This window comes from Sphingobium sp. 15-1, from assembly GCF_013375535.1.
Lineage (GTDB): Bacteria > Pseudomonadota > Alphaproteobacteria > Sphingomonadales > Sphingomonadaceae > Sphingobium > Sphingobium aromaticivastans.
Genome location: NZ_JABXJG010000001.1, coordinates 1,993,594 through 2,048,843 on the forward strand (window position 1 = coordinate 1,993,594; position 55,250 = coordinate 2,048,843).

Sequence of the window (55,250 nt, forward strand, 5' to 3'; positions counted from 1 at the left end):
CCATCCCGGTTAAGCAACAGCGGGCACACTCGCCAAATCCTCCCTGCGCGCAGCGTGGGGAGGGTCGAAGAGAGTCACGTGCCTCTCTTCGACAGCCGCAGGCTGGTGGAGGGGAAAATGGCACGACCTACGGCGCCCTACGGGCGCTCCCCTCCACCATCGGCTACGCCGACGGTCCCCCCCCATCTGCGATGGGGAGGATTTGCCTTCTTCCTCAATGCCCCGCGTTCAGCATTCCGAAGACCTGGGCGAATTCGCCGCGACGTTCCGCTTCGCGCAGGAACTTGACCCGCTCGACGCAGATTTCCTCCAGCGGCGGCTGCTGCGCCAGCAGGCCCATGACCTCCGCGATATATTCGTCCAGCGGCATCATCTGCGGATTTTCCGCATGGCCGGGCATCAGGTCGGTCTGCACGCCCGGCGGCGCCAGTTCGATCACCTCGACATGGCTGTCCTTGAGCTGATGCCGCATCGATTGCGACCAGCTATGGAGCGCCGCCTTGGTCGCGCTGTAGGTCGGCGTCGCCGCCAGCGGGACGAAGGCCAGGCCCGACGTCACCGTCATCAGCGTCGCGGCGGGCTGGGCCAGCAGATGCGGCAGCAGGGCGTGGGTCAGCCGGATCGGCCCCAGCAAATTGGTCGCGACCGTCGCTTCGGCTATGGCGAGGTCGATCCGTTCCTCGACCACCATGATGCCGGCATTGTGGATCACGGCGTTGAGCGTGGGGAAATCCGCGACCAGCTTCCCGGCGAAGGCCGCGATCGCCGCCGCGTCCTCCATGTCGACGGTCAGGGCCGCCATGCCCGGATGCTCCGCCACCAGCGCATCCAGCGCCGCCTGCCGCCGCCCGGCGACGATGACCTGATTGCCCGCTGCATGGAATTCATGCGCCAGCGCCGCGCCGATGCCCGATCCGCCGCCGGTGATGAGGATGGTGTTGCCGCTCTTCTGCATGGGTCGTCTCCTTTTGAAGCCATGGTGGTGAAGCCATGGTGTGACCGGCAATTTAGGACTACACTCTCTTTTGGAAAGAAGGCACCGCAAAGTGCTATAGGTACCTAAAGGTGAGAAATGGAAAATCCGCTGGTCAAACGCTTCGCTCCCGATGAAATCGCCCAGGCGGAAGCCTTTATCGACGCCAATCCCGAAGCGCCGCTCGACCCGCGAATCGAGCGACTCGTGAACGACCTAATCGGTCGCATCGCGGACAAGTGGACCTTGCTGGTGCTGGAGCTGCTGGAGGAGAAGGGCACGCTGCGCTTCACCCGCATCGCGGAGCAGGTGGAGGGCATCAGCCAGAAGATGCTGACCCAGACGCTGCGCCAGATGGAACGCGACGGCCTTGTCACCCGCACCGTCCATCCGGTGGTGCCGCCCCGCGTCGACTATGCGCTGACGCCGCTGGGCAACAGCCTGAGCGCCGCCTTTTGCGGCGTCTGGGTCTGGGCGGAGCGCAATCTGGACGCGGTGGAGGAATCCCGTCGCCGCTTCGACACACGCGACTGAGGGATTTCCAACAGCGCGCCAACGCATCGCGCGTACAATCGGGCTCACCCCTTCCCGTTCGGGCTGAGCCTGTCGAAGCCCACTCCTTTTTTTGAAGAAAAGTAAAGCCCTTCGACAAGCTCAGGGCGAACGGATACTAAGCTGTATCGACATTCAGCTTAAAAATATAAGCAACGTCATGCTGAACTTGTTTAGCATGACGATTTGCAATGAAGGTCGCGCCAATCGTCCGAAAGAGCTGAATGTCGATACAGCCTAAGCGGCCCCGATCATACGCACGATGCCCTACTGCACCGGGACGAACGTCTCGCGCATGGGCGTGAGCGGGAAGGTCGGCACCTCAACCCGTACCGGCGCGCCCGGCACCATGGCCGATGGCGGCGTCATCGCGGCTGCGTTGGCCACGAAGCCGGACGTCACTTCCCTGGGCGCCATCGGCGGCGGCGGCAGCGGCGTGGGCGACACCACCACCGTCACCGTCCCGCCAAAGCGCGACTGCCACTCCGCCAGACGCCGCAGATAGTCGGCATAGGCCTCGTAAAAATCCTGGAACGGTTTCTCCAGCGCCGTCAGCGCTTCGGGCGCATAGGCGAGCAACTGGCTGGAGGGCATCGCCAGCACCTTCGCGCCGATCTCGATCGCCACCGGGCAAAAGCTTTTCGTCACCGGCGGCAGGGCAAAGAAATTATAGACGACGGTGTTCAGCAGCTCCCGCGCCTTCAGGCCACCCATGCCATAGGCGGCCAGATAGTTGCGGTCGACCGCCGCATTCGCCTCCCGCAGCGCCGCCTCATGCACATGCAATATCTGGTTATACTGGATGCGCGCCGGCTCGTTGACGCCATGGCAGGAGAGCGCCGCGACGTTCAGCGCCATGCGCACGTGCCAGAGCGCCGTATTGGCCGTCACGCCACGATTGGGGGTCAGATATTTGCCGTCATTCCCGACTTCGGGGATGCTCATCTCCTCGACCGCGCCCATGGGCGGCAGCGGCTTGATCGTCGGCACCACCGGCGGCGGCGGCGTGGGCGGCGCCTTTTCGGGTGTGGAACAGCCTGCGACCAGCGCGAGCGCCGTTACAGATGCAATCTCGCAAAAACGGCGAACGACGGTACGCGACGGCACCCTGACATCCCTCTGATCATTGTCCGGACAGAACAAACTCATGGCAAAGCCATGCGTTCCTGACGACCGAGCTACAGCTCATTCGTCCGGCGAGAGATTCGCTTCGTCCCGTTTAGCCTGCAAATGCGCCTGCGCAGGCAGACTAAGGCAGTTTCCGGTCATTCCAACCCCGTCACCCCGGACTTGATCCGGGGTCCCACTACCTTGGACTAGGCGCGGAAGGCAGAAGGAAAGCGGGACCCCGGATCAAGTCCGGGGTGACGGATGGGGCATGGCAAAGTTGGCTCGCTCATCAGAAGCACCGCCATAGCGCGAACCCTAAGCGCGCCGCTCCAGCGCCACGGCGGCTTCGTCCATCAACTGGGCGATGATGTCGGCCACCGGCTCTTCCTTGGCGACCATGCCGACCGACTGCCCGGCCATCAGCGATCCGCCCTCGACATCGCCGTCGATCACCGCGCGGCGCAGCGCGCCTGCCCAATAATGCTCGATCTCGAGCTGCGCCTCGCCCATGTCGACCACGCCGCTGTCGAGCAGATTGGCGACCTCGCGCTGCTTGGCGGTAAAGGCCTCCGTCCCGGCGTTCTTGAGCGCGCGGACGGGAATGACCGGCAGGCGCGGGTCGATCTGCACGCTGGCGATGGCGTCGCGCGCCGAGGCGCGGAAAAAGGCCTTCTTGAAGTTCGGGTGGGCGATGCTCTCGACCGCGCAGGCGAAGCGGGTGCCAAGCTGCACGCCCGCCGCGCCCATCTCCAGATAGCCCGCGATCAACTCGCCGCGCCCGATTCCGCCCGCGACAAACACCGGAAGCTGCGCCGCCATTTCGGGCAGGATTTCCTGCGCCAGCACGCTGGTCGAGACGGGGCCGATATGGCCGCCCGCCTCCATGCCCTCGATCACCAGCGCGTCCACGCCGGAGCGCGCCAGCTTCTTCGCCAATGCCAAGGCAGGCGCGAAACAGATCAGCTTCGCGCCCTTCTGCTTGATCGCCTCGATGCTGCCCTTGGGCGGCAGGCCGCCGGCCAGGACGACATGGCCGACTTCATGCTTGGCGCAGACATCGATCAGCTCGAACAGTTGCGGATGCATGGTGATGAGGTTGACGCCGAAGGGTTTGGCCGTCAGCGCCTTGGTGGCGGCGATTTCCTTGTCGAGCAGCTCGGGCGTCATCGCCCCACAGGCGATCACGCCAAAGCCGCCCGCGTTGGAGATCGCCGCGACGAGGTTGCGCTCCGACACCCAGCTCATCGCCCCGCAGAGGATCGCGACGTCGCAGCCCAGAAATTCCGTGCCGCGGGCCATGAGGGACTTCAATTTATCAGCGCTCATTCTTTTCTTTCCCGTCATCCCCGCGCAGGCGGGGATCCATCTCCCGGCATAGTGGCCGGGGATGGCGTTGGAGATGGATTCCCGCCTTCGCGGGAATGACGAATTTAGTAAAGGCCCTGCTTACGCGACCGGCGCGTCTAGACCGTAAGCCGTATGCAACACGCGCACCGCCAATTCGGTCTCATCCTCGTCGATCAGCACCGACACCTTGATCTCGCTGGTGGAGATGGCGAGGATGTTGATGCCGCGATCGGCCAGCGCCTGGAACATGGCCGAGGCCACGCCCGCATGGCTCTTCATGCCGACGCCGACGACCGACACCTTCGCGACCTTCGTATCCGGGATGATCCGGTTGAAGCCGATCACGTCCTTCTGCCCTTCCAGCACGTCCAGCGCGCGAGCCAAGTCCGCGCCTGGCACGGTGAAGGTGACGTCCGTCTCGCCCTTGTCGCGGCCGACATTCTGGATGATCATGTCGACGTTGATCGCGGCATCGGCCAGCGGCCCGAAGATGTGCGCCACGGCGCCCGGACGATCCGGCACGCGGGTCAGGGTGATCTTCGCCTCATTCTTGTCATGGGCGATGCCGGTGATGAGCTGACGTTCCATCTTGTCTTCCTTGAGCTTGGCTTCCAGTTCCTCTTCGCTGACGATCAGCGTGCCGGGGAGGTCGTCCTGGGTGGGATCATCGAAGGAGGAAAGCACCTGCACGACCACGCCTTCCTTCATAGCGAGGCCGACCGAGCGGGTCTGGAGCACCTTGGCGCCGACCGAGGCCAGTTCCAGCATCTCCTCATAGGTGACGAGGTCGAGCTTGCGCGCCCGCGCCACGATGCGGGGATCGGTGGTGTAGACGCCGTCGACGTCGGTGTAGATGTCGCAGCGATCGGCCTTCAGCGCCGCCGCCACGGCCACCGCCGACGTATCCGAGCCGCCACGGCCCAGCGTCGAGATGCGGCCATCCTCCATCATGCCCTGGAAGCCGGGGATCACTGCGACCGTGCCCGAACGCATGGACGCCAGCAGGTCGATCGTATCGATCTCCCCGATGCGCGCCTTGGCATGGGCTTCGTTGGTGCGGATGGGGAGCTGCCAGCCGAGCCAGCTCCGCGCATCGACGCCCATCGCCTTCAGCGTCATGGCGAGCAGACCGCTCGTCACCTGCTCGCCGCTGGCGACCACCACGTCATATTCCGCCGGATCGTAAAGCGGCGAGGCTTCCTTGCAGAAGCCGACCAGCCGGTCCGTGTCGCCCGCCATGGCGGAGACGACGACGGCCACTTCATGGCCCTGCTCGACCACATGTTTGACTCGCGCGGCCACATTGCGAATTCGCTCCATCCCCGCCATGGAGGTGCCGCCGAATTTCATCACGATGCGCGCCATTTGCTTGTCGAGCCTGCCTGGTTGTAAGAAAGAAAATGTCGCCCCATGGGGCAAAAACGGCGCCGCTATAGCAGCAGCGGCGAATATGGCAACCTCAGCCGCACGGCGCATATGGCGCGGACGGGCGGACGCTGGTAGCAGGACCATCATGGCGAACACAGCTTCCAACACCATCGACCCCCGCGAAGCCGCGCATTTCGGCAGCATGGCCGCCGACTGGTGGGACCCCAAAGGCAGCAGCGCCATGCTGCACAAGCTCAACCCCGTGCGCCTGCGCTATATCCGCGATGCCGTCGACCGGCATTGGCCGGGCCAGGACCGGAGCTTCCGTCCGCTGGCGGGCCGGCGGGCGCTGGATGTCGGCTGCGGCGCGGGGCTGCTGGCCGAGCCGCTGGCGCGCATGGGCGCGGCGCTGACGGCGCTGGACGCGGCGGAGGAGAACATCGCCGTGGCGCGCAGCCATGCCGAGGGGCAAGGCCTCGCCATCGACTATCGCGCCACCCCGGTGGAGCGGCTGGAGGAAAGCGGCTTCGACCTCGTCACGTCGATGGAGGTGATCGAGCATGTCGCGGACGCGGCGGCTTTCGTCGCGGCGCTGGCGGACAGACTGGCGCCTGACGGCCTGCTGATCCTCTCGACCCCCAACCGCACGCCGCTGTCCCGGCTCGCCATGATCACCATCGGGGAAAGCGTCGGCGGCATCCCCAAGGGGACGCATGACTGGCATAAATTCCTCAACCCGGAGGAATTGACGAAACTGCTGGAGGATGCGGGGCTGGAAGTCACCGACAGCACTGGCCTCAGCTTCACGCCCGCCAGGGGCTTCATCCTCTCGTCCAACAAGGCGATCAACTATCTGCTGACCGCCCGCCACCGGCAGGGGTGAAGGCGGTGGCGGCCGATCCCCGCGTCGACGCCTATATCGCGAAGCAGGCCGATTTCGCCCGGCCTATCCTTGCGCATCTGCGCATGCTGGTCCACGCCGCCTCGCCGGCCATCGGGGAGGCGGTGAAATGGGGCATGCCCTTCTTCACCTATCGGGACCGGAATCTCTGCAACATGGCGGGTTTCCAGCGCCATGTCGCTTTCGGCTTCTGGCATGACAAGGTGGCGCGGGACGGCGCCAGCGGTGAGGCGATGGGCCAGTTCGGCCGGATCGCCAGTCTGAGCGACCTGCCCGCCGACGCGGACATCGCCGCCTTGCTGGCCAAGGCCATGGCGCTGATCGACGCGGGCGACAAGCCCCGCGCCGGGGCCAGGGAAGCGCGCGCGCCGCTCCCGCAGCATCCCGCCTTCGCCGCCGCCATCGGCGCCGATCCGGCTGCGGCGGCGGCCTGGGCAGGTTTCCCGCCGGGCAAGATTCGCGACTATTGCGAATGGATCAATGAGGCGAAGACCGACGCCACACGCGACAAGCGCATCGCCCAGGCGGTGCAATGGATCGCGGAGGGCAAAGGCCGCAACTGGAAATATGAGAAACGGTAAGCATTTTGGCGGGAAAGCTATGCTCTCCGCTCTTACCACCCGTCATGCTGAACTTGTTTCAGCATCCATTTCTCCCCAGGCGACCAAGACTCCTAGAGGCACAATGGATGCTGAAACAAGTTCAGCATGACGACGGGTCGGAACCGCAACCCTCACCTGATCGACGCAAGAGCGCGCCACCTTTCTCACAACCGGCAAGCCGGAGTTGAAGCGAAGAGAACGCAGCGGGGACTAAAAAAGCGCTCCGGGGCCTGAGTGCCCCCATGCCGCGCTTCCCCCAAAGGCGCGGCACCTCTCCAACTCTCAGCTTACGGGCTTCGCCACCGCCACCAGCGTGGGTTGCGCATCCGCTGCGGCATCCTTTGTCGCCGCATTGGTCGCACCCGGCTGGGTCTTGAGGCTCGCCGCGGCCGACTGAAGCGCGACAGCAGCCGCCTCCAGCGCCGCCGCGGCGGATTGCGGCGTGACCGGCGGCGGCGCTGCCGTCTCGGCCACTGCGGCTGTCGGCGTCACCGGATCGCTCGCCGGCGCCGCCGCCTTCACTGCATCCGCCGGAACCGCAGCCGGAGCCGCCGCCACAGCGGTCGTCGGTGCACAAACATCCCCGACCCCCGCCGGTTTGTCCGAGAAATTCCGAGCCAGCATCGGAAGTTCATTCTCACCGGCATTGGTCGCCAGGGTCAGCAACGTATCGGCCATCTGGCAGAAACCCGCTGATTGAACGCCATCGGTATGACTATTGGCCAGCCTGGTTATGAAATCGTCATAAGCACGCTGCCCGTCGGCAATGCCATTTTCTCGCATGAAGCGCAGTTTCAGCGCATTATTATATTTATCGGCGCTTCCCATTCTTTCGTAAAATTTATCGTATTTCGCCGTTATCTCACTATTGGTCGACCGGCATTTCAGCGATCCCAGCATCAACATGATCTGTAGATCTCTGACACGCGCCGCTTCGACTTCATAAGGTTGCCAGCACTGTGCCTCCCCCGCAGACGCAGCACCGCCAAAAAAGAGCGCGACGAAACAACTGGCGGCACTCGCCGCCATCCTCAACCTAGACATGATGGACCTCGCAGAATCGGCTGGACCCCGCAGATCAAACATTAACATTTTGCCACAAAATTGCCATTAATTATTTGTTGACAGTGACATTTATGACGCATCCGGAAACATCGCGGAATTACGCCCTTTCGTCGATCTCCAGCTATCAAATGGCCATTATCCGTCCGGATATTTTCGGCTTCGGGCGGCTTGGATAAATCAGGGACCGCCGGACTAACCGATTTGGGTGGGAGGCGGACATACCGAGCCGGAACATACTCCGTGCTCCTGCGAAGGCAGGAGCCCAGTTCAGACGGTGCGATGATCCACTAGGGCAGGACTGGGCTCCTGCCTTCGCAGGAGCACGATGCGCTTAACGGCTGAGAATGACCGCAATGGGCCATTCCCCTCACTCCGAATTTATCCACGCCGCCTAGGCCGTCACCGCCTCGGCCCTAGCGATCAGCGCCTTCGCCTCCTCGACATGCATGCTTTCGATCATCCGCCCCTCGAAACGCTCGGCGCCGCCGGTCGCCGCCTCGATCAACCGCCGCGCATCCGCCACCGCCTGCGGATCGGGACCGAACACCTGATTGGCGACCGGCACCTGACTCGGATGGATCAGCGTCTTGCCGTCAAAGCCCAGAATATGCCCCGCCGCGCATTCGCTTTCGAATCCCGCCTCGTCGTCCAGCCGGTTGAACACGCCGTCAAACACCGCGATCCGGGCCGCGCGCGCCGCCAGGATGACCGATTGCAGCGACAGCGCCAGACCCTCCCGCCCGGCCGACGGCGGAATCCCCAGATCCTGCCGCAGATCGTTATTGCCCATGAACAGCCCCGCGCAGCCCTCCGCCGCCGCAATCGCCTGCGCCGCAACGACGCCAGCAGCGCTTTCGATCATCGCGATCACCGGTTTCTGGCAGACGCTGAACACGTCCTTCACCTGTTTGGGCGTTTCGACCTTGGGCAGCACGACATAATCGGCGGCGGAGCCTTTGATCGCCACCATCTCCCGCCCATGCGACGGCGCGCCCTCGACATTGATTCGCACCGCCGCCAGACGGCCGCCAAAGCCCTCCGCCACGGCTTCGACCGCATTGGCCAGCGCCTCTTCCTTGCGGTCGTCGGGCACCGCATCCTCCAGGTCCAGGATCACCATGTCGCACGGCAGGGTGCGCGCCTTGGCGATGGCGCGGGGGTTGGATGCGGGCAGGAACAGCAGCGATCGGGCGTGGCGCAACAACATGATGAAACTCCTATCACTTTGCCTTTTCCCATTCATGATTTCACGTCATAGTCCAAGCGGATTTCAGGGGGGAGTGCAGGCATGCTGACGACATTCGCGCTGACGGTGACATTGCTGGTGCTGTTCTACCTGGCGGTGAGCGTCAAGGTGGTGCGCCAAGGCTATCAATATACCATCGAACGCTTCGGCCGCTTCACCGAAGTCGCGCGCCCCGGCCTGAATTTCTACCCCGCCTTCTTTTACGCCGTCGGGCGGAAGATCAACATGATGGAGCAGGTGGTCGACATTCCGGGACAGGAGATCATCACCAAGGACAATGCCATGGTCTCGGTCGACGGCGTCGTGTTCTTCCAGGTGCTGGACGCGGCCAAGGCGGCCTATGAAGTGTCGGAACTTTATGTCGCGATCATGCAGCTTGCGACCACCAACCTGCGCACGGTGATGGGCTCGATGGACCTGGACGAGACGCTGTCGAAGCGCGACGAGATCAATGCGCGGCTGCTGTCCGTGGTCGATCACGCCACCAACGCCTGGGGCATCAAGATCACCCGCGTCGAATTGAAGGACATCCGCCCGCCCGCCGACATCGTCAACGCCATGGGCCGCCAGATGAAGGCGGAGCGCGAGAAGCGCGCCCTGATCCTGGAATCGGAGGGCCTGCGCGCATCAGAAATCCTGAAGGCCGAAGGACAGAAGCAGAGCCAGATATTGGAAGCGGAGGGCCGCCGCGAGGCCGCCTTCCGCGACGCCGAAGCCCGCGAGCGCGAGGCGGAAGCCGAAGCCAAGGCGACGCAAATGGTGTCCGACGCCATCGCGAATGGCAATGCGCAGGCGATCAATTATTTCGTCGCCCAGAAATATGTCGAGGCGGTGAGCCAGTTCGCTACCTCCCCCAATGCCAAGACCATCCTCTTCCCGGTCGAAGCGACCCAGTTGATCGGCACGCTGGGCGGCATCGGCGCGCTGGCGAAAGAGGCGCTGGGTGAAGGCGCGCCGCCCCCTCCCCCCGCCGCGCCGCGCCGTGGCCCGTTCGGACAGGGACAGGCATGACGGACTGGCTCGCCATGCTGGACGATCATTGGGGTTGGCTGGTCTTCGCCGCGCTGCTCGGCATGGGCGAGGTGCTGATACCGGGCGTGTTCCTGATCTGGGTCGCGCTGGCGGCGGCGGTGACCGGGCTGGTCGCCCTTGCCTTTCCGATCTCCATGCCGCTGCAACTGCTGCTGTTCGCGGGCCTCTGCCTGCTGTCGGTCTGGGGCGGGCGGCGCTGGTACACCGCCAATCCGGTGGATTCGCAAGACCCGCTGCTCAACGACCGCACGGCGCGGCTGGTGGGGGAGATCGTCACCGTCGTGGAAGCGATCGACAATGGCCGCGGGCGGGTGAAGGTGGGCGACAGCGTCTGGTCCTGCCGCGGCCCCGACGCGCCGGTTGGCGCAAGGGTCAGGGTGATCGGCGCGGAGGCTTCGGTATTGAAGGTGGAGTTGGTTTGAAGGTGGTGATGGGTGGGCAGCGGCCCCACCTCCTTGCCTTGAAGTACACCGTGCTCCTGCGAAGGCAGGAGTCCAGTTCGGGCGGTGCGATGATCCACTCAGGGCAGGACTGGACTCCTGCCTTCGCAGGAGCACGTGTCGCTTAAACGGCCGCAACTGACCAAAACCACCCAACCTCCGAAAAGAAAAAGGGCCGGCGTCGCCGCCAGCCCTTTTTTCCTATCATCGCACCGACAGCTCAGCCGACGAAGGCGCGCTCGATCACATAAGCGCCCGGCGCGGCGTTGGAGCCTTCGGCAAAGCCCTGCTCCTCGAAATAGGCGCCGAACTGCTTGATCATCTCCATGCTGCCGCACATCATGATCCGGTCGGTTTCCGGATTGAACTTCGCGTCGCCCGCTATGCCTTCGAACAACGCGCCCGTTTCGACCAGCTTGTCGATGCGGACATTGTTCCGGAACGGCTCGCGCGTCACGGTCGGCACATAATGGAACTGCGTCGCCGCCTGTTCGGCCACCAGCGGGTCCTCCGCCAGCTTGCCCGACAGCTCGTCATGGAAGGCCAGATCGCTCACCCGGCGGACCGAATGGACCACCACGACCTGCTCGTAAAATTCATAGACGTCCGGATCGCGCGCCAGGCTGAGGAACGGCGCCAGGCCCGTGCCGGTCGACAGCATGAACAGCCGCTTGCCCGGCAGCAGCGCGTCCGTCACCAGCGTACCGGTCGGCTTGCGGCCCAGATAGATCTGGTCGCCCGGCTGGATCAATTGCAGCCTGGAGGTCAGCGGCCCGTCCTGCACCTTGATCGACAGGAATTCCAGTTCCTCGTCCCAGGCGGGGCTGGCGACCGAATAGGCGCGCAGCAGCGGCTTGCCGTTGTCGCCAGCCAAGCCGATCATCACGAACTCGCCCGAACGGAAGCGGAAGCTGGCCGGCCGCGTGATGCGGAAGCTGAAAAGATGTTCGTTCCAATGCCGCACCGACAGCACGGTTTCCACTGAAAGCGCGCCGGTCGGTTCCAGCACCGGCTTTTCGATCGTCACGTCGTTCAAAACCTTTTCCCCTGCCAAATCCAGAGCCGCCGCCGCCCCGAAAAAGCGTCAGTTGCGTGGGCTTCGCAATAAGCTATGCAGCGCGAATGCCCCCTGGAACGTTCCAAGGCAAGGCGAAAAAAACTTGCCCCCGCAATAGCTGGCGATCAGGAGCGCGGGCAAAGCGGCGGCGCGGCGCGGCGGCCCGGAACGCAACAAGGAAGATTGCCCGCCCTGGGCGCATGCACGGCGCGGTGGCTGGGCGCGCACGCGCCGTCCTGCGTCCATTCCCCGGACAGAAATTGGCCCTGCGCCTGCGCATTGCCGCTCAATATCGCTGCAATGGCGGCGCTGCCGCGCAGCATATCCCCCATCATGATGATTTCCCTTGCTTGCCGAGCGCCGACACGCCCGTCCCCGCGACAAGCACATAGTCGCTTCTCTATCCAAAAGCATACCCCATCATGGGTATGCCCGGCTATTTCCGCGAAATAGGTCATTCCAGCGCAAGCTGGAATCTCGCGAGGCCAGGCTGTGCCCTATCGCCTGAGATCCCAGCTTTCGCTGGGATGACGGATATTAACCGAACAGGCCCTTCGCCAGACCGCCCAGTTCGTTGAGCGGGTTGCCGTCGCCGTCACGGTCGAACAGGCTCCCGATCTTCGACAATATGGCTTCAGGCCCGCCGAAATGCGCGAACAGCTCCTGCAACTTGTCCGCCGACACGCCATGTTCGGCCGCCGTGGTCGCCAGGGCAGCCACATCCGTCTCCCCCGAAGCGATCTTGCCGCCGATTTCGCTCATCAACGCCTGCATCTGTTCGGGCTGAAGACCGATCTTCGCGGCCACCGCCTCCAGGCCGCCCAGATTGCCCAGCAAATCGTCAAACCCAGCCATAGCTCATATCCCGCTGAAAATTCGATGCAGGATAGCATTGCGCGCGGCCGACAGGAAGCAAAAGAGGCCGGGGGATCGCTCCCCCGGCCTCTTCGTTACGGAATGCGAGGGCGTCAGGCCGCCGTCAGCGCCGCGTCGCGCACCGACGCGTCGACATGATCCTCGAACTGGGCGAAATTGTCGACGAACTGCTTCACCAGCTTGCCGGCGGTTTCGTCATAGGCCGCCTTGTCGGCCCAGGTCGCACGAGGATCGAGCATCGCCGTCTCCACGCCCGGCACCGCGACCGGCACCTGGAAACCGAAATTCGGATCGGTGCGGAATTCGGCATTGTTGAGGCTGCCGTCGAGCGCCGCGTTGAGCAAGGCCCGCGTCACCTTGATCGGCATGCGCTTGCCCACGCCATATTTGCCGCCGGTCCAGCCGGTATTGACCAGCCAGCAGGTGACGCCGCCCTTGTTGATGCGTTCCTTGAGCAGATTGCCGTAGACCGACGGATGACGCGGCATGAACGGCGCGCCGAAGCAGGTCGAGAAAGTGGCCGAAGGCTCCGTCACGCCGATCTCGGTCCCCGCGACGCGCGCGGTATAGCCCGAGAGGAAGTGATACATGGCCTGATCCGGCGTCAGCCGCGCGATCGGCGGCAGCACGCCATACGCGTCAGCGGTGAGGAAGATGATGTTCTTCGGCACCGGCCCCAGATTCTTCTCCGACGCGTTCGGGATGAAGTCGATCGGGTAGGAACCGCGGCTATTCTCGGCCAGGCTGTTGTCGTCCAGGTCGATCTCGCGGGTTTCCTCGTCGATCACGACATTTTCCAGCACCGTGCCGAACCGCTTGGTGGTGGCGAAGATTTCCGGCTCGGCCTCGGCCGACAGGTTGATCATCTTGGCATAGCAGCCGCCCTCGAAATTGAAGACGGCGGTGTCCGACCAGCCATGCTCGTCGTCACCGATCAGCGTGCGGCTGGCGTCGGCCGACAGGGTGGTCTTGCCGGTGCCCGACAGGCCGAAGAAGACGGCGGTGTCGCCGTTCGGGCCGATATTGGCCGAACAGTGCATCGGCATCACGCCGTGGGTCGGCAGCAGATAGTTGAGGATACCGAAGACCGACTTCTTCATCTCGCCGGCATAACGAGTGCCGCCGATCAGGATCAGCTTCTCGGTGAAGTTGACCGCGATCACGGTTTCGCTGCGGGTGCCGTGGCGGGCCGGATCGGCCTGGAAGGTCGGCAGGTCGATGATCGTATATTCGGGCGCGAAGCCGGCCAACTCATCCGCGCCCGGACGGACCAGCAGCGTACGGATGAAAAGGTTATGCCAGGCCAATTCGTTGATGACGCGCACATTGACGCGATGTTCGGGCTGCGACCCGCCGAAAAGATCAGCGACGTAGAGCTTGTCCTTCTGACCCAGAGCGGCGAAGAAATCGGCCTTCAGCGCGGCGAAATGCTCCGGCGTCATGGGCACATTGGTCTTGCCCCACCAGACGGTGGATTCGGTTTCAGCGTCCCGGACGATGAACTTGTCGCTTGCCGACCGGCCGGTATGCTTGCCGGTCTTGACGACCAGCGGGCCGTCCTTGGCCAAAATGCCTTCGCCATTGGCGAGCGCGGCTTCGACGAGGGGCGCGGTGCCCAGATTCCAAAATTGATCAGCCTTGGTGGAAATACCCTGCTGATCCAGGGTGAAAGAGGATTTGGCCTGCACGCCTTTGCTCCTGAATATCATTATGTCCGGCCGCCATATTATATGTCTACGGCCGGTCCGCCTCTCGACGCCGCGATCTTCATGCCGCGGGGCGCCATCTGCTGCAGACCTAGCGGGCATAAGCCTTTGCATCAGGTGCGTCAAACCCCGGAAAACGCCGCAACTGCGGCATTTATCCCGAATTCCCATGGGTACACCGCATAACCCACATGCCCGAGCTTCCTTGCGGGGGGAGCCACCATCGTCTAACGCATGGGTCATTCCCATCATCGACGATTTTCGGGACACAGCATGACCGCAACCATCGCTCTGGTGGACGACGACAAGAATATCCTGACCTCCGTCTCTATCGCGTTGCAGACGGAAGGGTTCCTGACGCGCCTCTATTCGGACCCGGAGGCGGCGCTGAAGGCGCTGATCGACAATCCGGCCGACCTAGCCGTGTTCGACATCAAGATGCCGCGCATGGATGGCCTCGAACTGCTGCGGCGGCTGCGCGAAAAGAGCCATATGCCGGTCATCTTCCTGACGTCCAAGGCCGACGAGCTGGACGAAGCGCTGGGCCTGGCGATGGGCGCGGACGATTATATCAGCAAGCCCTTTTCCCAGCGCCTGCTGATCGCGCGCATCCGCGCGATCCTGCGCCGGGCGGAAGTCAGCAAGGTGGACGCCGCCCCCGACGAGCCGGTGGCCGAACCCATCGTGCGCGGGCGGCTGGAGATGGACCCGGCGCGACACCGCGTCAAATGGATGGGCCGGGACGTGACGCTGACCGTCACCGAATTCCTGATCCTGGAAACGCTCGCCCAGCGCCCCGGCGTGGTCAAGAACCGCAACCAGTTGATGGATGCCGCCTATCAGGATGACGTCTATGTCGACGACCGGACCATCGACAGCCACATCAAGCGCCTGCGCCGCAAGTTCCGCGAAGTCGACCCCGAATTCAACGCAATCGACACACTCTATGGCGCCGGCTACCGCTTCTCCGAAGAGGTCTGACGCGGGCGCCGGGTGGAGCTGGTCCGGCCGGATCAGCCTGACCCCGCGCATCCTGGCGGTCAATGTGTTCGCGCTGGCGCTGCTGGCGGGCGGCTTCTTCTATCTCGACAGCTATCGCACGCGCATCGTCGATGATCGGTTGGAGCAGTCGGCGCGGGAATTGGAGCTGCTGGCGATGGGGCTGGAAACCGCGCCCGGCGACCGGCAGAACGCGCTGATCGCCGCTTATGCGCGGCAGACGGGGGATCGCGTCCGCCGCTATGACGCTGCTGGACGGCTGATCGCGGACAGCTTCGCCATGAACGCTCCCCGCTACCGCCTGCGCATGCCGGATGAGGAAGAATGGCAGCGCCATGTCGCCCGCTTCCTCGACAAGGTGATCGACCGCATCGTCTCCGCCGACCGGCCGCCCAATTTCGAGGAGCCGGCGGTCGACCGCGCCGACGCCTGGCCCGAGCTGGCGGTGGCGCGGAAGAGCGGCCGGACCCAGGCGGTGAACCGCTATGCGCCCGACCGCACCTTCATGATTTCGGCCGCCGTCATCGTGAAGGACGGCACCAGCCTGCTCGGAACCGAAAATGCCCGCGACATCACGCGCATCGTCCGGGCCGAGCGGTTCCGCCTAGGCATGGTGCTGGCTGCCGCCGTCTTCGCCTCCGTCCTGCTGTCCCTCTTCCTGGCCCGGACCATCGTGCAACCCCTTCAGCGCCTCGCCCGCGCAGCCGTGCGGGTGCGGCTGGGCCGGGCGCGCGAAGTCACCGTGCCGCGCCTGCCCGACCGACGCGACGAGATCGGCATGCTGGCCCGCGCCCTGTCGGACATGAGCCATGCGCTGCGCCAGCGGATCGACGCGACCGACGCCTTCGCCGCCGATGTCAGCCATGAACTGAAGAACCCCATCGCCTCGCTGCGGTCGGCGCTCGACGCGCTCGACCGGGTGGACAAGCCGGAGCTGCGCGCCCAGTTGATGGCGATCGCGCAGGACGATGTGCGGCGGCTCGACCGGCTCGTCACCGACATTGCGGAAGCCTCGCGGATCGACGCCCAATTGTCGCGCACCCGGTTCGAGCCGATCGACCTTGGCCTGCTGATCGAGCGGATGGTCGTCGCCCGGGAGGCGCGCGGCGTCGGCCGCGGCGTCCGCCTGGCCTTCGCCCGTCCGCGCAAGAATGTCGCGGTGGTGCTGGGCGAGGAACAGCGAATCATCCGCGTGCTCGACAACCTCATCGACAATGCCGTGTCCTTCTCCCCCGATGACGGGCTGGTCCAGATCGTCGCGACCGTGGCGGACAATGAAGTGCTGGTCAGCGTAGAGGATCAGGGGCCGGGCGTCCCCGAATCCGAACGCGAGCATGTGTTCCGCCGCTTCCACAGCGTCCGCCCGGAAAATGAGGCGTTCGGCAAGCATAGTGGCCTGGGCCTCGCCATCGCCCGCTCCATCGTGGAGGGGCATCAGGGCAAGATCAGCATAGCCGACCGCCAGGACGCGCAGAGCGGCGCCTGCTTCATCATGCGCCTGCCCATGGCCGTGGAACGCGATCCGGGCATCGTGTCGGAATAGAAGCTGCGCGTCGGAATTAGCGTAGAGTAGAGACATAAATGGGTGGAGAGCTGCCCTTGCTTTTCGTCACCCCGGACTTGATCCGGGGTCCCGCTGCCTTTTCAGGCGCGCGCTCAAGGAGAAAAGCGGGACCCCGGGTCAAGCCCGGGGTGACGATGGGGCAATGTCCCCTCTTGGCCGTTTCCTACCAAATCCCCAACTGCACCATAATGAGAACGGCCCCGGTTAATTCGATTCCCACCAGCGCCAACAGGAGCTAATATGACGTCAAAGCGATAAGGCGATATGGCGTCGACACCCTCTTCCGAAACCCTGCATGCGACCAGCGTGGCGATCAATGGCCAGGCCGTCCTGCTCTGCGGCCCCAGCGGCATGGGCAAGTCCGATCTGGCGCTGCGCCTGATCGATCGCGGCGCCATGCTGGTGAGCGACGATTATACCCGCGTGCTTGAAATAGAGGGCCGCCTGTTCGCCCGCGCCCCCGACCGGATCGTCGGCATGATGGAAGTGCGCGGCCTGGGTCTGGTCGACATGCCCCATGCCGACAACGCCCCGGTCGCCCTGGCCGTCGACCTCAGCGACACGGTCGAGCGCATGCCGCTGGAACCGGCGCGGCGGTCGATCGCGGGCGTCGACGTGCCCGTCGTCCGGCTCGCCCCGTTCGAAGCCTCCGCCCCGATCAAGGTGGAGCTGGCGCTCAGGAGCATCGGCCTGAAAAGCGTGAGCCAATCGTGAGTTTCCAAACGCCGAAGACCATATTGCTCGTTTCCGGCCTGTCGGGCGCGGGCAGGACCACCGCGCTCAAGACGCTGGAGGATATGGGCTGGGAAGTGGTCGACAATCTGCCGTTGGTGCTGCTCGACCGGCTGCTCGACACGCCTTTGCCGGAGGGGCATGACGAGGGGACGGACCGGCCGCTGGCACTGGGCATCGACGCCCGCACCCGCGGTTTCGACGCCGACGCAATCGCCCGGCGGATCAAGGCGCTGCGGTCCCGCCACGGCCATGATGTGGAGACGCTGTTCCTCGACTGTTCGGACGCGGAGCTGGAGCGCCGCTTTGCCGAGACGCGCCGCCGCCATCCGCTGGCCTCCGACCGTCCCGCCACCCACGGCATCGCCCGCGAACGAGAACTGACTGAGCCGCTGCGCCGCTGGGCGACCCAGGTGATCGACACCAGCAGCCTCACCAGCAACGGCTTGCAGCAGGAAATCCGCAACCGCTTCTCGCGCGAGGGGCTGTCGGACCCGGTGCTGACGATCATGTCCTTCGGCTATTCGCGCGGCGTGCCGCTCAGCGCCGACCTGATGTTCGACATGCGCTTCCTGCGCAACCCGCATTGGGAGGAGGCGCTGCGGCCGAAGACCGGTCTCGATCCCGATGTCGCCGCCTATATCATGGCAGATCCGGCCTATGAGGAGGCGATCGGGCAAATCGAACAATTGCTGACGCTGCTGCTCCCTCGTTACGCGGAGGGCGGAAAAAGCTACATTACCGTGGCCTTTGGCTGTACCGGCGGCCGTCATCGGTCGGTCCATGTGACCGAACGCGTCGCCAGATACTTGCAAGATGCGGGCTTTTCGCCCACGGTCTCGCACCGCAATATGGAATCAGCGCCCCAGGACGCCCTGGAGAAGCGCGAACCGGGAGGCCCGAAAGCGTAATCCATGAAAAACAGGTGGGCCACGTAAGCAAGATGATTGGACTGGTACTCGTCACCCACGGGGCGCTGGCGACGGAATTTGTCGTCGCAATGGAGCATGTGGTCGGTCCGCAGCAGCAGATCGAGACCATCTGCATCGGCCCCGAGGACGACATGGAGATGCGCCGCGCCGACATCGCGGACGCGGTTGCCCGCGTCAACGACGGGTCAGGCGTGATCCTGCTGACCGACCTGTTCGGCGGCACCCCGTCCAACCTGGCCATTTCGCTGCTGAAGGCGGGCGAGATAGAGGTGATCGCGGGCATCAACCTGCCGATGCTGATCCGCCTGGAAAGCGCGCGCAAGGTGATGGACGTGCGCCAGGCCGTCGCCGCCGCGCGGGAAGCGGGCCAGAAATATATCAGCGTTGCATCGGAACTGTTGGGCAGCACCACATGAGCGAAATCAGCCAGGAAGTCAGGATCAGCAACCGGCGGGGACTCCACGCCCGCGCCAGCGCGAAATTCGTGACCCTGGCCAGCGGCCTTCCCGCCCAGATCATCGTGCGCAAGGACGGGAATGAGGTCACCGGTACCTCCATCATGGGGCTGATGATGCTGGGCGCGGCGATGGGCGACAGTATCACGATCAGCGCCACCGGTCCCGAAGCGGCCGATTCGCTGGGCAAGCTGGTGACGCTGGTCGAAGACAAGTTCGGTGAGGAATAAGACGGATCACGGCCGCCAAGTCTTTGTTAAGCATCGCCAGGCGATTACCATAGGATAAGTTTGAACCAGAATCGCGGGACGCGGCAGGCTGCGTCACCAGTTGAGGTGCCTTGGCAATGCTCGATCCGAAGCTGATGGACGAACCGGCGCGTCTCGCCGCGCTCGAACGCTACGAAGTTCTGGATACGCCAAGGGAACCCTCTTTCGACCGCATCACCGATCTGGTCCGCAGCATCTTGGGCGTGCCGATTTCCGCCGTCTCGCTGGTCGACACCGACCGGCAATGGTTCAAGTCGCTGGCCGGTCTCGACGGCAAGGAAACATCGCGCGACGTCGCCTTTTGCGACCACACCATCCGCCAACGAATGCCGATGGTCGTCACCGACGCTACGGAAGATGCGCGTTTCTGCGACAATCCGCTGGTGACGGGCGATCCCAATATTCGCAGCTATGCCGGCATTCCGCTGGAGACGCCCGACGGCTATAATATCGGCTCGCTCTGCGCGATCGACACCGTGCCACGCCAGTTCGACGCAGGCCAGATCGCCATCCTCCAGAATCTGGCGGCGCTGGTGGTCGAGCAGCTTGAACTGCGCCGCATCGCGGAGCGCGATCATCTGACCGGCGCGCTCAGCCGCCGCGCCTTCCTCAGCGAGATGAACCGCGCCATCGCCCTGTTCGAACGGCATGAGCGGCCCGCGAGCCTGCTGCTGTTCGACATCGATCATTTCAAGCGGATCAACGACACCCACGGCCACCCCGCCGGCGACCAGGTGATCCGCGGCATCGCCCGGCTCTGCACCAGCCTGCAACGGCCCAGCGATTCATTGGGGCGATTGGGCGGCGAGGAATTCGGCATATTGCTGCCCGAAACCGCCGAGGAAGATGCCGGCAGGGCAGCGCAACGCTTCTGCGAGGCGATCGCCGCGACCGAAATCCCCGGCACGCCGCCGCTGCGCGTCACGGTCAGCTTCGGCGTGGCGGAACTGCGCGGCGACTGGCCGACCAGCGAAAGCTGGCTGGCGGTGGCCGACATGGCGCTCTACGAAGCCAAGCGCTCCGGCCGCAACCGCATCGCCGTGGCGCGAAACGACACACACGCGACTTAGGGCGGGGGTATAGGAAAAAGAGCGGGCATTCACGTTCGGTTGGGCTCCCTGTGCTCCTGCGAAGGCAGGAGCCCAGTCCCGCCCTTCGTGGATCATCGGACCGTCTGAACTGGGCTCTCATGAGCCACCTGGCTCATTCGAGTGCCTTCGCAGGAGCACGTATCGCTAACTGGCAGCGATACCCAAATCCCCAACATTCCAAGCCCCCTACCCTTTTCCCCTCTCGCCCTATAGAGAGGCCGTTTCGGCGGGCAAAAAGGCAAGAGACAGGATCGTGGCGCGAGAAATCACCGGATTTTCCAACCCGCTGGTGAAGCGCGTCCGCTCCCTGCGGGAGAAGAAATTCCGCAAGGCCGAAGGGCTGTTCCTGGCCGAAGGGCTGCGCATCCTGACCGAAGCGCGCGAGGAAGGCGTGCTGCCCGAAATGCTCTTCCACGCAGGCTCCACCCACCCCCTCGCCGCCGACCTGATCGCGGCGATGGAGGCGGCGGGCGGCGACGTCATCGAAACCACACCCGACATCCTGTCCAAGATCAGCGGCAAGGACAATCCGCAGGCGGTGGTCGGCGTCTATCGCGACCGGCTGACCCCGTTGGCAAAGCTCGACCGGAGCAAGGCCGACATCTGGATCGTCGCCCAGTCGCTGCGCGATCCCGGCAATCTAGGCACGATCTTGCGCACCGGCGATGCGGTCGGCGCGGGCGGGCTGATCCTGATCGACGATTGCGTCGACCCCTTTTCGGTCGAATCCGTGCGCGCCAGCATGGGCGCCCTCTTCACCCAAAGCATCACCCAGGCGCGCTGGGGCGAGTTCATGCACTGGCTGCGCGAGGGGCCGGGCGAGTTGATCGGCACCAGCCTGAAGGCCACGCATGACTATCAGGAACCGCGCTACCAAAGCCCCAGCTTCCTGCTGGTCGGCAATGAGGCGCACGGCCTGCCCGAAGCCTATGAAGCCGAATGCGACCTGCTGGTGAAGATGCCGATGCTGGGCAAGGCGGACAGCCTGAACGCGGCGGTCGCCTGCGCGGTGATGGCCTATGAATTGCTGAACCAGAAGCGGGCGGGGAAATGACGACGATGGGGGGCGTGCAAGCGGTGGAAGCAGGGGCCGGAGAAATGGGCGGCATGGGCGCGATGCTGCGCCACAAGCGGGTGCTGGCGGCCAGCCTGATCGGCACGGCGGTCGAGTTCTACGATTTCTATATCTATGCGACCGCCGCCAGCCTGGTCTTCGGGCCGCTTTTCTTCCCCGCCTCCTCCCCCTCAGCACAATTACTCGCCGCCTATGGAAGCCTGGCCCTCGCCTTCTTCGCCCGGCCCCTGGGCGCGGCGGTGTTCGGCCATTATGGCGACCGCATCGGGCGCAAGGCGACGCTGGTGACGTCGCTGATGCTGATGGGCGGTTCGACGCTGGCGATCGGATTCCTGCCGACCTATCAGACCATCGGCTGGTGGGCGCCGTTCATCCTCTGCGTCCTGCGCTTCGGCCAGGGCTTTGGCCTGGGCGGCGAATGGGGCGGCGCGGCATTGCTGGCGGTGGAGAATGCCCCGCCGGGCTGGCGGGCGCGCTTCGGCATGTTCCCGCAATTGGGCGCGCCGGTCGGCTTCCTGGCCGCCAATGGGCTGTTCCTGTTGCTCGGCATGTTCCTGACCGACAAGGATTTCTTTGCCTGGGGTTGGCGCTTGCCCTTCCTGGGCAGCGCGGTGCTGGTGATCCTGGGCCTGTGGATTCGCCTGAAGCTCACCGAAACGCCCGAATTCGCGGCGGCCAAGGCAGAGGCTCCTCCGCCCGCCGTACCGCTCGCCACCCTGTTCAAAAGCCATTTGGGCGCGGCCATCGCGGGCACCTTCGCCTGCGCCGCCTGTTTCGCCGTCTATTATATCGCGACCGCCTTCGCCCTCGGCTATGGCACCACCACGCTCAAGATCGACCGCGAAACCTTCCTCGCCATCCAATTGGGCGCGATCCTGTTCATGGCGTTCAGCATCATCGTCGCCGGCTGGTGGTCGGACAGGAGCAGCCCGACCCGCGTGCTGGTCGCGGGCTGCATCGGCACCGTGGCGATGGGCGTGATCTTCGGCCCCGCCATGGGCACCGGGCAATTGCTGCCGATCTTCCTGATCCTCAGCCTCGCCCTGTTCCTGATGGGCTTCGTCTATGGGCCGCTCGGCGCCTATCTGCCGCATCTCTTCCCGGTGCAGCTTCGCTATACCGGCGCATCCTTCGCCTTCAATCTGGGCGGCATCATCGGCGGCGCGCTGGCGCCCATCGTCGCGACCTGGCTGATCCAGGTCCAGGGTGTCGAACTGGTCGGCCTCTATATGTCGGCGGCGGCGGCGCTCAGCCTGATCGGCCTCTGGTTCACGAGTCGGCAATAGGCTTGCGCATCAGGATCAGCGGCACGCCGCTATCCTCGAACGCCCGCACGTCGACGAAGCCGAAGCTGCGGTAAAGCGGCACGCCCGCCATGGTGGCGGACAGCTCCAGCGCCGCAAAGCCCTCCGCCCGCGCCGCCGCCTCGCAGAGCGACAGGATCAGCGTGCCCACGCCCTTCCGCACATGGCCGGGATGGGTGTACATCGCCCGCACCCTGGCCGCCTCCGTCGCCGGATCGAGCAGCCGGTCGTCCCGCCCCGCGCTGTGATTGCCGCCATAGGCCGTGGCGCGCCGGCTCCAGCCGCCGCAACCGACAATCTCCCCCCGATCCTCGATCACGAAATAGGTGCCGTCCGCGATGAGCCGGCTGTCCAGCCCCATGAAACCATGGCTCGCCCGCACTTGTTCAGGCGTCAGGAAGTCGGACTGCAACCCGTCGATCGCCAGCGTCATGACATGCGCCAGCGCCGGTTCATCGGCCAGAACAGCGAGACGGTGAAGGAGCGGCATAAGGCTGACATACCAGATGGAAGAAAAGGCGGCGACGGACCTCTGCCGTTCGCCGCCTTTCCGGTCGAAAAGGACGGGCCGCAAGGCCCGCCCATGCTCTTTAGAGCGCGCTGCGTTAAATCGGACGCAGGCCGCGCGCTCTAAGCTTTTGTTGTCGCATCGTTTTAAGCGCAAAACGGTTCCCACTTTTGCGCACGATGCTCTAGGGTATGTGGGGATTCAGCCCATGGCGGGCTGCAAATGGCGGCTTTCTGCGCTTCCAGTGCTCACGTACTTTGAGTACGCTGCGCGCCGGTTCTCGAAATCCACCTTTTTCGCTCCACCCTGAACTGAATCCCCACACACCCTAGAAGGTCACGTTCACCCGCGCATAATAATAGCCGCCATTGATGCCATAGGGCGAGAAGGTCGGATATTTGCTCGTCGAATAGCCGCGTTCCTGATTGGCCAGCTCCGTGTTGCGGATGAACGCCTTGGACCGCTCGGTCGGATATTTGTTGAACAGATTGTTCGCGCCTACGGAGATCTTGATCGGCTTCGCGATCTGATAGCCGAGTTCAAGGTCGGTGATGAACGCCTCTTTGACCGGAACCTTGATCAGATTGCCCGCATCCGGGCCGCTGCGCGCGGTTTCCAGCGTGTAGACCTGCGAATAATAACTTTCGCGCAGGTTGGCGGTGAACTTGCCCCAGGTCCAGAAGGCGTTGAACGTGCCCCGGAAGCGCGGCGTGCTATGCTCCAGTTCCACCTCGCTCGTCGCGTCGATCAGGCGCGTCAGCTCGGGATTGACGGTGCTGGAATAGAGCGCCGAGGGAAGCGGATTGATGCCCAGAACCTTGTTCTCGTTGTAATTGCCGGTCAGGGTCAGGTCGAGCCTGCCCAGTTCGCCCAGATCGGCAAGGTAGCTCGCCACCAGATCGACGCCGCGGGTGCGCATCTTCACGCCGTTGACGAAGCTCTGCACCGACACGCCGCCCTCTGTGTTCCGGTCGACGCCATTGTCCGCGAACAGCACATAGGCCGGGATCGCGTCCGCTGTCCGCCAATCCGTCACCGTGCTGCTGCCGCCCAGCGCCGCATTCACCGCGCTCAGCACCGCGAGCTGGTTGTAGATGGCATATTGGTCCGCATCGAAGGGCAGACAGGCCGCCGCATTGCTGCCGGCATAGCCCGCCGGACAGCGATTGCCGGTGAAGCCGGAGAAAGCCGTCGAGGTCATGATGCGGTTGCGGATCGTGATCTGATAGGCGTCGAGCGTCAGGGTGAAGTTGCGCGTCGGGTTGAAGACGGTGCCCAGGCTGAAGTTGGTCGACTTTTCAGGCTTGAGACCGCCAAAGCCCAGCGCCCCTGCCGCAGCCGACGCGGGCGGGAGCACGCCGCCGATGAAGCCCGGCCCGACATTCAGGCCCGAATAGCCCCCTTCGGCCAGCGTCGGTGCGCGGAAGCCGGTGCTGACCGTGCCGCGCAGGGCGAAGGCATCGGAAAAATCGTAGCGGCTGGTCAGCTTGAAGACAGTGGTGTCGCCAAAATCGCTATAATGTTCATGACGCACCGCGCCGTCGACCAGCCAGTTTTCGACCGGCTTCAGGCTGATGTCCAGATATTGCGAGAAATTGTCCCGCTTATACTTGCCCGCGTCATTGGGGCTGTAACCGAAGAAGGACTGTGCGCCGCCGCCATAATAGGATGCCGGATCGCCTGCCCGGATTCCGAAGGTTTCATGCCGATATTCCAGGCCCGCCGCCACGTTGATCGGCTCCGACAGCCCCACGTCGAACGCATGCGTCAGGTCGAGCGTGTTGCTCCACTGGGTGTTGAAGAAATCGCCATTGTGGAAGGTTTCGGGGGTGAAGCCAGTATCGGCGTAAAGCTGGGCATTGGCCGAGTGGTAGACATAGACCTTGACCAGATCCTTGCCGTAGGTGGACGCCAGGTCGAAGGTCGTGTCGCCGATCGTGCCGCGGAAACCGCCGGTCGCCGAATAATCGGTCTCGTCGATCCGCTCCTGCGGCTGGAAACCGCCCGCATAATAGGGCACGCCGCTGGCGCTGACGACGGTCGTCGGCGGACGGGTGTTTTCATAGGCGGCGGCCTTCTTGTGGCCATAGCTGCCGAAGCTGTAGATTTCATAATCGCCAAATTCATAGCCGGCATTATAGTTCACGACCGTCTGGTCGATGTGCGGATCGCCTATGATCCGGTTGGTATAGGGATAGCCGGGCAGATTCTTGATTTCGGGATAGGTTGAGGACAGCTTGATCGCCTGCGGGTTGATGTCGCCGCGGAAGCTGAACCCCTTATGCTTCTTCTGCGCGGAAATGTTCAGATAGGCCCCGTCGAAGGGCGCCATGCCGATATTGCCGCCGATCGCGTAGGTCTTGCCGCCCTGGTCGTAATATTCGCCGCCGGTCAGGTTGATCGACCCGCCATGGTCGGCCTTTTTCTGGAGGAAGTTGATGACGCCCGCGATCGCGTCCGTACCATATTGGGCGGCGGCGCCATCCTGCAGCACTTCGACGCGCTCGATCGATTCGGGCAGGATGAAACTGACGTCGGGCGCCGCGCTGCCGCCATAGGGACCGCCCGCGACGGACACGTTGGCGGTGCCGTGGCGGCGCTTGCCGTTGACCAGGATCAGCGTGTGGTTCGGGCTGAGGCCGCGCAGCTTCATCTGCAGATTATGCGCCTGAAGGTCGCCGCCGAAGGATTGCGCCTGAACCGAGGGAAGCTGCTGCGCCAGGCTCTGCATCAGATCGGGAGACCCCGTGCGCTGCAATGTGTCCGCGCTCAAAAGCTGGATCGGCGCCGGGCTGTCGGCCGCCCGCATGCCGGTGAGGCGCGTGCCGGTGACGATGATCGCTGCGCCATCGGTGGCGGAGGCCGCCTGAGGATCGCTGGTCTGGGCCAGAACGGCCGCTGGAGACGACAGCGCAATAATCATGGCGGCGCGGGAAACGAAATTCTTGCAGTTCATGAACAGCCCCCTTGCTTCTGTTATGAAGAGAGCCTCTCCCGACGGGTATTTTCTTATTTTTATTGGTCCAGGTTCAACAGAAATATTCGAGACGTACTTCCCCAGCGCCAAATCGACAGATTTGGTCGTTGGAAATATTGAGTAGTCTCTAGAAACGGAACGCTGACACAAAACCGCCATCGAAGAGAAACGAATTTCTGCTATGGCGCAAAATCAGGTTCGGCGCGGCACGCGCCAACAAAAGCCATTTTCCGGCAAATCATTAAAAAGCAAAGAAAAAGGCGGCACCCGCATGGGGCGCCGCCTGTCTCTTTTTTACAACTGTCAAGACAGTGTGAAAGCGATCAATCCTCGCTGCGCACGTCGCGGCGCTCGGCAATGCGAGCGCGCTTGCCGGTGCGGCCACGCAGATAATAGAGCTTCGCGCGACGCACCACGCCCTTGCGGACGACGGTGATCGAATCGATGTTCGGGGAATAAAGCGGGAAGACGCGCTCCACACCTTCACCGAAGCTGATCTTGCGCACGGTGAAGTTGCTGCCCATGCCCTTGTTCGAGCGGGCGATGCAGACGCCTTCATAATTCTGGACGCGGCTGCGCTCACCTTCGATGACCTTCACACCGACGCGCAGCGTATCGCCGGGGCGGAATTCCGGAATATCCTTGGCGAGGGCCGCGATATTCTCGGCCTCGATCTGCTGGATCAAGTTCATGACTTCAAGTCCTGTTTTTCGCGTTGCGCACCAGAGGGCGACTGGTCCCGAACGCCGATATGGCGTTCCCAAAGGTCCGGCCGCCTTAGCCGTGTGTCATCCTCCGCCCTTTGTTTCCGCCAGGCGGCGATCTTCGCATGATCCCCCGATCGCAACACTTCGGGGATCGTACGCCCTTCCCATATAACGGGTCGGGTATAGTGGGGATATTCGAGAAGGCCGCTTTCGAAGCTCTCCTCATCCCCACTGGAAGCGGCGCCCATTACCCCAGGAAGCAGGCGGATGCAAGCATCCAGCAGCATCAAAGCGCCCATTTCTCCGCCGGAAAGGATGATGTCGCCCATGCTGATCTGCTCGACCGGGCGAGCCTCGAAAATCCGCTCGTCGAAACCCTCGAACCGGCCGCAGAGGATGGTGGCTCCGGGACCGGCGGCAAGCTGGCGAATGCGCCCCTGCGTGACCGGCGCGCCACGCGGCGTCATGGCGATGACGGGCAGGTCGGGAGCCTTTTCCAGCGCATGATCGATGGCTTTGGCCAGGATGTCCGCGCGCAGCACCATGCCCGCGCCGCCGCCCGCTGGCGTGTCATCCACCGTGCGATGCTTGTCCGCGGCGAAGTCGCGGATGTGGATGGGATCGCAGGCCCATTTCCCCTCCGCCAGCGCCCGCCCGGCGAGCGACACGCCCAGCGGCCCCGGAAACATCTCCGGATAGAGCGTCAATATCTGCGCCTGAAAGCTCACGTCTTGCGCGCCTTGAGCCACGCCCCCGCCATGCCGCCCAGCAGCGACGCAGCGCCGCCCAGCATCAGCGCAATGCCGATGGCGCGCAGCAGGTCTGCGAAGGGCCGGTCAGGCTGCATCAGCGCGGGCAGCAGGAACAGCATCGGGATGGGAATGACCAGCGCCATGGCCGCAGCGATCTTGAGCGCCCGCGACCAGGACATGGTGAAGAGCCGCCAACCAGCGGCGACCATCAGAAGCAGATAGAGAGCGGCAAGAAGTTTCGGCATGGTTCGCGCCCTCGTAATGCCTCTGATTAATTCACAACGTGCTCCTGCGAAGGCAGGAGCCCAGTTCAGACGGCGGGACTGGGCTCCTGCCTTCGCAGGAGCACGGCAGTTCTATTATCCAGCGAGCGAAAACTCAGGCCGCGAAAGCAGCCTCTATAACCGCCCGCTCATCCGCGATCGTCACCGCATGCATCGGCGCCATGAAGCGCTTGCCGTTGGGCCGCTCGACCTCGATGATGTCGCCCGCGCCGAAATTCTCGACCGCGACGATATTCCCCAATCCTTCGCCATCGCTGGAGAAACAGGGCAGATCGATCAGATCGGCATGATAATATTCGCCCTCGCCCAAGGCAGGCAAAGCCGAACGCGGCACGGTCAGTTCCGTGCCGCGCAGCCCTTCCGCCGCAGTGCGATCACCGACCTCGGCAAAGCGCGCCACCGCGCCATTGGGACCAGGACGCACCGACTTCAACGTCAGCGTGCGCCCCGCCGCATCGAAGCTGCCATAGGATTTGAGCGTCTCCGCCCCCTCCCCGAACAGCTTCAGACGGACTTCGCCCGCCACCCCATGCGCACCGATGATGACGGCGAGAGTGACGGGCTTGTCGGTCAAGTCGATCAGCCTTCGGTCTGCTCGGCGGCAGCTTCTTCAACCGGAGCGGCTTCTTCAGCAGCCGGAGCTTCCACGGCCGGAGCGGCAGCGGCTTCGGCGGCGGCAACCTTGGCGGCTTCGGCAGCTTCAGCGGCTTCCGCAGCCTTGGCGGCGCGGTCTTCGGCGCGATCCTTGGCCTTCTGACCCGGCTCAGCCTTCTTCGGGTTGTTGCGGACAGCGCGTTCCTTCACGCCGGCGGCGTCGAGGAAGCGGGCCACGCGGTCGGTCGGCTGGGCGCCGGCGGCAACCCAATGCTTCGCGCGCTCGACGTCGATCACGACGCGCTTCTCGTCGCCCTTGGGCAGGACGGGGTTGTAGCTGCCGATGCGCTCGATGAACTTGCCGTCACGCGGAGCGCGGCTGTCGGCCACGACGATGCGGTAATAGGGGCGCTTCTTGGAACCGCCGCGCGAAAGACGGATGGACGTTGCCATGGAAATTGACCTTTCTACTCTAAACCAAAATGTTGAATTTGCTTATTTCTTCAGGAAATTCTGAAAGCCGGGCGGCAGGTTCGGCATATTGCCGCCCAATCCCGGCAGACCCTGCGGAGGCGCGCCGCCACCGCCGAGCATCCCATCGAGCCCACCACCGGTGAACATCTTGGCCAGCCCCTTCAGGCCGCCCATCTTGCGGATCTTCTTCATCGCCGTTTCCATTTCCTGATGCATTTTCAGGAGACGGTTCACTTCCTGCACCGTGGTGCCGCTGCCCTTGGCGATGCGAATCTTGCGCTTGGCGTTGATGAGGGCGGGCTTTTCCCGCTCCTTGGGCGTCATGGAGCCGATCATCGCGTCGAGATGGATCAGCGTCTTGTCGTTGGCGCCGCTGTTCGCCATCGCCGCCTGCGCCTTTTTCAGCCCCGGCAGCATCCCCGCCAGCGCGCCAAGACCACCCATGCGGCGCATTTGACCCAACTGGGCGCGCAGATCGTTCATGTCGAACTGACCCTTGGCCATTTTCTTGGCGAGCTTTTCCGCTTCCTCGGCGTCGACCGCCTCGGCAGCCTTTTCGACCAGCGAGACGACATCGCCCATGCCCAGGATACGCTGCGCCACACGCGCCGGGTGGAACTGCTCGATCGCATCCAGCTTCTCGCCGGTACCCGCGAACTTGATCGGACGGCCCGTCACAGCACGCATCGACAGCGCCGCACCGCCACGGGCATCGCCGTCCATCCGGGTCAGCACCACGCCCGTCAGCGGCACCTGCGCGGTAAAGCTGGTCGCGACATTCACCGCGTCCTGACCGGTCAGCGAGTCGACCACCAGCAGGATTTCCGCCGGGTTGGAGACTTCGGCCACCGCCTTCATCTCGTCCATCAACGCTTGGTCGACGTGCAGACGGCCGGCGGTGTCCAGCATCACCACATCGAAGCCTTGCAGCTTCGCCGCTTGCAACGCCCGCTTGGCGATGTCGACCGGCTGCTGGCCCGGCACGATGGGCAGGGTCGCCACATCGGTCTGCGTGCCCAGCACCGCCAACTGTTCCTGCGCGGCGGGGCGCTGGACGTCGAGCGACGCCATCAGCACCTTCTTGCGCTCTTTTTCCTTGAGCCGCTTGGCGATCTTGGCCGTAGAGGTGGTCTTGCCCGACCCCTGCAAACCGACCATCATGATGACGGCGGGCGGGGTCACATCGATCAGCAGCTCGGAGGTTTCGGCGCCCAGCGTTTCGGTGAGCGTGTCCGAGACGATCTTGACGACCATCTGGCCCGGCGTGACCGAGCGCAGCACATCGCTGCCGACAGCCCGCTCCGTCGCCTGTTCGACGAACTGGCGGACGACGGGCAGGGCGACATCGGCCTCGAGCAGCGCGATTCGCACCTCGCGCATCGCGGCGCGGACATCGTCCTCCGTCAGCGCACCGCGCCCACGCAGCTTGTCGAATACCCCACCGAGACGATCGCTTAGCGAATCGAACATCATCACCTCATTTGGGCCGAAAAGCCCGGAAAACTGCGCCTACCCCGCCAAACGACAAAATCGCCGGCGGGCGAATCCTCGCCGGCCAGCGTCCATCCGAAGCTCCTCTTGAGCGCCATGGATCTGTCAGGGTATCAGGCAGCGGACCGCCCGATTGCAGGGGCGCCCTTAACGCAAGCGGGCGCCCGACGCAACCGAAACTCAGGCCGCCAAAGCCGAAGCGAGCCAGAGGAAGGGCGGCGTCGCGGCCAGCACCGGCACGGCCAGCCCTTCGACCGCGATCACCGCCGCGCCGACTCCATAGGCCGGATGCACCCGCCCGCGCGAGGCGAGATCATGCGCGATCCCCACCGCCACGAACAGCAACTGCCCACCCAACACCGCAAGCCCGCCCCAGGGCCCCAGCAGCGGCATCGGCAGGATGCGCCCCAGGGCAGGCCCGATGATCGCAATCATGGCGCAGAGCATCAGCCGCCGATGCCACTCGGTCCGGCGCCGCAACCGGATCGCGCCGGTCAGCAGCGTGACGAAGGCGATCAGCTCCAGCGCGCTCAACGCCAGGAAGATCGGCGGCGTGAAGAAAGGCGGCACGCGGTCGAGAACCACCGCCATGCTCACGGTGACGATGCCCAGCGGCACCATCGCCGCCGCCAACCCCACCGCCGCCCATCCCATGCGCCGGTGCAGGGTCATCGAGCCGCGATGGACGAAGGCATTCTGCATCACGAACAGCAGCGTCCAGCTCACGAACACCGCGCCATGGACATGCACCCAATAGGGCACGCGGCCGACATCCACCAACCCGCGCAACGCGAAGGAGCCGAAGCCGCCAATCACCGTCGCCGCGATGGCGACCGACATTCCCAGATAAAAGCCGTTATTCCGGACCCCAATATTCCGGACCGAATCCAGAACGGTCGACGCAGCAGCATCCATGGGACGCCCCCTCCCTGCAGAAGATGAAAGCCATCGCGACCTTTGTTTGCGTCCCTCTAACAGAATATCAGGGGAGTCGCGAGGGGCAGCGGCCTGTTGCCTTACATATGTACAAATTCCTCTTGCCAGCCGCGCCCGCGACGGCAAGACACCCGGAAAAGGGGAGAAAGATATGAGCTGGACGCGCCGCAAGCCGATGGAGGCGATGATGCCCGCCCATGAAGGGCACAGGCTGGCCCGCACCTTGTCCTGGCCGCATCTGCTGGCGCTGGGCGTGGGGGCGATTGTCGGGACCGGCATCCTGACCCTGATCGGCGTCGGCGCGGACCGGGCGGGGCCGGCGGTGCTGCTGTCCTTCGCCATTGCGGGCGCGATCTGCGCCTGCGCGGCGCTGGCCTATGCGGAACTTTCCACCATGATGCCCGCCGCCGGGAGCGCGTACAGCTACAGCTATGTCGTGCTGGGCGAAGGCATCGCCTGGATCGTCGGGTGGAGCCTGATCCTGGAATATTCGCTGGTGGTGTCGACCGTGGCGGTGGGCTGGTCGGGCTATGCCGCGCCTTTGCTGACCTCGATGGGCTTTCCGGAATTGCTCACCAAAGGACCGGAACTGGGCGGCCTCGTCAACCTGCCAGCCATCTTCATCATCGCCGTGGTGGCCGGGCTGCTGATGCTCGGCACCCATGAAAGCGCCCGGCTGAACTCGCTGCTCGTCCTCATCAAGATCGCGACCTTGAGCCTGTTCGTCGCCATCGCCCTGCCTGCCTTCGACGCGCAGAACCTCCATCCCTTCATGCCCTTCGGCTTCGCCAAGTCGATGGGTCCGGACGGGGTGGAGCGCGGCGTCATGGCGGCGGCGGCGATCATCTTCTTCGCATTCTACGGCTTCGACGCCATCTCCACCGCGGCGGAGGAAGCAAAGAACCCGGACCGCGACCTCGCCATCGGCATCGTCGGATCGCTGATCGTCTGCACCTTGATCTATGTGCTGGTCGCGGCGGCGGCCATCGGCGCCATGCCTTTCACCCGCTTTGCCGACAGTCCTGAACCGCTGGCGCTGATCCTGCGCGAAATGGGCCAGGGTCAGGTGGCGCGAATCGTCGCCATCGCGGCGGTGATCGCGCTGCCGACGGTGCTGCTGGGCTTCCTCTATGGGCAGAGCCGCATCTTCCTCGTCATGGCCCGCGACGGTTTCCTGCCGCAGCGGCTGGCGCAAATCTCGAAGCGCGGCACGCCCGCCCGGATCACCGCCGTCACCGCCGTGCTGGTCGCGATCATCGCGGGCGTGCTGCCCATCGACGAGATCGCCGCGCTCGCCAATGCGGGGACGCTGATCGCCTTCACCGCCGTGGGCGCCTGCCTGCTGATCCTGCGGCGGCGCAGCCCCGACATGAAACGCCCCTTCCGCACCCCGGCCGGATGGCTGGTCGGGCTGGGCGCGATCGGCGGCTGCGCCTATCTGTTCATCAGCCTGCCGATGAAGACTATCCTCGCCTGCCTGATCTGGAACGCCATCGGTCTGGCCGTCTATTTCCTCTATGGACGCAAGCGCGCATCGCTCAGCGCGGCATAGGCTGGTCTTTTCGCCTCACAAGCCTTACATGCGCGCCCACTATGGGCCGTTTTTCGAAGATGCATGGGCTGGGCAACGATTTTGTCGTGATCGACGCGCGGGAAGCCGCGCTCGACATGACGGCGGCGCGCGCGCAGGCCATTGCCGACCGTCATGCCGGGATCGGCTGCGACCAGCTCATCCTGATCGGCAACAGCACGCGCGCCGACGTGTCGATGCGCATCTTCAACAGCGACGGCGGCGAAGTGGAGGCCTGCGGCAACGCGACCCGCTGCGTGCCCCTGTTCGTCGGGCGCGACGTGCTGATCGAGACCAAGGCCGGGCTGCTGGACGCAAAGAGCGTCGACGGCGGCGCGAGCGTCGACATGGGCGAGCCCCGGCTGGAGTGGGACGCGATCCCCCTCTCCTACGCCATGGACACGCTGACCATGCCGGTAAGCTGGGAGGAGCTGCCCGCTCCGGTCGCGGTCAATGTCGGCAATCCGCACGTGATCTTCTTCTGCGACGATCTGGACGCGGTGGACATCGAGCGGCTGGGGCCGATGATCGAGACGGACCCGCTGTTCCCGGCCCGCGTGAACGTGAATTTCGCGCAAGTCGTAGGCGAGAATCACATCCGCCTGATCGTCTGGGAGCGCGGCGCGGGCCTGACGCGGGCCTGCGGCACCGGCGCCTGCGCGACAGCGGTGGCGGCGGTGCGGCGCAAGCTGGCGAGCGGGCCGACCCGCGTCACCTTGCCCGGCGGCGATCTGCTGATCGACTGGGCGCCGGGCGGGCACATCCTGATGACCGGCCCTGCCACCCATGTCTTCGATGGCGAGGCTGACTGGGCGCGCTTCTGATGAGCGGGCCGCAGATCATCACGCTCGGCTGCCGCCTCAATATCGCGGAAAGCGAGGCGATCCGCGAAATGGCGGGCGGGCAGGATGACCTGATCGTCGTCAACAGTTGCGCCGTGACGGGCGAAGCAGTCCGCCAGACCCGCCAGGCCATCCGCCGCGCCCGCCGGGACCGACCCGATGCGCGCATCATGGTGACGGGTTGCGCCGCCCAGACGGAGCCGGAGACCTTCGCCGCCATGGCCGAAGTCGACGCGGTGATCGGCAATCGCGAGAAGATGGACCCGGCTCACTACATCCCGTTCGTTTCGAGCGAAGTGAATGCCCCGGTCAAAGTCTCCGACATCATGTCCGTCCGCGAGACCGCGCCCCATATGGCGAGCGCCTTTGCCGAACATGCCCGCGCCTTCCTGGAGGTGCAGAATGGCTGCGACCATCGCTGCACCTTCTGCATCATCCCCTATGGCCGGGGGAACAGCCGCTCGGTCCCGGCCGGCGCCGTCATCGACAAGGCCAGGGAACTGGTCGACGCGGGCTATCAGGAAATCGTCCTGACCGGCGTGGACGTCACCAGCTACGGCCCCGACCTGCCCGGCGCGCCCTCGCTCGGCCTGCTGATCGAGCGCATCCTGAAGGGCGTGCCCGGCCTCCCCCGGCTGCGCCTCTCCTCGCTCGACAGCGTGGAGATCGATGAGCGCCTGTTCGACCTCATCGCCCATGAGCCGCGCATGATGCCGCACCTGCACCTTTCGCTTCAGGCGGGCGACGACATGATCCTCAAGCGCATGAAGCGCCGCCACAGCCGCAGCGACGCCGTCCGCATCGTGGAACGCCTCAAGGCCGCCCGTCCGGACATCAGCATCGGCGCCGACATCATCGCCGGCTTCCCGACCGAGGACGACGCGATGTTCGACAACAGCCTGAGGCTGGTCGAAGAATGCGCCATCGTCCACGGCCATATCTTCCCCTATTCCCCCCGCGCCGGCACCCCCGCCGCCCGCATACCGCAGGTCGACCGCGCCACCATCAAGGCCCGCGCCGCCCGGCTGCGCGCCGCCTGCGAGGCGCAGCGGGAAAGCTGGCTCCAGAGCCTCATCGGCTCCCGGCAAGCCGTGCTGGTCGAACGCAACGGGCTTTCCGGCCATGCGGAAAATTTCGCCCCGGTGCGCTTCACCGCGCCGCAATCCCCCTCCTCCATCATCCATGCGGCCATCACGGGCCTTGAGAATGGCGCGCTGATCGCGCAAGAGGCGGCGTGATAGGGATTTGTCATTCCCGCGAAGACGGGAATCCATCTCCGGCGCAAGCAGTTACGGATAAGGCGGGAGATGGATTCCCGCCCTCGCGGGAATGACGGTATTGCATAATGGCTGAAACATCCTGGCGCGATCGCCTCTTCGGCGGCCTCAAGCGCACGTCCGACAAGCTGGGGGAGAATCTCACCGGCCTCTTCGGCAAGGCCGCGCTCGACGAGCAGACCCTGGACGAGATCGAGGAAGCGCTGATCGTCAGCGACCTTGGCCCCGCCATGTCCGCCCGCGTGCGCGACCGTCTGTCCGAAGGGCGCTACAATCGCGAACTCACCGAAGATTATCTGCGCGAGATCATCGCGGAGGAGATCGAAAAGACCCTCGCTCCCGTCGCCCGCCCGCTGGAGATCGAGGCGTTCCCCCGCCCGCAGGTCATCCTGGTCATCGGCGTCAACGGGTCGGGCAAGACCACCACCATCGCCAAGCTCGCCAACCTCTTTCTGGAGCAGGATTATGGCGTGATGCTGGCGGCGGGCGACACGTTCCGCGCCGCCGCCATCGGCCAGCTCAAGGTCTGGGCGGAGCGGCTGGGCATCCCCATCGTCGCGGGCAAGGAAGGCGGCGACGCGGCGGGCATCGTGTTCGACGCGGTGAAGCAGGCGACGGAAACCGGCATCGACGTGCTGATCGTCGACACGGCGGGCCGCCTTCAGAACAAGACCGAACTGATGGACGAGCTGGCGAAGATTCGCCGCGTGCTGGGCCGGTTGAACCCGGCGGCGCCGCATGACGTTGTGCTGGTGCTGGATGCCACCACGGGACAGAATGCGTTGAGCCAGATCGAGGTGTTCAAGGAAGTCGCGCAGGTGACGGGGCTGGTCATGACCAAGTTGGACGGCACCGCGCGCGGCGGCGTGCTGGTCGCGGCGGCGGAGAAATACCGCCTGCCCATCCATGCTATCGGCGTGGGCGAGAAGATCGAGGATTTGCGGCCGTTCGATCCGGGCGACATGGCGCGGGCGATTGCGGGGACGGCCTATGCGCGGTGACTTCGCTTGCCACCCTTCCCATCCCTTTTCCGTCATTCCCGCGAAGGCGGGGATCCATCTCCCGACCTTGCAACTGGGGATATGGCAGGAGATGGGTTCCCGCCTTCGCGGGAATGACGAAGGATAATATATGGCTGACCCCAAAAAACCCGCCCACAACGGCAATCTCAGCCTCGCGCTGGACTTCGGCCCTCTCCTCGTCTTCTTCCTGAGCTACAAGGGGACGGGCTGGCTCTGGGGGCCGGGCAATCCGATCACCGCCATGATATTCGGCACCGCTGCCTTCATGGCCGCAATCGTCGTCGCCGTGATCGTCTCCAGGGTGAAGCTGGGCCGCGTGTCGCCCATGCTCTGGCTCTCCGCGCTACTGATCCTCTTCTTCGGCGGCCTCACCATCTATTTCCGCGACCAGAGCTTCATCCAGTTGAAGCCGACCATCATCTACGCCTTTTTCGCGCTGATGCTGTTCGCGGGGCTGATGCGGGGCAAGCCGCTGCTCAAATATCTGCTGCAGGCCGCCTATGACGGGCTGACGGAGACCGGCTGGCGCAAGCTGTCGCGCAACTGGGCCTTGTTCTTCGTCGCCATGGCGCTCGCCAATGAGATCATGCGCCGGACGATGAGCTTCGATAGCTGGCTGGCCGTCAAGGTGTGGGGCGTGACCATCGTGTCGGTCGTCTTCGCCGCCGCCAATATCCCAATGCTGATGCGCCACGGCCTCGACCTGGGCGAGAAGCTGGACAGCGAAGAGATAGGCGAAACCACCCCGCCGCAGGGTTGAGATCGGCCGGGCGACCTGTCCGATTAAGTGGGCCGTGTTCCTGCGCAGGCAGGAACCCAGTTGAGACGTCGGAACTGGACTCTCACCATCCACTCGTCTCGTTCGAGTGCCTGCGCAGGAGCATGTCACACTTCATTCGGTCAAAGCAAAATCAGCTAAAATTCACCATGCAATAGAGCATCGCCAGCGACAGCAGGGTGTTGATCCGGCTGAACATCATCGCGGTGGTCGCCGCCTTCGCCTTCACGTCATCCTCCGCCGGGACGATGCCCAGCGCCTTCTTCTGGTTCGGCCAGATCACGAACCAGACGTTGAACGCCATGATCAGCGCCAGCCACATGCCGATGCCGATCAGCGTATAGGGCGCCTGCACCAACAGCGCCTGATGGATATAGCCCGCCAGCCAGGCCACGATCAGCCCGGTCAGCACCGTCATCGCCGCGCCCCAGCGGAAGAAGAACAGGGCGGCGGGCGCGATATGCTTGGAAACGCCCGGCTTCAGTTCCGCCGGGATTTTCGGCATGGTCGGGATCTGGACGAAATTGAAATAATAAAGCAGCCCGATCCAGGTGATGCCGAAGAAGAGGTGCAGCCATCGGAAGATCGTGTTGGCGTCCACCATCCCCGCATGCGCGCCGAACATGACCGCGATCGCGAGCAGCAGCCCCGCGACCAGCACAAGATGCAGATTGCCGAAGAATTTTGCCATGGACCCTTCCCCCAAGTTTCCGACCGCCGCATTCTCCGGGCGGCCTGACCGGTGATGCTATGCGATCGTTACGCCGCTGTCACATGGATATTTCCGTATCTTAGACGAAAATATCCTGTTTTCCGTCAGCCGATAACGCTGCTAGGGGCGGGGAGCCTTCCGGCCGCATCATCGTTATGTGGCCATCCGACCCAAGAACCCGAGGAGTTCCCACATGGCCTTTGTCCTGCCCCCCCTGCCCTATCCCAAGGATGCTTTTGGCGACATTTTGACCGCCGAAACCTTCGATTTCCACCATGGCAAGCACCATAATGCCTATGTCGTGAAGGCCAATGAACTGGTCGCCGCCGACGCCGCGCTCCAGGGCAAGTCGCTGGTCGAACTGATCAAGTCGTCCAAGGGCGGCCTGTTCAACCAGGTCGGCCAGATCTGGAACCACACTTTCTATTGGCAGTCGCTCTCGCCCGCCAAGACCGCGCCAAGCGGCGAGCTGCTGGCCAAGATCGAAGAAGCCTTCGGCTCGGTCGACGCGCTGGTGGAAAAGCTGAAGGCCGAAGCCGTCGGCCATTTCGCCAGCGGCTGGGCCGCACTGATCCTGAAGGACGGCAAGCTGGAAGTGACCAGCTATCACGACGCCGACACGCCGGTCGCGCATGAAGGCCACGCGCCGCTGCTGATCCTCGATGTGTGGGAACATGCCTATTATATCGACTATCGCAACGCCCGCCCCAACTATGCCGACCGCGTCCTCAAGGAAGCGATCAACTGGGATTTCGCGGCGCAGAATCTCGACGGCCAGGGCGTCAGCCGCGCCGATCAGCCCGCCTGAACGACAGATCGCCCGCCGCGTGGGACGCGCGGCGGGCGATCCATCCAAGTCTTTGCGAAGACGGCACAACCGTTTCTTAACCCCGCTATCGGAAGATGCTTTACAGGGGACGAGGGAAACGGTCATGGACCTCGACGAATTGCAAAGACAGCATGACGAACTGGAGGCTCTCGCGGCCCGGTTTCGGCAAGCGATCGCGGACGACGGCAATCCGCAAAGACTGGGCACGCTGCGCTGGCAATTCGCCCGGCTGCTGATGGCGCATCTGGCGCTGGAAGACCGGATTTTCTACCCCAATATGCAGCGGCAGGCGCATGATCTGCTGCGCGACACGGCAGGCCGGCTCGAAATCGAGATGGCGCCGATCGCCCAAGCCTTTTCCGCCTATATGTCCCGCTGGAGCGACGATCGGATCGAGCGCGAATGGGCGGATTTCTGCTACGAAAGCCGCGAGATGCTGGGCGCCATCCTGAACCGGATGCATAAGGAAGAGGGGCTGCTGATGCCTCTGCTCGCGGATGCCGGATTGATCGAGGCGCCGCGAATCAGGCGCGTGGGTTAAGGGCGCGTCGAAATTTGGTTCAGGGCAGCGATGAGAGGCTGGTGGACATCCCCCTATCGTCACCCCGGACTTGATCCGGGGTCCCGCTGCCTTCGTCGGCGGGGTGCGGCCTCAAAAAAAGCGGGCCCCCGGGTCAAGCCCGGGGTGACGTGGGAACAGCAATATCTCGGTCGGGACGGCTCGACGACTCGCCAAGCGGAGCCAATTCCAGCGCCCCGGCCAGTTCATCCAGATCGGCGCCCGGCCGCACCAGCAACCAATCGCGCGCCTGCGCGCCATTCACGACCGTCACCGCGCCCTTGGGGCAGACGCCCAGGCAATTGACCTCGACGATCCCCGCCCCCGCCTTGCGCCCCTTTTTCAGCGAAAGATGCCGACGCAGCGCCTTAGCCAGCCGTTCATCGCCATCGGGACCAAAACCGCCGTCCAGCTTCTTCGAACATTTGCGGCAGACCAGCACCGCATGATCCCAGTTCGACCGGACGCGATCCTTCAATCCGCGCGCTCCCGCGGCTTCCACGTCCGCCGCTCCTCGGCGGCGCGCAGCACTTCATAAGCGGCCTGGATCGTCTGGAAGCGCACGGCTGCCTGCGCGTCGCCGGGCTTCACGTCGGGATGATATTCCTTGGCCAGACGCCGCCAGCTTTTCTTCACCGCCTCGAAATCGGCGTCGTCCTCCAGCTCCAGTGCCTGGAGCGCATGCATCTCGTCCCGCGAGCGGGTGCCATCGCCCGGCCCGCCCCAGCCATGATAGGCGCTGTTCTGATAGCCGCCCGCGTCGCGCCGCTCGGCCCGCTCGCGCTGTTCCCGCTCCTCCCGGTCGAGGCCCTGAAAATAATCCCAGTTGCGGTTATATTCCGCCGCATGATCGGTGCAGAAATACCAGCGCTCGCGGCTGTTGGGCGATTTGGGCGCGGGGCAGTCGCCGGGGCGGTCGCAGCCGTGCCGGTCGCACAGACGCACCTGCTGCGCCTCACGCGATGCGCCATAGCTGCGCCAGCGGGGAAAACCCCAGTCATTGGATCGGCTGCTTCTTGCCATGGTTCCCAAATTAGGCAGGCCGCAGGCGGAAAGCCACCCCGGCTGCGGATGAAAATTGCCGTTATTTAAATCCTCCCCATCGCAAGATGGGGAGGGGGACCGTTCGCGAAGCGAAGGGTGGAGGGGCCGTCGCGCTAGCGACGGTTGCACCGTCGCCCCCTCCACCACTCGCTTCGCGAGCGGTCCCCCTCCCCATGCTCCGCATAGGGAGGAATAAAATGCCAGAGGGCCTGTAAGCCGGGTTCTGTCCCCCTCTTGCGAAGGGTGGCGACCATTCCTCTAGGGGACGGATTGCTCCGTCCCTCAAGCAACCAACCCGGGCGGTCTCAGCCGAAACAGGCCTAGCAGCCGAAACTGCGCGCCGCCCCTATTCGGTCTTGCTCCCGGTGGGGTTTACCGTGCCGCCTTCCGTTGCCGGAGACGCGGTGCGCTCTTACCGCACCCTTTCAATTTCGCTGAGCCGAAGCTGTAGCGACCTGCTTTCTGTTGCACTGTCCCTTGGATCACTCCAGCCGGCCGTTAGCCGGCACCGTCATTTCGTGGAGCCCGGACTTTCCTCGCCGTGGAAGTTACCCGCCACGCCGCGGCCGCCCGGCCCTCTGGCAGAGGCGCCTATACACAGGTCCAACGCTCCCGTCATCCCCGCTTAATCATCGCGCCGCTTAAGGCCCTAGTCCTCACCCTGGGGCTTGGGCAGCAGCAGCGCCAGCAGGATCGCCCGGCACTCGCCATCGATGATCCCGTCGATCAGCTCCGGCCGGAAGCGCCGCTGGAACGCCACCACCGCCGCCTGCGGCTCGGCAATGTCGTATCCGAAACGCTCCAGCGCCAGCATGAAGCCGCCGTCGCTCCAATGCGGGTCCATCAGATTCTTGGTCGGGCGCGGCAGGGCCAGCCGCAGCCGCGCCAATTGCCCCCAGGGGAAAAGCTCGCCCGGGTCCTGCTTGCGCGCCGGGGCGACGTCGCTATGGCCGACGATGTTGCCACGGGTGATCTTGTGGCGCTGCACGATCTGGTGGATCAGCGGGATCAGCGACCCCATCTGCGCGTCCGGGAAGGGCCGGTAGCCCCATTCATGCCCCGGATTGACGATCTCTATGCCGATGCTCGCGGAATTGATGTCGTCGATGCCGCGCCAATGCGCCCGCCCCGCATGCCAGGCGCGCTTGTCCTCATCCACCATGCGGATGACCTGCCCATCCTCCGTCACGACATAATGGGCGGACACCTTCGATTCCGGGCTGGCCATCCAGTTGATCGCGGTCGCCGCGTCGGCCATCCCGGTATAGTGCAGCACCAGCATGGAAACCGGCAGGCTGCGCTCGTCGAAATTGGGGGACGGCGTATCGATCATCGGAAAGTCGGTCATCGCGAAGGGCCAGTCACTCGCACTCGTCTGTCAGCGTCTTGGGAACGCGGGCAGACCATGACCCACAGCGGCAGGCCAATCAAGCGGAACGCAGCATTTTCCGGCCAGGCGGATCAAAGCGCCCGGCGCAGCGCCCCGTCCGGCCGCGCCATAGCGTCGGCACGGCGACCATAGCCGCCGCGAAATTCGGCATGGGGCACGAAATCGTCGCTATGCCCGATCACCGTCTCGCCCGCGCCCAGCAGCAGCACGGACCGCGCGTGGCTGTGCCGCGCCAGCAGGCGAAGCACGCTCTGGCGCCGCTCCGGCGTGAAGTAGAGCAGCACGTTGCGGCAGAGCAGAAGGTCATATTCGCCCTTGGGCGTCCGCGCATCGAACAGATTGTCGGTGCGGAAATCGATCATCTGGCGCAGCGCCGGATTGGCGCACCAATCCTCGCCCGAAGGTTCGAACCATTTGAGCAGGTCGCCCACCGGCAGGCCGCGCTGCACGTCCATCTGGGTGAAGATGCCCGCCTTCGCCTGATCGATGGCGGCGGTGGAGATGTCGGTCGCCAATATCTCGATCCGCCAGCCGCGCCAGCGGGCCATGTCGTTGCAGAGCTGGATCGCCAGCGAATAAACCTCCTGCCCCGTCGAGCAGCCCGCGCTCCAGATGCGCAGCGTCCGGTCGGACCGCTGCGCATGGATGTGCGGCAGGATATGGCGATGAATCATGTCGAAAATCTGGAAATCGCGGAAAAAGCTGCTTTCATTGTTGAGCAGCGCGTTGACCACGTCATTTTCCAGCGCCGCGTCCTTGCGCGCCATCAGCCGGGACGCCAGCGCGTCCATATCCGTCAGGCCATGGGCGCGCAGCACCGGCTTCAGCGCCGTTTCCATCCGCCAGGCCCGGCTTTCGGACAATATCTGCCCCGTGCGCGCTTCCAGCAGGCCGGAAAAGACGCGCGCCGCCCCGCGAGAGGAGGAATCGGAACCGGACGGGACAGAGTGGGCCGAGGGGGGCAATGCCATCAGTTTCTGTTCTTTCCTCTTCGCGCCACGAAATCCATGATCGCATGGGGTTCCAGCAGAGCGCAGTGCAATCCTTCTCCCGCGATCGAACCGGGCATGCCCCAGACGACGCTGCTCGCCTCGTCCTGCGCCACGATCCAGCCGCCCGCCGCCACAATGTCGCGCCCGCCGACCGTGCCGTCGCGGCCCATGCCGGTCAGCACCACGCCTGCCGCGCCCGCGCCATAGACATGCGCCATGCTGGCGAACATCGGGTCCACGCCGGGCAGGTTGCCCGCCGGGGTGCGATCCGGGTTCAGCATGACGGACACGCGGCCGTAAAGCCCCTGCCGCAACTGGAGATTGCCGTCGCCCGGCGCGACATAGACGATGTCCGGAGCCAGGATTTCGCCCTGTTCCGCCACCTTGACGCGCAGCGATGTCATGCGGCCCAATTGCTGGACGAAATAATGAGTGAAGCTGGCCGGCAGATGCTGGGTCAGCAGGATCGGCACGCCCAGCGGCGCGGCCAGACCGGCGAACAGCTGTCCCAGCGCATGGATGCCGCCGGTCGATGCGCCAATGCCCAGACAGGCGAGCGGCTGGGCCGCCTGCTCCGGTTCGACCCGCAGCGGAGGGCGCATCACGACCGGCGCCGCCGCGCCGTTGAACAGGCGCGACAGCCGGTCGATCAGCGCCTGGGGAAAATGCTCGCCAAAGCTGCCGCTGCCGGGCTTGGCCAATATGTCGCTCGCGCCTAAGGCCAGCGCCTCGACCGCCGCGGCGCTCCCCTCCTCGCAATTGCCGGACAGGATCACGACCTTGGCGCGCGGGTTGATCCGCAGGATCGCGGGCAGCGCCATCAGCCCGCTCTGCCCCGCCAGTTCGATATCCAGCAGGACCAGGTCGACCTCATGCTCGCTCAGATAGGCCAGCGCATGTTCGGCGCTGTTGGTCTTGTGGGAGACCGAAAATCGCAGGTCGGCGTTCAATATCCGTTCGATGACCGTCCGGACCACGACCGAATCGTCGACGATCAGGGTGCGCAGCGCCCTGTCTTCGTCCCGGTTGCTGGCCATGATCGGCACGTGAACGGTCATCGAGGGAAATCTTTCTGAACGAAGGCGGGAAATCAGGGCAGGAGAAGGGCGAGCAATCGCCGGGCGGCGTCAGATCACGCCGACGATCGACAATTTGCTTTCCAGCGTCTCCCGGTCGAACGGTTTCATCACATATTCGTCCGCGCCCGCTTCGACGGCGGCCTTGATATGGCTGATGCCGTTTTCCGTGGTGCAGAAGATGATCTTGGGCCGCGCCGCCAGCTTGGCGCCCGGCAGCGCCTGGAGGAACTCCATCCCGCTCATCACCGGCATGTTCCAGTCGAGCAGGACGACGTCGGGCAGGGACGTTTCGCATTGCGCGAGGGCGTCACGGCCGTCGACCGCTTCGCTGACCTGAAGGTCGAGCGATTCCAATATGTGGCGGGCAACTTTGCGGATGACCTTCGAATCATCCACGACCAAGCAGTTTTTCATAGAGCGTCCCTTGTTTTGCGTCCCATCTTCAGGAGCCTTAACCGGCAAAGGCGAGGATTTGGTAAACGTTGGTACAAGATCGTCATGCTGCCCGTTCATGCCGCCTGGGCCACCGCGCCCGCCTCGATGAAGCCGCTCAGCGACACGAGCAGATAGGGCTGCCCCTCATGCTCCACCAGGCCCCGGGCATAGGGCGACCAGACGGGATCGAGCTGACCGCGCAGCGGCAGCTCGCCCTCCAGCACCTGGCAGATGTCGTAGACGGCATCGACCATCAGCCCGTAGCTGTGGCCGCTAATGTCCGCGATGATGGCGAAGCCGCGCTGCTCCGCGGGCGTCGGCCGCCCCCGCACCAGCGCCGCGACGTCGATGATGGTCAGCACCCGGCTGCGCAGCGCGGAAAGCCCGGCGACATGCGCGCCCATGCCCGGCACCGGCGAGATGTCGGTCAGCTTGACCACCGCCTCGACCTCCCGGGTTTCGACGGCGACCCGCGTGCCGGCCAGCGTGGCGAAGAGATAAAGCTGGTTCATATCCTTATCCTCCTTACCGCCGCGATCCGGAGACGGCCGCCATCAGCGCGTCCTGGTCATAGCGGTAGATGCTCTCGTCCTGCGGGCCGTTGGGTCGGGGGGTGGCGCGCAGATGGACCACGCGGCAGCCTAGCAATTCGCTGGCCTGCGCTGCCTCCGCTCCGGTGAACAGCACCACATCCTGCGGGTCGACCGCCGCGTCGGCGGGCAGGCCCATCACCACCTCATGCCCCGCCTGGCGCAGCAGCGGCGCCAATATCTCCCGCGTCCAGCCATCCTCGCTGTCGGCCAGCAGGCAGCGGCCGCCATGGCGTTCGGCCATCGCCTCCTCCGGCAAGGCGGCGAACAGGGCGAAGGGATTGATCACCTCCAGATGCTCACCGTCGATCACCACGACCCCGCTCAGCAGGCCGTGCATCGCGACCATGTCCGGCACGGCGGGCATGTCCACGATGTCCAACACCGCCGCGACCGGATAGCAGGCTTCCCGCGTGCCGTCGCGCAGCCGCAGGGCGGCGACCTTCTCACCCGCGAAATCATGATGGCGGTTGGCGACCGGCACCAGTCGCCCGTCCAGCCGCACGAAGCCGCGCCCGCCCGACCGGCCGAACAATTTCGCGTCAATATCCTCGACCCGCTCGATCAGCGACAGCTTGAGCAGCCGCCGCTCGCCCGAATATTCCTCGAACCGCAAGGCGGGCACCATCTCGACGCCGCCCTGCGCCTCCTGCGTCTCTTCGGCCCGGCGCGCCGCCTGATCGTCGATGATGTTGGGCAGGCGCGCCGCATTGGCGAGACCCGCCGCATCCAGCAGCAGCATCGGCTTGCCATTGTCCGGCAGGGTCATGCCGGCATAGACCCCCGTCGCCATCACCAGCGGGGAGGCGGGACGGATCACCAGTTCCTCATGATTTTCCACCGCCGACACGCCCATGGCGAAGGGCACGCCGCTGGCCGAACGCACGACCATGATCGCGCGCGGGCCGGACTGCGCGACCCGTTCCATGCCCAGCACATCCTCCAGATCGATCATCGAATGGCGGATGGATCGGATCGTCGCGATCTTGGCCCCGCCGACTTCCGCGATCTGCAACGTCTCGTTGTTGTCGTGCAGTATCTCCACCACGGCGGCGCGGGGAATCGCGAAATGCAGCCCCCCGGCCCGCACAATCAGCCCCGGAATGATAGTCAGCGTCAGCGGCACGCGCAGCATGATCGTCAGGCCGCTGCCCGGCCGGTTGTCGAGCGCGATGATGCCGCCGATCCGCTCCACATTGGCGCGGACCACGTCCATGCCGACGCCGCGCCCGGAAATCGCCGTCACCTCGCTCGCGGTTGAAAGGCCGGGATGAAAGATCAGGTCCAGCTTCTCGGCCTCGCTCATGCGCGCCGCCGATTCCCGCGTCAGGCGCCCCGCCGCGACCGCCTTGTCGACCAGCCGGCCGGTGTCGATGCCCTGCCCGTCGTCGGAAATCTCGATCACGATCTGGTTGCCCGACTGGCGCGCCTCCAGCTTCAGCCGCCCGGCTTCGGGCTTGCCCAGCGCGCGGCGCTTGTCCGGCGTCTCTATGCCATGGTCGATACTGTTGCGGACGATATGGGTCAGCGGATCGACCACCATCTCCACCATTTCGCGGTCCATCTCGACATCGCCGCCCTCCAGCGTCAGGTCGATGCGCTTGCCCAGATCCCGGCCCAGGTCGCGGACCATGCGGGGGATGGCGGTGAACAGGCGGTCGACCCGCTGCATCCGCGTCTTGGAAATGGCGTCGCGCATGTCCGCGACACAGGTCGAAAGCCGTTCGAAGGCGCTTTCCAGTTCCGGATCGCCCGACCGCTCGCGCAGCTTGCGCGACAGCTCGTTGCGGGCCAGCACCATGTCGGACACGCCGTTCATCAACTGATCGATCAGCGACAATGGCAAGCGGATGGTGCGCGGCGCCGCCTGCCCGCCGGATGCCCGCGCCACCGCGACCGACGCCGACGGAACCTCGTCCTCCTGGGGGCTTTCCTCAGGCGCCGCCTCTTTCTCGGTCAGGGCGGCGATCAGATAATCGTCATTCTCATGCGGCAGCGCGGCGCCGATCGCCACCGCTTCGGCCAGTTCAGCGATGCGGTCCATGATGCCCAGCACGGCGCTGACGGTGGCGGGATCGGCAAGGCGCTTGCCGGCGCGGATTTCGGCCAGCACATCCTCGGCCGCATGGCTCAGCCGTTCGAAACGCGGCAGGTTCAGGAAACCGCAGCTTCCCTTCACGGTATGGAAAAAGCGGAAAATGGCGTCCAGCCGGTCGCGGTCCGTGGGATCGGCTTCCCAGGCGACGACTTCTCCGGCCAACGCTTCCAGCGTTTCCTGCGTTTCGGATATGAATTCCTGGAGTAACTCGTCCATTCCCGCGCCTCATGGATAGCGGGCGGACCATGGCCGGACCGTGGTTAAATCCCCGTTAAAGACAGGAAAATCTCACAAAAAGGGGCGCCGCGACCTTTTGTCGCGGCGCCCATTGCAGCTTGGAAACAGCCTTGCAGGCGTCAGCGCTTCTCAGTCTTCTCGACCGCATCAGCCGCCTTTTCGCCGGCCTCGCGGGTGGCGTCGGCCTTGTTCTCCAGCGCGTCGGCGGCGTTTTCAGCGGCATTTTCGGCATTGCCGCTCAGATTATCGGCCATCGCTTCCATATTGTCGGCCTGGTTGTCGATGGCGTCCGCCTGATTCTCATACGCGTTCTCGACCTTGTTCTCCTGCTTGGAATCGCACGCGGCAAGCGCGATCAGGCTGGCAAGGCCAAGGACTGATACGAAGGTTTTCACGGCGTTTTCTCCTGTTGCGCCCCCATGGGCTGACGTCATGCGGCAAGGGGACCGGATGCCCGGAACCCTGACGCCCATCAACTGGTCGCGCGAAGGATGGTTCCCGCCGCACGCTCCTTTCGTCGCGGAAACGACTTATTTTTTCAGGTTGTCGCGGATTTCGCGGAGCAGAAGCACCTCTTCCGACGGTCCGGCGGGCGCGTCCTCGGGCTTGGGCATCAGCCTGTTCACCGCCTTCACCAGCAGGAAGATGATGAAGGCCAGGATGAGGAAATTGACGAACACGGTCAGAAATTCGCCCCAGCCGAGCATGGCGACGCCCGCCCCTTTCAGGTCCGCATAGCTTTCCGGATTGCCCTTGAATCCGGCGGGAATATCGCCCAGCCGAATGAAGTAGCGCGAAAAATCCGTACCGCCGAAAACATAGCCGACGACCGGCATGATCAGGTCATCGGTCAGCGATTTGGTGATGGTGGCGAAGGCGCCGCCGATGATCACGCCGACGGCCAGGTCGATGACATTGCCGCGAGCGATGAACGTCTTGAATTCGGAAATCAGCCCCATGGTGAACCCCTTGTCCTGATTGCGATAATGACAGCATGGGCCGTTGCGAAGACTTCCACAACCGCCTATTTCCGTCAGCGAAACAAGCTTGAGGATGTTCCATGACGATCCTGCGCCAACTCCGCCTGTTCCTCCTGCCGCTGTTGGGCGCCTTTGCGCTCACCGCCTGCGGCATCAACAGCGTCCCCGCCGCCGAGGAGGTCGCCAAGGCCAAATGGGCCGACGTGCAGGCGCAATATCAGCGCCGTTCCAATCTGGTCGGCAATCTCGTCGCCACGGTAAAGGCGGCGGGCAAGCAGGAACAGGACACGCTGGTCAAGGTGACGGAGGCTCGCGCCAAGGCAACCTCCGTGCAGGTCAGCGCCGAGGATTTGTCCGATCCCGCCAAGGTGCAGCAGTTCCAACAGGCGCAGGCGCAGCTTTCACAAGGTCTGGGCCGTCTGCTCGCTTCGGTCGAAGCCTATCCGGACCTCAAGACCAACCAGAATTTCCTCGACCTGCAATCGCAGCTCGAAGGGACGGAGAACCGCATCGCCGTCGCCATCCGCGACTATAATGAAGCGGTGCGCGCCTATAATACCCGCATCCGCACCTTCCCCGACGCGATCGGCGCCAAGATCATCCATGGCGCCAAGCCCATGACCCCGTTCCAGGCCACCACGCCGGGCGCGGAAGAAGCGCCGAAGGTCGATTTCGGCAACTGAGCCGGTGATGCTCCGCCGCCTGCTCCTGATCATGTCGCTGCTGCTGTTCATCCCGGCGGCGGCGGGAGCGCAGAGCTTTCCCAAACTGACCGGGCGGGTGGTGGATGACGCCGCCCTGCTCTCCCCGCAACAGGAACAGGCGCTGACCGGCAAGCTCGCGGCGCTGGAGCAGCAGAGCGGGCGACAACTGGTCGTCGCGACGCTGCCCGACCTTCAGGGCTATGACATATCCGATTATGGATATCAGCTCGGCCGGGCCTGGGGGATAGGCGACAAGGAAAAGAACAATGGCGCGCTGCTGATCGTCGCGCCCAATGAGCGCAAGGTGCGGATCGAGGTCGGCTACGGCCTGGAAGGCATCATGACCGACGCGCTGTCCTCCCAGATCATCCGCAACGACGTCACGCCCCGTTTCAAGGCGGGCGACATGCCCGGCGGGATCGATGCGGGGGTGGACGCGATCGGCAGGTTGCTCACCCTCCCGCCCGAGGAGGCGAAGGCGCTGGCGGCACAAGCGGAGGCCAAGGCGCGGGACGCGTCGGACGATGGCGGTGGTTTCATGCTGGTGTTCTGGCTGTTCGTGGTCGCGATCATCGTCCTGTCCATGTTCTCCAGCCGGGGCAAAGGCCGCCGCTATCGCGGTGGGTCCGGCCCGATCATCCTCTGGGGACCAGGCGATTCCGGCTGGGGCAGCGGCGGTGGATCAAGTTGGGGCGGCGGAGACGGCGGCGGCTTTTCGGGCGGCGGCGGCAGCTTCGGCGGCGGCGGCGCTTCGGGGGATTGGTGATGCGTCTGCATTTGAACGAAGCCGACCATGACCGCGTGACCGCCGCGGTGGCCGAAGCGGAAAAGGCGACCGACGGCGAGATCGTCACCATCGTCGCGCGCCGCTCGGATGCCTATCATGATGCCGGGCTGCACTGGGCGATCGGCGCGGTGTTCCTGGCTCTGTCCGCCGCTGCGGCTTTTCCGCAGCAGTTCCGGGCGCTTTGCTCCTGGCTGCTGCAAAGCTGGGAGCATGAGGTCGAGGACTGGAAGCTGCTGACGGTTCTGCTGGGCCTGCTGATCCTCAAATTCCTGATCGTCCGCTATGCGCTGGCCTGGATGCCGCTGCGCCTGGCGCTGACCCCGAAAGCCACCAAGGCGCGCCGCGTGCGCCGCCGCGCCATCACCCTGTTCCGCGCCGTCGCCCAGGGGCGCACGCGAGGGCGGACCGGCGTGCTCATCTACCTTTCGCTGGACGAGCATCGGGCGGAACTGGTCGCGGATGCCGCCATCAACGCAAAGGTCGCGCCCGAAATCTGGGGCGACGCCATGGCCGCGCTGATCGACGGCGTGCGGGAAGGCCGCGCCGCCGACGGCATGGCGCAAGCGGTGCATCAGGTCGGCCTGGTGCTGGCCGAGCACTTCCCGGCGACCGGCGACAATCCCAATGAACTGCCCGACAGGCTGATCGAATTATGAGTGAACAGGACATGGCCTCACCCGAGGAAATCATGTGGGAAGGCCGCTTCATCACCGCCAAGCGGCGGGGCAAATGGGAATATGTCGGCCGGGCGCGGGGCATCCACGCCGCCGTCATCCTCGCCATCGAGGACGCAGCCGATGGCCGCCATGTGCTGCTGGTCGACCAATATCGCGTGCCGCTCGGCCGCCGCTGCATCGAACTGCCGGCGGGCCTGGTGGGTGATCAGGATGAGGGCGAGGAAGCCACGCTCGCCGCCGCCCGCGAGTTGGAGGAGGAAACCGGCTATCGTCCCGGCCGGCTGGAGGCGCTGGGCGAATTCTTCAGCTCACCCGGCATGGTGTCGGAAAGCTTCAGCCTGTTCCGAGCGCATGACCTCGTGAAAACCGGCGAGGGCGGCGGCGTGGAAGGCGAGGACATACGCGTCCACCACGTTCCGCTGGATAGGATTCACACGCAGATTGCGGATTGGCGGGCGGAGGGCTTCGCGGTCGACGTGAAACTGCTGCTGCTGCTCGGCGCGGGGATTGTGGGCTGAGGCTCATCATTCGGCCGATGCCGAGATGCGGGTAAGGGTGGAGAGCAGACAAGCTGAGGCTGCCCTCTCCTCAGGGCGCGCCGTGCTCCTGCGAAGGCAGGAGCCCAGTTCGGACGGTGCGATGATCCACTAGAGCGGTTTTCGATCTGATTGAATCAGATCGCCGCTCTAAATCCTTTGTTTGCCGCGATTTCTTAACCAGCGATCGATGCCGATCACTTGGAAATCGCTCTAGGGGCAGGACTGGGCTCCTGCCTTCGCAGGAGCACGGTGCGCTCAATGGCTAAGAACGGCCAATATCCCCCTGCGGTCCTACCCCACCCGATACCACCCCGCCACCCGGTCCAGCGCCAGCGTCAGCACCAGCTTGCCTGCGCGGCTTGGCCAGCCCAGCGCCTTTTCCGCCGCGACCAGCCCCTCGCCCGCGCAAACCACACGCCACAGCACATCCGCCAGCCCCGGCCCCGCCGCACGGATCGCGCCGTCGAACCGCTCCCGCGCCGAAAGCTGCGCCAGGCCCGGCTCGGCCGCCCCCGCGCCCTTCCCCCGCGGCTGCCCCGGCGCCGCATCCCAGCGCATCGTGACTCGCGGCCCCAGCCCCGCTTTCTCCCAATCGGCGCGCAGCCTGTCCCCGGCGAGATAATGCCGCTCGCTCAAATGCCCCCGCGCATGAAGCCACGCCAGCGGCGACTCATGCAGATTGACCGCCACTTTCTGCGCTCGGCCAAAGGGGTCTGCGATGATCTGTTCGATGAATTGCGTGGCCATGGCGGGGTCTCCCAACAGGAATCGGATGCAAGGGGACTTGCCATGCCCGCCTGTTTGTAGGAAAGCATAAAAACCAAATAGGTAAAAACAGGACAAGATATGATCACCCGCATCCGGGAGGTACGCAAGGCCAAGGGACTGACGCTGGAACAGGTCGGCGCATTATGCGTGCCGCCCACCACCGCCCAGACCATCGGCCGGCTGGAAACCGGCACCCGAACCGTATCGGTCAACTGGCTGAACCGCATCGCCAAGGCGCTGGGCGTCGCATCCTCCGAACTGGTCGCCCTGCCCGGCCAGAATGTCGTGCCGGTCGCCGCGCTGCTGGGGCCGGAGGGCGCCCGCGCACCGACCCGGCCGCTCTCCCTCCCCCCGCCAGCGCCCGTCGATGCGATGGTTGGCGTGCAGGTCTCCGGCAGCATCGGGGATTACCGCAGCGGTGATGAAATCTGGTGCCGCCGCATCATGCCGGACGAATTTTCCAGCGTGCTGAACCGCGACCTGCTGCTGCCGCGCCATGCCGGGCGCTTTCTGTTCGGGCGGCTGATCGGACGCGAGGACGACCGGCTGCACATCCTTCCCCTGGGCAGCGGCACGCGCCAGCAGGTGATAAGTGACCCACCTTGGGGCGCTGTCGCGGTCCAACTGGTGAGACGGCTGTAGACAAAGGCGGTTTCATCCTTAACCCTGCCTTGACCATGACTGCCGGAAAAAGATCGTCTAGGAAGATGCGATGACGTTGAACGTCCTGATGCTGTCGACCCTGTTCCCGGACATGAGCCGCCCCAATTTCGGCGTCTTCGTCGAGCGGCAGGCGCGGGAACTGGCGAGCCGGGACGGCGTCCGGGTCACGGTGGTCGCGCCGCTGGGCATCCCGCCCTGGCCGCTGTCGGCGGCGAAGCGCTACGCCCCCTTGCGCGCCCTGCCCGCCAAGGAAAGGTGGAAGGACTTGACGGTCCACCGCCCGGTCTTCCCCATCATCCCCAAATTCGGCGGGCGCTTCAACGTCCACAGCATGACCCGCACCATCCTGCCGCTGGTCAGGCGCCTGCACGCGCAGCAGCCCTTCGACGTCATCGACGCCAGCTTCTTCTTCCCCGACGGCCCGGTGGCGCAGCGCCTGTCTCGCGCGCTCGGCATTCCCTATTCGGTGAAGGCGCGGGGCGCCGACATCCATTATTGGGGCACGCGCAAGGGCACGCGGAAAATGGTGAAGCGCGCCGCCGACGAGGCCGCCGGGCTGCTCGCCGTGTCGGACGCGATGCGCCGGTCGATGGCGCGCATGGGCATCGATGGGGACAAGATCCGCGTCCATTATACCGGCGTCGACCTCGACCGCTTCGAGATCAGCGACCGCGCAGCGGCGAAGGAAAGCCTGGGTTTCGAAGGGCCGGTGGTGCTGTGCGTCGGCGCGCTCATACCGCGCAAGGGGCAGGAATTGCTGGTGCAGGCGCTGCCGCAACTGCCCGGCGTCACGCTGCTGTTCGCCGGACAAGGACAATTTCGCCGGGCGCTGGAAAAACAGGCGGAGGAACTGGGCGTCGACCGGCGCATCGGCTTCCTGGGCTCCGTGCCGCACGACCGGCTGCCGCGCATCTATGCCGCCGCCGACGTCATGGCGCTGCCCTCCTCCTCCGAAGGCCTGGCCAATGCGTGGGTGGAGGCGCTGGCCTGCGGCACGCCGATCGTGATCAGCGATGTCGGCGGCGCGCGCGAACTGCTCGACCGGGCGGAAGCGGGGCAGATCGTCGCCCGCGAACCCGAAGCCCTGGCCGCCGCCATCAGCGACATATTGGTCAACCCGCCCGAACGGGAAGCCGTCCGCGAAGCCGCGCTGCGCTTCACCTGGGCCGCCAATGGCGACACGCTGGTGGAGCATCTCCGCGCGGTCGCCGGTCAGGAATCCTAGCGCGGCGAAGTTCGTCACTTGAACGTCATCCCGGGCTTGACCCGGGATCCCGCTTTTCTTCCGCAAGTGCGCGAGAGGAAGCGAGACCCCGAGTGCCGAAATCAACGCTCATCCCAAAAGGCGACCAACCGCCCCTTCCCGTCCGGCGTCGGAAAGCGCCCTTCATCGAACGGCACCTCGCCCCAGCGCCACGGCGTCAGCTCGTCATAGGCCGGATTGGAAATGGGCGCATGCCGCCGAAGGTTCAGCAGCCGCGCCCCCTCATTATGATAGGCGGTCAACCGCACATGCTCGCGATAGATTTCCGCCGGGCGCTCATAATGGAAGGCGTCACGCCAGCCCATCGCCTGGGCGATGCGGGTCAATATCCACCAGTCGGGCTTCGCCTCTCCGGGCAAGGGGAACAGCCACCGCTGCCGGCTGATCAGCCGGTCCGCCCCGGTCAGCGTTCCATCCTTCTCGATCCACACCGGCGAAGGCAGCGCGATCATTCGCAGCGCGTCCATCTCCGGCTCGATCCAGGGCGTGGCCAGGATGAGCAACGGCACCCGCTCCAGCAGGTCACGGACCGGATGCGAAACGGGCGGCAATCCGCCAGGCATCAGCAAGGCCTTGATATGCCCCGCCTCAATAGCCTCGGCCAGCGCAGCGCCGCTCAGCCCCGGCCCCTCCGCCAGCGCCGCCGCCCCCCAGAAGCGCCCGACCTGCGCCAAGGCTTCGGCGGAAAAATCCCGATGCGCGGCCAGTTCCCCGGCCCGGCACCCGACCTCCCGCAAGCCCATGCCGTTGGCGGCGTCCGTCACCGCGAAGGGTGCCGCGCCCGGCTTGCCGATCCGGCCGGTCGCCAGATGGAAATTGAGGACAGCGGCCGACAACCGGCGCGCCTCCTCCCCCTCGTCCGACGGGCTGAACAGCGTCACCAGCCGGGGCACAGCCGCGACCTGCTCGTAAAATCCGCGCACCTCGCCCGGCGCCAGCCCGCAGGCCCGCGCCACCGACCAGAGATCATGTCCCCGCCGCAACCCGGCCCAAAAGCCCGGCGGCACCGCCAAAGTCCGGTCCAGCAGGCCATTGTCATGACAATGCAGCAGCAGCCCGCTCAGCAGCACCGCCTCGCTGCCCGGCGCGACCGTCAGCCGCACATCGGCCTCGACCTCCTGCCCTTCGTCCCGCCGCGCTATCAGGACAAGGCGCGCGCCCTCTTCCGCCCGCGCCTCCGCGATCCGCTCATGCAGCACGGGATGGCGGCGGGCAGTCGCTTCCCCCACCAGCAGCAGCATCTCCGCCTGCGCCAGATCCTCATAGGCGGCCGGCATCACATCCTCGCCAAAGGCCGCGCGCTGCGCCGCCGCCATGCCGCCCGCCTCGCTGCATGGCGCATCGATATGGGCGGAGCCGATGAACCCCTTCATCAGCTTGTTGGCGACATAATAATCCTCGGTCAGCAATCCGCCCGGCACATGCATCGCCACGCTCCCGGGGCCATGGCGGGCGATGACCGCGGACAGACGGCGCGCCGCCTGGTCGATGGCGCGGTCCCATGCGACCGCCCGGCCATCCACCATCGGCCGCAGCAACCGGCCGTCCAGCGCCAGCAAGTCCCTCAACGCCTCACTGCGGGTACAGAGCAGGCCGCTATTGGCGGGATGCACCGGATCGCCCTCGAACCGGGCGTCGCGCCCCTCGCCGGTCACGGCGCGGATGCCGCATCCCACGCCGCATTGGCCGCAAAGCGAGCGAACGACCGCCACGATGCGATCAGCCCAGGACCGGCGGGGTCGGACGACATGTCATGACCATCGCTTAACCGATGGCGGAGCAAGACAAAAGGGCGCGCAACTGGCAGAAGCAAAGCCATGTCGAAACTGATTCTCCGCGCCGCCGCCTTCGCTGCTATATTCCTTCATATATTGCTCGCCCCCGCCATGGCGCAGCAGCGCGGCCCGCTGGTGCTCGCCGCCGCCAGCATGCAGGAGGCGATGAACGCCGCCGCCGACGCCTGGGCGGCGCAGCGCCATGCCCGGCCGGTCCTGT

Annotated in this window: 60 protein-coding genes and 1 other RNA gene (1 of these 61 running past the window's edge); 28 read left to right on the top strand and 33 right to left on the bottom strand. The window is 64.9% G+C overall.

Features of this window, described 5'->3' with window-relative positions; translation table 11 throughout:
* Positions 1-214 precede the first annotated feature (214 nt).
* Positions 215-955: an SDR family oxidoreductase gene (locus HUK72_RS09325; protein WP_176596542.1), complete on the bottom strand. Its 741-nt coding sequence runs from the start codon at positions 953-955 to the stop codon at positions 215-217.
* 117 nt (positions 956-1,072) lie between these two features.
* On the opposite strand from HUK72_RS09325, the gene HUK72_RS09330 reads away from it, so the two are divergent.
* Positions 1,073-1,507 carry a helix-turn-helix domain-containing protein gene (locus HUK72_RS09330; protein WP_176596543.1) on the top strand — a complete coding sequence of 145 codons (435 nt, stop codon included), beginning with the start codon at positions 1,073-1,075 and terminating at the stop codon, positions 1,505-1,507.
* Between the two features lie 285 nt (positions 1,508-1,792).
* On the opposite strand, the gene HUK72_RS09335 is transcribed toward HUK72_RS09330, so the two are convergent.
* The 3 genes from HUK72_RS09335 to HUK72_RS09345 all read right to left on the bottom strand — a co-directional run bounded on the left by HUK72_RS09335 (position 1,793) and on the right by HUK72_RS09345 (position 5,347).
* The gene (locus tag HUK72_RS09335; protein WP_336950691.1) at positions 1,793-2,632 is read right to left on the bottom strand and encodes a hypothetical protein; all 840 of its coding nucleotides are present in this window, start codon (positions 2,630-2,632) and stop codon (positions 1,793-1,795) included.
* Positions 2,633-2,950: 318 nt separating this feature from the next.
* Positions 2,951-3,961, bottom strand: coding sequence for a nitronate monooxygenase family protein (locus tag HUK72_RS09340; protein ID WP_176596545.1), 1,011 nt, complete (start codon positions 3,959-3,961; stop codon positions 2,951-2,953).
* Positions 3,962-4,081: 120 nt separating this feature from the next.
* Positions 4,082-5,347, bottom strand: coding sequence for an aspartate kinase (locus HUK72_RS09345; RefSeq protein WP_176596546.1), 1,266 nt, complete (start codon positions 5,345-5,347; stop codon positions 4,082-4,084).
* 148 nt (positions 5,348-5,495) lie between these two features.
* On the opposite strand from HUK72_RS09345, the gene ubiG reads away from it, so the two are divergent.
* Together ubiG and HUK72_RS09355 are read left to right on the top strand one after the other, a co-directional pair.
* The gene (ubiG, locus tag HUK72_RS09350; RefSeq protein ID WP_176596547.1) at positions 5,496-6,233 is read left to right on the top strand and encodes a bifunctional 2-polyprenyl-6-hydroxyphenol methylase/3-demethylubiquinol 3-O-methyltransferase UbiG; all 738 of its coding nucleotides are present in this window, start codon (positions 5,496-5,498) and stop codon (positions 6,231-6,233) included.
* Positions 6,234-6,238: 5 nt separating this feature from the next.
* On the top strand, positions 6,239-6,832 hold the full coding sequence (locus HUK72_RS09355) for a YdeI/OmpD-associated family protein (protein WP_176596548.1): 594 nt from the start codon (positions 6,239-6,241) through the stop codon (positions 6,830-6,832).
* Positions 6,833-7,135: 303 nt separating this feature from the next.
* On the opposite strand, the gene HUK72_RS09360 is transcribed toward HUK72_RS09355, so the two are convergent.
* Together HUK72_RS09360 and HUK72_RS09365 are read right to left on the bottom strand one after the other, a co-directional pair.
* Entirely contained in the window at positions 7,136-7,681 is a 546-nt protein-coding gene (locus HUK72_RS09360) for a hypothetical protein (RefSeq protein ID WP_255325653.1), read from the bottom strand.
* A 628-nt stretch (positions 7,682-8,309) separates the two neighbouring features.
* Positions 8,310-9,125, bottom strand: coding sequence for a CoA ester lyase (locus HUK72_RS09365; RefSeq protein WP_176596550.1), 816 nt, complete (start codon positions 9,123-9,125; stop codon positions 8,310-8,312).
* Positions 9,126-9,206: 81 nt separating this feature from the next.
* Between HUK72_RS09365 and HUK72_RS09370 the strand changes: the two genes are divergently transcribed.
* The gene (locus HUK72_RS09370) at positions 9,207-10,175 is read left to right on the top strand and encodes an SPFH domain-containing protein (protein ID WP_176596551.1); all 969 of its coding nucleotides are present in this window, start codon (positions 9,207-9,209) and stop codon (positions 10,173-10,175) included.
* Positions 10,172-10,618 carry an NfeD family protein gene (locus tag HUK72_RS09375; protein ID WP_176596552.1) on the top strand — a complete coding sequence of 149 codons (447 nt, stop codon included), beginning with the start codon at positions 10,172-10,174 and terminating at the stop codon, positions 10,616-10,618. The genes HUK72_RS09370 and HUK72_RS09375 overlap by 4 nt, the downstream gene beginning before the upstream one ends.
* Positions 10,619-10,856: 238 nt before the next feature.
* On the opposite strand, the gene HUK72_RS09380 is transcribed toward HUK72_RS09375, so the two are convergent.
* The 4 genes from HUK72_RS09380 to HUK72_RS09395 all read right to left on the bottom strand — a co-directional run bounded on the left by HUK72_RS09380 (position 10,857) and on the right by HUK72_RS09395 (position 14,257).
* On the bottom strand, positions 10,857-11,672 hold the full coding sequence (locus HUK72_RS09380; RefSeq protein ID WP_176596553.1) for a ferredoxin--NADP reductase: 816 nt from the start codon (positions 11,670-11,672) through the stop codon (positions 10,857-10,859).
* Positions 11,673-11,818: 146 nt separating this feature from the next.
* A complete protein-coding gene (locus tag HUK72_RS09385; protein WP_176596554.1) occupies positions 11,819-12,028 on the bottom strand; it encodes a hypothetical protein in 210 nt (69 codons plus the stop codon).
* Between the two features lie 202 nt (positions 12,029-12,230).
* Complete coding sequence (locus HUK72_RS09390; RefSeq protein WP_176596555.1) at positions 12,231-12,548, bottom strand: hypothetical protein; 318 nt, start codon at positions 12,546-12,548, stop codon at positions 12,231-12,233.
* A gap of 113 nt (positions 12,549-12,661) precedes the next feature.
* A complete protein-coding gene (locus tag HUK72_RS09395; protein WP_176596556.1) occupies positions 12,662-14,257 on the bottom strand; it encodes a phosphoenolpyruvate carboxykinase in 1,596 nt (531 codons plus the stop codon).
* A 291-nt stretch (positions 14,258-14,548) separates the two neighbouring features.
* Between HUK72_RS09395 and HUK72_RS09400 the strand changes: the two genes are divergently transcribed.
* The 9 genes from HUK72_RS09400 (at position 14,549) to HUK72_RS09440 (ending at position 22,678) form a co-directional block, all read left to right on the top strand.
* Positions 14,549-15,256, top strand: coding sequence for a response regulator transcription factor (locus HUK72_RS09400; protein WP_176596557.1), 708 nt, complete (start codon positions 14,549-14,551; stop codon positions 15,254-15,256).
* The gene (locus HUK72_RS09405) at positions 15,222-16,817 is read left to right on the top strand and encodes a stimulus-sensing domain-containing protein (protein WP_176596558.1); all 1,596 of its coding nucleotides are present in this window, start codon (positions 15,222-15,224) and stop codon (positions 16,815-16,817) included. Before HUK72_RS09400 ends, HUK72_RS09405 begins: the two co-directional genes overlap by 35 nt.
* Positions 16,818-17,102: 285 nt before the next feature.
* On the top strand, positions 17,103-17,552 hold the full coding sequence (locus tag HUK72_RS09410) for an HPr kinase/phosphorylase (RefSeq protein WP_176596559.1): 450 nt from the start codon (positions 17,103-17,105) through the stop codon (positions 17,550-17,552).
* A complete protein-coding gene (gene rapZ / locus HUK72_RS09415; RefSeq protein ID WP_176596560.1) occupies positions 17,549-18,481 on the top strand; it encodes an RNase adapter RapZ in 933 nt (310 codons plus the stop codon). The genes HUK72_RS09410 and rapZ overlap by 4 nt, the downstream gene beginning before the upstream one ends.
* 32 nt (positions 18,482-18,513) lie before the next feature.
* Positions 18,514-18,918, top strand: coding sequence for a PTS sugar transporter subunit IIA (locus HUK72_RS09420; protein WP_007687176.1), 405 nt, complete (start codon positions 18,514-18,516; stop codon positions 18,916-18,918).
* Entirely contained in the window at positions 18,915-19,187 is a 273-nt protein-coding gene (locus tag HUK72_RS09425) for an HPr family phosphocarrier protein (RefSeq protein ID WP_176596561.1), read from the top strand. The genes HUK72_RS09420 and HUK72_RS09425 overlap by 4 nt, the downstream gene beginning before the upstream one ends.
* A gap of 116 nt (positions 19,188-19,303) precedes the next feature.
* Entirely contained in the window at positions 19,304-20,296 is a 993-nt protein-coding gene (locus HUK72_RS09430) for a sensor domain-containing diguanylate cyclase (protein WP_176596562.1), read from the top strand.
* Positions 20,297-20,570: 274 nt separating this feature from the next.
* Positions 20,571-21,371, top strand: coding sequence for an RNA methyltransferase (locus tag HUK72_RS09435; RefSeq protein ID WP_176596563.1), 801 nt, complete (start codon positions 20,571-20,573; stop codon positions 21,369-21,371).
* Positions 21,372-21,415: 44 nt separating this feature from the next.
* Positions 21,416-22,678: an MFS transporter gene (locus HUK72_RS09440; RefSeq protein ID WP_176597806.1), complete on the top strand. Its 1,263-nt coding sequence runs from the start codon at positions 21,416-21,418 to the stop codon at positions 22,676-22,678.
* Here HUK72_RS09440 and HUK72_RS09445 read toward each other — a convergent pair.
* The 9 genes from HUK72_RS09445 to HUK72_RS09485 form a co-directional block, all read right to left on the bottom strand.
* A complete protein-coding gene (locus tag HUK72_RS09445) occupies positions 22,662-23,186 on the bottom strand; it encodes a GNAT family N-acetyltransferase (protein WP_176597805.1) in 525 nt (174 codons plus the stop codon). The two genes, HUK72_RS09440 and HUK72_RS09445, sit on opposite strands and share 17 nt — an antisense overlap.
* A gap of 346 nt (positions 23,187-23,532) precedes the next feature.
* Positions 23,533-26,160 (bottom strand): TonB-dependent siderophore receptor, encoded by a 2,628-nt coding sequence (locus HUK72_RS09450; protein WP_255325654.1) that lies wholly within the window; start codon positions 26,158-26,160, stop codon positions 23,533-23,535.
* A gap of 344 nt (positions 26,161-26,504) precedes the next feature.
* Positions 26,505-26,873: a 50S ribosomal protein L19 gene (rplS, locus tag HUK72_RS09455; protein WP_066554995.1), complete on the bottom strand. Its 369-nt coding sequence runs from the start codon at positions 26,871-26,873 to the stop codon at positions 26,505-26,507.
* The gene (gene trmD / locus HUK72_RS09460) at positions 26,870-27,616 is read right to left on the bottom strand and encodes a tRNA (guanosine(37)-N1)-methyltransferase TrmD (protein ID WP_176596564.1); all 747 of its coding nucleotides are present in this window, start codon (positions 27,614-27,616) and stop codon (positions 26,870-26,872) included. The genes rplS and trmD overlap by 4 nt, the downstream gene beginning before the upstream one ends.
* Positions 27,613-27,885: a hypothetical protein gene (locus tag HUK72_RS09465; RefSeq protein WP_176596565.1), complete on the bottom strand. Its 273-nt coding sequence runs from the start codon at positions 27,883-27,885 to the stop codon at positions 27,613-27,615. Before HUK72_RS09465 ends, trmD begins: the two co-directional genes overlap by 4 nt.
* 133 nt (positions 27,886-28,018) lie before the next feature.
* Entirely contained in the window at positions 28,019-28,498 is a 480-nt protein-coding gene (gene rimM / locus HUK72_RS09470) for a ribosome maturation factor RimM (RefSeq protein ID WP_176596566.1), read from the bottom strand.
* Positions 28,499-28,503: 5 nt separating this feature from the next.
* Positions 28,504-28,971 (bottom strand): 30S ribosomal protein S16, encoded by a 468-nt coding sequence (gene rpsP / locus HUK72_RS09475; protein ID WP_176596567.1) that lies wholly within the window; start codon positions 28,969-28,971, stop codon positions 28,504-28,506.
* A gap of 42 nt (positions 28,972-29,013) precedes the next feature.
* Positions 29,014-30,465 (bottom strand): signal recognition particle protein, encoded by a 1,452-nt coding sequence (ffh, locus tag HUK72_RS09480; protein WP_176596568.1) that lies wholly within the window; start codon positions 30,463-30,465, stop codon positions 29,014-29,016.
* 198 nt (positions 30,466-30,663) lie between these two features.
* Entirely contained in the window at positions 30,664-31,398 is a 735-nt protein-coding gene (locus tag HUK72_RS09485; protein ID WP_176596569.1) for a hypothetical protein, read from the bottom strand.
* A 172-nt stretch (positions 31,399-31,570) separates the two neighbouring features.
* Here HUK72_RS09485 and HUK72_RS09490 point away from each other — a divergent pair, with 172 nt between their 5' ends.
* The 5 genes from HUK72_RS09490 to ispZ all read left to right on the top strand — a co-directional run bounded on the left by HUK72_RS09490 (position 31,571) and on the right by ispZ (position 36,890).
* Complete coding sequence (locus HUK72_RS09490; protein ID WP_176596570.1) at positions 31,571-32,971, top strand: amino acid permease; 1,401 nt, start codon at positions 31,571-31,573, stop codon at positions 32,969-32,971.
* Between the two features lie 41 nt (positions 32,972-33,012).
* Positions 33,013-33,813: a diaminopimelate epimerase gene (dapF, locus tag HUK72_RS09495; protein WP_176596571.1), complete on the top strand. Its 801-nt coding sequence runs from the start codon at positions 33,013-33,015 to the stop codon at positions 33,811-33,813.
* Positions 33,813-35,069, top strand: a complete 1,257-nt coding sequence (gene mtaB, locus HUK72_RS09500) for a tRNA (N(6)-L-threonylcarbamoyladenosine(37)-C(2))-methylthiotransferase MtaB (RefSeq protein ID WP_176596572.1) — start codon at positions 33,813-33,815, stop codon at positions 35,067-35,069. Before dapF ends, mtaB begins: the two co-directional genes overlap by 1 nt.
* 107 nt (positions 35,070-35,176) lie before the next feature.
* On the top strand, positions 35,177-36,109 hold the full coding sequence (gene ftsY, locus HUK72_RS09505) for a signal recognition particle-docking protein FtsY (RefSeq protein WP_176596573.1): 933 nt from the start codon (positions 35,177-35,179) through the stop codon (positions 36,107-36,109).
* 130 nt (positions 36,110-36,239) lie between these two features.
* Positions 36,240-36,890 carry a septation protein IspZ gene (gene ispZ / locus HUK72_RS09510; protein WP_176596574.1) on the top strand — a complete coding sequence of 217 codons (651 nt, stop codon included), beginning with the start codon at positions 36,240-36,242 and terminating at the stop codon, positions 36,888-36,890.
* A gap of 151 nt (positions 36,891-37,041) precedes the next feature.
* On the opposite strand, the gene HUK72_RS09515 is transcribed toward ispZ, so the two are convergent.
* Entirely contained in the window at positions 37,042-37,599 is a 558-nt protein-coding gene (locus HUK72_RS09515) for a urate hydroxylase PuuD (protein WP_176596575.1), read from the bottom strand.
* A gap of 214 nt (positions 37,600-37,813) precedes the next feature.
* Here HUK72_RS09515 and HUK72_RS09520 point away from each other — a divergent pair, with 214 nt between their 5' ends.
* Positions 37,814-38,428 carry a superoxide dismutase gene (locus tag HUK72_RS09520; RefSeq protein WP_176596576.1) on the top strand — a complete coding sequence of 205 codons (615 nt, stop codon included), beginning with the start codon at positions 37,814-37,816 and terminating at the stop codon, positions 38,426-38,428.
* Positions 38,429-38,552: 124 nt separating this feature from the next.
* A complete protein-coding gene (locus HUK72_RS09525) occupies positions 38,553-38,990 on the top strand; it encodes a hemerythrin domain-containing protein (protein WP_176596577.1) in 438 nt (145 codons plus the stop codon).
* A 133-nt stretch (positions 38,991-39,123) separates the two neighbouring features.
* Here the strand turns inward: HUK72_RS09525 and HUK72_RS09530 are convergent, their stop codons facing one another.
* From HUK72_RS09530 to mscL, 11 genes are all read right to left on the bottom strand, one after another.
* A complete protein-coding gene (locus HUK72_RS09530; RefSeq protein ID WP_176596578.1) occupies positions 39,124-39,510 on the bottom strand; it encodes a (2Fe-2S) ferredoxin domain-containing protein in 387 nt (128 codons plus the stop codon).
* On the bottom strand, positions 39,483-40,031 hold the full coding sequence (locus HUK72_RS09535; RefSeq protein ID WP_176596579.1) for a J domain-containing protein: 549 nt from the start codon (positions 40,029-40,031) through the stop codon (positions 39,483-39,485). Before HUK72_RS09535 ends, HUK72_RS09530 begins: the two co-directional genes overlap by 28 nt.
* A gap of 217 nt (positions 40,032-40,248) precedes the next feature.
* Positions 40,249-40,634, bottom strand: an RNA gene (gene rnpB / locus HUK72_RS09540) — RNase P RNA component class A.
* 67 nt (positions 40,635-40,701) lie between these two features.
* A complete protein-coding gene (locus tag HUK72_RS09545) occupies positions 40,702-41,400 on the bottom strand; it encodes an N-acetylmuramoyl-L-alanine amidase (protein WP_176596580.1) in 699 nt (232 codons plus the stop codon).
* 113 nt (positions 41,401-41,513) lie between these two features.
* The gene (locus tag HUK72_RS09550) at positions 41,514-42,413 is read right to left on the bottom strand and encodes a protein-glutamate O-methyltransferase CheR (protein WP_176596581.1); all 900 of its coding nucleotides are present in this window, start codon (positions 42,411-42,413) and stop codon (positions 41,514-41,516) included.
* Positions 42,413-43,492, bottom strand: coding sequence for a chemotaxis protein CheB (locus HUK72_RS09555; protein ID WP_176596582.1), 1,080 nt, complete (start codon positions 43,490-43,492; stop codon positions 42,413-42,415). The genes HUK72_RS09550 and HUK72_RS09555 overlap by 1 nt, the downstream gene beginning before the upstream one ends.
* A 69-nt stretch (positions 43,493-43,561) precedes the next feature.
* Complete coding sequence (locus HUK72_RS09560; RefSeq protein ID WP_176596583.1) at positions 43,562-43,927, bottom strand: response regulator; 366 nt, start codon at positions 43,925-43,927, stop codon at positions 43,562-43,564.
* Positions 43,928-44,022: 95 nt separating this feature from the next.
* The gene (locus tag HUK72_RS09565) at positions 44,023-44,460 is read right to left on the bottom strand and encodes a chemotaxis protein CheW (protein ID WP_176596584.1); all 438 of its coding nucleotides are present in this window, start codon (positions 44,458-44,460) and stop codon (positions 44,023-44,025) included.
* 13 nt (positions 44,461-44,473) lie between these two features.
* Positions 44,474-46,852, bottom strand: a complete 2,379-nt coding sequence (locus HUK72_RS09570) for a chemotaxis protein CheA (protein ID WP_176596585.1) — start codon at positions 46,850-46,852, stop codon at positions 44,474-44,476.
* Positions 46,853-46,992: 140 nt separating this feature from the next.
* Positions 46,993-47,268, bottom strand: coding sequence for a hypothetical protein (locus HUK72_RS09575; RefSeq protein WP_176596586.1), 276 nt, complete (start codon positions 47,266-47,268; stop codon positions 46,993-46,995).
* Between the two features lie 135 nt (positions 47,269-47,403).
* The gene (mscL, locus tag HUK72_RS09580; protein ID WP_176596587.1) at positions 47,404-47,832 is read right to left on the bottom strand and encodes a large conductance mechanosensitive channel protein MscL; all 429 of its coding nucleotides are present in this window, start codon (positions 47,830-47,832) and stop codon (positions 47,404-47,406) included.
* 101 nt (positions 47,833-47,933) lie between these two features.
* Between mscL and HUK72_RS09585 the strand changes: the two genes are divergently transcribed.
* From HUK72_RS09585 to HUK72_RS09600, 4 genes are read left to right on the top strand one after another with little or no spacing between them, the layout of a single operon-like run.
* The gene (locus tag HUK72_RS09585; protein ID WP_066554927.1) at positions 47,934-48,536 is read left to right on the top strand and encodes a LemA family protein; all 603 of its coding nucleotides are present in this window, start codon (positions 47,934-47,936) and stop codon (positions 48,534-48,536) included.
* Positions 48,537-48,543: 7 nt separating this feature from the next.
* On the top strand, positions 48,544-49,323 hold the full coding sequence (locus HUK72_RS09590; protein ID WP_176596588.1) for a YgcG family protein: 780 nt from the start codon (positions 48,544-48,546) through the stop codon (positions 49,321-49,323).
* Positions 49,323-50,000: a TPM domain-containing protein gene (locus HUK72_RS09595; RefSeq protein ID WP_176596589.1), complete on the top strand. Its 678-nt coding sequence runs from the start codon at positions 49,323-49,325 to the stop codon at positions 49,998-50,000. The genes HUK72_RS09590 and HUK72_RS09595 overlap by 1 nt, the downstream gene beginning before the upstream one ends.
* Entirely contained in the window at positions 49,997-50,539 is a 543-nt protein-coding gene (locus HUK72_RS09600; protein ID WP_176596590.1) for an NUDIX hydrolase, read from the top strand. Before HUK72_RS09595 ends, HUK72_RS09600 begins: the two co-directional genes overlap by 4 nt.
* Positions 50,540-50,851: 312 nt before the next feature.
* Here HUK72_RS09600 and HUK72_RS09605 read toward each other — a convergent pair whose 3' ends face one another.
* On the bottom strand, positions 50,852-51,307 hold the full coding sequence (locus tag HUK72_RS09605) for a DUF6456 domain-containing protein (protein ID WP_176596591.1): 456 nt from the start codon (positions 51,305-51,307) through the stop codon (positions 50,852-50,854).
* Positions 51,308-51,406: 99 nt separating this feature from the next.
* Here HUK72_RS09605 and HUK72_RS09610 point away from each other — a divergent pair, with 99 nt between their 5' ends.
* Positions 51,407-51,970 (top strand): helix-turn-helix domain-containing protein, encoded by a 564-nt coding sequence (locus HUK72_RS09610; protein WP_176596592.1) that lies wholly within the window; start codon positions 51,407-51,409, stop codon positions 51,968-51,970.
* 70 nt (positions 51,971-52,040) lie between these two features.
* Positions 52,041-53,216, top strand: coding sequence for a glycosyltransferase (locus tag HUK72_RS09615; protein ID WP_176596593.1), 1,176 nt, complete (start codon positions 52,041-52,043; stop codon positions 53,214-53,216).
* A gap of 101 nt (positions 53,217-53,317) precedes the next feature.
* On the opposite strand, the gene HUK72_RS09620 is transcribed toward HUK72_RS09615, so the two are convergent.
* Positions 53,318-54,967, bottom strand: a complete 1,650-nt coding sequence (locus HUK72_RS09620; protein ID WP_176596594.1) for a molybdopterin-dependent oxidoreductase — start codon at positions 54,965-54,967, stop codon at positions 53,318-53,320.
* Between the two features lie 105 nt (positions 54,968-55,072).
* Here HUK72_RS09620 and modA point away from each other — a divergent pair, with 105 nt between their 5' ends.
* Positions 55,073-55,250, top strand: the 5' portion of a protein-coding gene (gene modA / locus HUK72_RS09625; protein WP_176596595.1) for a molybdate ABC transporter substrate-binding protein. Its footprint extends 596 nt past the window's final position; only the first 178 of its 774 coding nucleotides appear in the window; its start codon is at positions 55,073-55,075; the stop codon falls past the right edge of the window.

Excerpts from the sequence above, each read along its gene's own strand:
- HUK72_RS09325 (WP_176596542.1), bottom strand. The coding sequence starts at position 955 with ATGCAGAAGAGCGGCAACACCATCCTCATCACCGGCGGCGGATCGGGC.
- HUK72_RS09330 (WP_176596543.1), top strand. The coding sequence starts at position 1,073 with ATGGAAAATCCGCTGGTCAAACGCTTCGCTCCCGATGAAATCGCCCAG.
- HUK72_RS09340 (WP_176596545.1), bottom strand. The coding sequence starts at position 3,961 with ATGAGCGCTGATAAATTGAAGTCCCTCATGGCCCGCGGCACGGAATTT.
- HUK72_RS09345 (WP_176596546.1), bottom strand. The coding sequence starts at position 5,347 with ATGGCGCGCATCGTGATGAAATTCGGCGGCACCTCCATGGCGGGGATG.
- ubiG (WP_176596547.1), top strand. The coding sequence starts at position 5,496 with ATGGCGAACACAGCTTCCAACACCATCGACCCCCGCGAAGCCGCGCAT.
- HUK72_RS09360 (WP_255325653.1), bottom strand. The coding sequence starts at position 7,681 with ATGGGAAGCGCCGATAAATATAATAATGCGCTGAAACTGCGCTTCATG.
- HUK72_RS09365 (WP_176596550.1), bottom strand. The coding sequence starts at position 9,125 with ATGTTGTTGCGCCACGCCCGATCGCTGCTGTTCCTGCCCGCATCCAAC.
- HUK72_RS09370 (WP_176596551.1), top strand. The coding sequence starts at position 9,207 with ATGCTGACGACATTCGCGCTGACGGTGACATTGCTGGTGCTGTTCTAC.
- HUK72_RS09375 (WP_176596552.1), top strand. The coding sequence starts at position 10,172 with ATGACGGACTGGCTCGCCATGCTGGACGATCATTGGGGTTGGCTGGTC.
- HUK72_RS09385 (WP_176596554.1), bottom strand. The coding sequence starts at position 12,028 with ATGATGGGGGATATGCTGCGCGGCAGCGCCGCCATTGCAGCGATATTG.
- HUK72_RS09390 (WP_176596555.1), bottom strand. The coding sequence starts at position 12,548 with ATGGCTGGGTTTGACGATTTGCTGGGCAATCTGGGCGGCCTGGAGGCG.
- HUK72_RS09400 (WP_176596557.1), top strand. The coding sequence starts at position 14,549 with ATGACCGCAACCATCGCTCTGGTGGACGACGACAAGAATATCCTGACC.
- HUK72_RS09405 (WP_176596558.1), top strand. The coding sequence starts at position 15,222 with ATGGCGCCGGCTACCGCTTCTCCGAAGAGGTCTGACGCGGGCGCCGGG.
- HUK72_RS09410 (WP_176596559.1), top strand. The coding sequence starts at position 17,103 with ATGGCGTCGACACCCTCTTCCGAAACCCTGCATGCGACCAGCGTGGCG.
- HUK72_RS09420 (WP_007687176.1), top strand. The coding sequence starts at position 18,514 with ATGATTGGACTGGTACTCGTCACCCACGGGGCGCTGGCGACGGAATTT.
- HUK72_RS09425 (WP_176596561.1), top strand. The coding sequence starts at position 18,915 with ATGAGCGAAATCAGCCAGGAAGTCAGGATCAGCAACCGGCGGGGACTC.
- HUK72_RS09430 (WP_176596562.1), top strand. The coding sequence starts at position 19,304 with ATGCTCGATCCGAAGCTGATGGACGAACCGGCGCGTCTCGCCGCGCTC.
- HUK72_RS09440 (WP_176597806.1), top strand. The coding sequence starts at position 21,416 with ATGGGCGGCATGGGCGCGATGCTGCGCCACAAGCGGGTGCTGGCGGCC.
- HUK72_RS09445 (WP_176597805.1), bottom strand. The coding sequence starts at position 23,186 with ATGCCGCTCCTTCACCGTCTCGCTGTTCTGGCCGATGAACCGGCGCTG.
- HUK72_RS09450 (WP_255325654.1), bottom strand. The coding sequence starts at position 26,160 with ATGAACTGCAAGAATTTCGTTTCCCGCGCCGCCATGATTATTGCGCTG.
- rplS (WP_066554995.1), bottom strand. The coding sequence starts at position 26,873 with ATGAACTTGATCCAGCAGATCGAGGCCGAGAATATCGCGGCCCTCGCC.
- HUK72_RS09465 (WP_176596565.1), bottom strand. The coding sequence starts at position 27,885 with ATGCCGAAACTTCTTGCCGCTCTCTATCTGCTTCTGATGGTCGCCGCT.
- rpsP (WP_176596567.1), bottom strand. The coding sequence starts at position 28,971 with ATGGCAACGTCCATCCGTCTTTCGCGCGGCGGTTCCAAGAAGCGCCCC.
- ffh (WP_176596568.1), bottom strand. The coding sequence starts at position 30,465 with ATGATGTTCGATTCGCTAAGCGATCGTCTCGGTGGGGTATTCGACAAG.
- HUK72_RS09485 (WP_176596569.1), bottom strand. The coding sequence starts at position 31,398 with ATGGATGCTGCTGCGTCGACCGTTCTGGATTCGGTCCGGAATATTGGG.
- HUK72_RS09490 (WP_176596570.1), top strand. The coding sequence starts at position 31,571 with ATGAGCTGGACGCGCCGCAAGCCGATGGAGGCGATGATGCCCGCCCAT.
- dapF (WP_176596571.1), top strand. The coding sequence starts at position 33,013 with ATGGGCCGTTTTTCGAAGATGCATGGGCTGGGCAACGATTTTGTCGTG.
- mtaB (WP_176596572.1), top strand. The coding sequence starts at position 33,813 with ATGAGCGGGCCGCAGATCATCACGCTCGGCTGCCGCCTCAATATCGCG.
- ftsY (WP_176596573.1), top strand. The coding sequence starts at position 35,177 with ATGGCTGAAACATCCTGGCGCGATCGCCTCTTCGGCGGCCTCAAGCGC.
- ispZ (WP_176596574.1), top strand. The coding sequence starts at position 36,240 with ATGGCTGACCCCAAAAAACCCGCCCACAACGGCAATCTCAGCCTCGCG.
- HUK72_RS09515 (WP_176596575.1), bottom strand. The coding sequence starts at position 37,599 with ATGGCAAAATTCTTCGGCAATCTGCATCTTGTGCTGGTCGCGGGGCTG.
- HUK72_RS09520 (WP_176596576.1), top strand. The coding sequence starts at position 37,814 with ATGGCCTTTGTCCTGCCCCCCCTGCCCTATCCCAAGGATGCTTTTGGC.
- HUK72_RS09525 (WP_176596577.1), top strand. The coding sequence starts at position 38,553 with ATGGACCTCGACGAATTGCAAAGACAGCATGACGAACTGGAGGCTCTC.
- HUK72_RS09535 (WP_176596579.1), bottom strand. The coding sequence starts at position 40,031 with ATGGCAAGAAGCAGCCGATCCAATGACTGGGGTTTTCCCCGCTGGCGC.
- HUK72_RS09545 (WP_176596580.1), bottom strand. The coding sequence starts at position 41,400 with ATGACCGACTTTCCGATGATCGATACGCCGTCCCCCAATTTCGACGAG.
- HUK72_RS09550 (WP_176596581.1), bottom strand. The coding sequence starts at position 42,413 with ATGGCATTGCCCCCCTCGGCCCACTCTGTCCCGTCCGGTTCCGATTCC.
- HUK72_RS09555 (WP_176596582.1), bottom strand. The coding sequence starts at position 43,492 with ATGACCGTTCACGTGCCGATCATGGCCAGCAACCGGGACGAAGACAGG.
- HUK72_RS09560 (WP_176596583.1), bottom strand. The coding sequence starts at position 43,927 with ATGAAAAACTGCTTGGTCGTGGATGATTCGAAGGTCATCCGCAAAGTT.
- HUK72_RS09565 (WP_176596584.1), bottom strand. The coding sequence starts at position 44,460 with ATGAACCAGCTTTATCTCTTCGCCACGCTGGCCGGCACGCGGGTCGCC.
- HUK72_RS09570 (WP_176596585.1), bottom strand. The coding sequence starts at position 46,852 with ATGGACGAGTTACTCCAGGAATTCATATCCGAAACGCAGGAAACGCTG.
- mscL (WP_176596587.1), bottom strand. The coding sequence starts at position 47,832 with ATGGGGCTGATTTCCGAATTCAAGACGTTCATCGCTCGCGGCAATGTC.
- HUK72_RS09585 (WP_066554927.1), top strand. The coding sequence starts at position 47,934 with ATGACGATCCTGCGCCAACTCCGCCTGTTCCTCCTGCCGCTGTTGGGC.
- HUK72_RS09590 (WP_176596588.1), top strand. The coding sequence starts at position 48,544 with ATGCTCCGCCGCCTGCTCCTGATCATGTCGCTGCTGCTGTTCATCCCG.
- HUK72_RS09595 (WP_176596589.1), top strand. The coding sequence starts at position 49,323 with ATGCGTCTGCATTTGAACGAAGCCGACCATGACCGCGTGACCGCCGCG.
- HUK72_RS09600 (WP_176596590.1), top strand. The coding sequence starts at position 49,997 with ATGAGTGAACAGGACATGGCCTCACCCGAGGAAATCATGTGGGAAGGC.
- HUK72_RS09605 (WP_176596591.1), bottom strand. The coding sequence starts at position 51,307 with ATGGCCACGCAATTCATCGAACAGATCATCGCAGACCCCTTTGGCCGA.
- HUK72_RS09610 (WP_176596592.1), top strand. The coding sequence starts at position 51,407 with ATGATCACCCGCATCCGGGAGGTACGCAAGGCCAAGGGACTGACGCTG.
- HUK72_RS09615 (WP_176596593.1), top strand. The coding sequence starts at position 52,041 with ATGACGTTGAACGTCCTGATGCTGTCGACCCTGTTCCCGGACATGAGC.